Below are 57,671 nucleotides of genomic sequence, written 5' to 3' on the forward strand. Positions count from 1 at the left end.
TGGGTAATGAACTCTTGTCTTCAAACCAAAAACACCTCCATTGAATTTGCATACTTAGTATGCGAATTCAGGAGGTGTTTTTTTCATGTACCACTATTCGGGTTCACTTCAGAAATAGAGATGTTTTTTTATAGAAATTTTGTCGTTGTTTCATCATAGCGAATAGGATGGTGTGTTATGTCTTGTTTTAATAGTTGCGTGCGTAACGGTTCGTGCATGATGGAAAAATATACAGAGTTTGCTTTTCTCTCTATATCTAAAGCAGCATGGTCAAATGTTTTTGTATGAGTAAGGATTGGAAGTTCAATTTTTTTCTTGTTTTTTGAAAGGTAAGTTTGTCCTTTTTGTGACATGCCTAGCAGGCGGATATATGGTGCATGTTGTTCTATATTTGCGCTACGTATTTCCTCTTTTGTTGTGTTTGTTAAAATGTGTGTACAAGCTCTTTGTAATCTAGTCCATGTATAACGTTTTGTTTTTAATGCTTCCATGAATGAATAGAAGGAGGAACTGTTTTGTATTTTTGATAAAATACGATGCTCTAAACCTTCTTCTATTTCATATATATGTCGTAAGTCCCCTGGAGACATCGTCATGAGTTTATATTTAAAAAATGAAAAGTATTGTTCCCAATTATGTAATATCCCGTAGTTTTGTTTGTAATTTGCTAAAAGCGAAGCGGTTGCCTGTGGGAGAAAAGGTTCAATTGTTGTAAATGATCCTTCTTCGCTAAAGAGTTGTTTTCGAATGCTTGTCGCACTTGCAATATGTTGGTCATTAAATGTTTCATCATGATAATGAGAGGCGAATCTTTTTATAGTTTGAGCTTGTATAGAGCTATTTTGTGACAGAATTGCTTTAATGTATTGGAAGCCTAAAATATTATTTGGTTGTGACATATCTATGTTTTTTTCGGATGTTAAAATGTGTGCAAAAGCATCCGATGTTGCTTTTGCATAACTATTGCCAGCGTCCATGAATTGTTTTACAAGGCAGTTAAAAGTCTCTTCTTCATTTTTTTGTACGGAGATGGTATTATAAAAATTTTCGATTTGTCCATCCTCACTACCGAAACAAATTTCAGAAACATGTAGGGCATTTAAAATGGAAATGGCACCATTTGCGAAGGTTTCAGCCTTTTGTGTTGCAAAGACGTATGGAAGCTCTACAACAAGGTCTACGCCGTTTGCTAAGGCCATTTTAGTGCGATACCATTTGGAAATGAGTGCGGGCTCACCACGCTGTAAAAAAGGACCACTCATAACGGCAATTATTATATCGGATTGTGTTAACTTTTTTGTCTCTTGCACATGATAAAGATGACCGTTATGAAAAGGGTTATATTCAACAACAATACCACTAGCTTTTATGGTAATCTCTCCTTTCGATGTAGCATCTTTTTGAAAAACGTGATACTCTATATATTATTTACTATGATGACTTCATTATAGTGTAAAGAAAAAACATTGACAAATATAAAATGGCTAGCTATAATTTTGTTTGTTGCCTTGAGGTGATATGATATGAAATGGTCCATCCATCAATTGAATAAATTGAGAAATAAAGGATTGACATTGGATGAGATGGTAGATGTAAGTGAGCTAAAAGAGGTCGAGAAAGATATTCGTGAAATTAATCCTGTTCATGTAACGGGAAGAGTTGATTTTGGCTCCGGTAAGTTTACGTTTCATCTACATATAACTGGAAGCATGGTTTTACCATGTTCTCGCTCTTTAGTAGATGTGACATTACCATTTGACATTAAAACAACTGAGGTGTTCCAAACTTCACAAGAAGAATTTGAAACTGAAGCTGAAATTCATTGTTTAGAAGGAGAAGTACTTGACTTACTGCCCGTAATCAAGGAAAATATACTTTTGGAGATTCCAATGCAAATTTTCAGTGATGATGTTTCTGGTGGAGCACCGACGCAAGGTCAAGACTGGCAAGTGATTTCGGAAGAAGACAAAGAAAAGACTGTTGATCCAAGATTGGCAGGACTTGCAAAGTTTTTTGACAAATAATCGGAAGACTGGTTCAGGCCTTCATATGAAAATAACTATTTCTTTTAAGGAGGTGGGAAGAATGGCTGTACCTTTTAGAAGAACTTCTAAAACAGTAAAAAGAAAGCGTCGTACGCATTTCAAATTATCAGTACCTGGTATGGTAGAGTGCCCAAGCTGTGGTGAAGCGAAATTAGCTCACCGTGTATGTAAAGCATGCGGTACTTACAAAGGTAAAGAAGTAATCAGCAAGTAATTGCGGGAAAATAAACGCAGAAGATATCTTCTGCGTTTATTTTTTTTGTCTTAATCTTTAGTTGTTGTATTCTATCTTTTCTAGTAACTGCATATGCTTAATAAAAAATGCATAGGGAGGACTAGAGAAATGGCGACAACAAGACAAGATGCTTGGACTGATGATGAAGATTTGCTTCTGGCAGAAGTAGTACTCCGGCATATTCGAGAAGGTGGAACACAACTTTCTGCCTTTAAGGAAGTGGGGAAAAATTTATCTCGTACACCAGCAGCGTGTGGATTTAGATGGAATTCTTACGTAAGAAAGCAATATAAAGAACGTATTGAGGAAGCGAAGCAACTTCGTAAAGTAGAAAATTATGAAGTGAAAGAGACAAAGGTGTTAGAACCTACGTCAATTACGTTGAATGATGTTATTGATTTCTTGCAAAATTATAAAGATGAAAACTCTTTAACGGTGTTGCAACAACAAGTTGAATCATTACAAACAGAAAGAGAGCGTCTTCTGGAGCGATTATCAGTATATGAGGAAGAGTATAGAACATTGCTTGATTATATCGATCAAAAAAGAAGTGTAATGGTAGCGGAAAGAAACAATGCTCGCTCGACTGAGAAGTTAGAGAAGCTTAAGAAATAAAAAACAGCTGTTATACAGCTGTTTTTTTTTATTTCTTAAGCCGATTCTTCGTTTGTAACCGCATTCAAATTTGTTTCTGGATGCCAAATATAAAAATCTCCATCAGTTACTGATACGGGGCTGAAATTTAATTTATCCCAAAAACCAGCTGAATGAATACGCGCTATCGTTTTAATAGGAAATTGCAGTTGTTTCGCATGATTTACAAGCATTTGTCCGAATCCTTGTTTTTGAAAAGTTGGTAATACTTCAAGTTTATAAAGTTCTAGGTAAGGACCTGTAATTTCGAATGGTTCTCCGCCGTTTCTTTTCATATATAGACTCATACGTGCGATTAGTGATCCGCCATAATAAATACCGTAAAATGGAGATTCACTGTCGTTTTCAATAATGTTTGCTTGTAATTCTTCCAGCATAGATAGTTCCTGGGCTCCGCACCCTTTAAATTTTTTGAATTCATCTAACGTTTTATAATTGATGAGCAAGCGCTCAACTTTTGGGAATCCCATTACATCACATCCTTTTCTTATCTCGTTGAATGCAGAAAAGTAAAAATATTTATAATAATAGTATAACTCATTTTTTTATTTTTATGAAGAAGATAGTATATTTCTTTTATTATTTTTTTGAGGATTTGCTAAACTAAGAGTATAAGTGTATTAATAGGCAGTATATACATAGTGAAAAATGAGAGTGTATTTGTTTGGCAGAGGACAACGAAATTAGAGGGTGTGCTTATGTACTTTAAAAAGATATAAAAAAGGGGGGAGGCAAGGGCGCTTAATGTGAATCCCTTGTGTGAAAATGAAAATTGGAATTGTCGGACCAGGTGCTATTGGTCTATTGTATACATTTTATTTACAAAAAAGTAACCAAGATGTTACGTTGTTTACAAGAACAGCTAAGCAAGCTGAAGAGTTAAATGAAACAGGTATAACTTGTATTAGAGATGGAAGATGTGAAACGGTATATCCAGCTGTTTTACCGCTAGAAAGTATGGTAGCGCAAAATTTAGATTATATATTTATTGCTGTGAAGCAATATCATATAGATGACATACTACCGTTTTTGGAAGGTGCATCATCATTAATCTTTTTGCAAAACGGAATGTCGCACCTTCCAAAGATGCTGCAAATAGGGAGTGAAAATATAGCTGTTGGTATTGTAGAACATGGTGCGAAAAAAGAGGCAGGGCATATCGTTCATCATACTGGAGTAGGTGTAACAAAATTTGGCGTGGTTTGTGGCCAATCTATACATTTTAAAAAAATATTTCATTCTTTTCCTGTTGCTTATTTCCCAGTTCAAATAGAAACGGATTGGGAAGAGATTATGCGCGAAAAATTAGTAGTAAATGTATGTATCAATCCGTTGACAGCGCTATTGGGAGTTAAGAATGGTGAATTAATCACGAATCGCTTTTTTTATCAGATGATGGAGCAAGTGTTTCAGGAGGTCGCATTTCTTATTAGAGAAGAAAAAGCGATGGTATGGCAAATGGTACGAAATGTGTGTGAAGGAACGTCTCGTAATACATCCTCTATGTTAGCGGATGTAAGAGCGAATAGACAGACGGAAATTAATGCGATTGTTGGGTATGTATTAGAAGAGGCTAAGAAACAGCAACGACCAGTTCCGACACTTCAATTTTTGTTCGATGCAATAAAAGGGTTAGAAACAAGAGTATAAGTGTTATTCTTTGCTTTTACGTGAAACATTGACTACAATGTGGATTGGTGAGAGAACTGGATACGAAAGGAAGAATTATATGGAGATAAAAGAAATCTCTGTTCCGCAACAAGGTGTTGTAGCGGACTATATGAACGGTAAAAAAGAGATACAGTCATGTTTTGATTATATGTTAACAGAAGATGCTTTTAAACAACGTTTACATGATTTGCGTGAAAGGGAGTTTTTCCGCCAAGATTTAGTAGCGCATTTATTAGAATATAATACAAAATTACAAGCGGGAGAATCTACACTTCAAAATGCAAAAGCGCTTGGAGATGAAAATACATATGTTGTTATAGCTGGACAACAAGCGGGGTTATTAACTGGACCGCTTTATACAATTCATAAAGTTATTTCAATTTTACAGCTTGCAAAGGAAAAGGAAGAAAGTTTAGGAGTTAAAGTTGTCCCTGTCTTCTGGATTGCGGGTGAAGACCATGATATGGATGAGATTAACCATACTTTTGTAGCGAAAAATAAAAAGATGAAAAAAACTATTTTTTATGATCGTAATCCGAAAAAGGCGAGTGCTTCTGAGTCTGAACTTTCTGTTGAAGATTGTAGAAGTTGGATTGAAGAGATTTTTAAAACATACCCAGAAACAAATTTTACAAAGGATGTATTAAAATTTGTTGATGATGCTTTGAAAAAATCGAATACGTATGTAGATTTCTTTGCTCATCTTATTACGAAAATCTTTGCTAATTCTGGTTTAATCCTTGTTGATTCACATCATCCTGAATTAAGAAAGTTAGAAATTCCATTTTTTAAGCGAATTATAAGTAAGTATAAAGAGGTGCAAGAGGGGCTTCGTAATCAGCAGGAAGTAATTAAAGAACTAGGATACAAACCGATTATTGAAACGAAGTCTCATGCAGTGCATATATTCATGGAAATAGATAATGAACGAGTATTGCTTGAAGAGCATCAAGGTAAGTTTGTTGGAAAGGATGGGGCGCATTCCTTTTCATATGAAGAGTTGATTGAAGAAATGGAGAGAAATCCGGCACGTTTTAGTAATAATGTTGTAACGCGTCCTCTTATGCAAGAGTATGTATTTCCTACGCTCGCATTTATTGGAGGTCCAGGGGAATTAGCTTATTGGAGTGAATTACAACAAGTATTCCATACTGTCGGTTTTCAAATGCCACCTGTCGTTCCTCGTCTTACAATTACTTATGTGGAGAGAGATATAGCGACAGATTTATTCGATCTGCAATTGAGAGAAAGTGATCCGTTTTTAAATGATGTCGATAAACTGCGTGAAAACTGGTTGTCTAATCGAATAGAGGAACCGATTGATGATCATTTTGAAAAGGCGAAAAAAGAAATTGCTGATATTCATACATCTTTACAGCAATTTGTAAAGAAAATAGAGCCAGGGTTAGGTGCGTTTGCAGGGAAAAACGAATTGAAAATTAATGAACAAATTGAACTGCTGGAAAGAATGTTGAAAAGAAATGTTGAGAAAAAGTATGAGGTTCAACTAAATAAATTCCGCCGTATACAATTCGCACTTCGTCCATTAGGTGTGCCGCAAGAACGTGTGTGGAATGTATGTTATTATTTAAATCAGTTTGGTTTGGATTTCGTTGATCGTGTAATGGAAAACCCTTTTTCTTGGGACGGAAAACATCATGTTATAAAACTATAAAATCTTGCTCTTTGGAGCAGGATTTTATTTTTATTCCGTTGAATTTACTGTGAAGTGATTTTTTTCTGAATTATCAATCAAAAAAAGTGTTGGATATGGTAATTTTGTTGGATACTTAAATATATGACAAAATAGCACAAAATGTAAACGTATTATTCGCTTTTTCGACAGTTTTTTATTTAAATTCCCGCAAAAGATGATAAAATTTAGTATATAATAAAAGAAAATAGCGATTTGTATAGTATGTTGCCTTTGTTGGTAAGTTAAATGAGTCGTTCTTTCGTATTATTTCATTCTCTAAGCGTGAAATATGTGCTTAGAGGAAGGGATACATTCAACATAATTAATTGGAAAAAGAGTAGGTGCAACAATGTTTAAACACGTAACAGTGCTTTTAAAGGAAACAGTAGACGGCTTAGATATAAAGCCAGATGGTACATATGTAGATTGTACACTGGGGGGAGGAGGACATAGTTCTTATTTATTATCCCAATTAACTGAAGGTGGAAAATTAATAGCGTTTGATCAAGATGAGATAGCGATTCAAAACGCGAAAGAAAAGTTCTCTTCATACGGTGAACAGTTTATAACAGTAAAGAGTAACTTCCGTTATTTAGCTGAAAAACTGCAAGAAATAGGTATAACAGAAGTAGACGGTATTTTATTTGATTTAGGTGTTTCATCCCCACAATTAGATACACCAGAGCGAGGCTTTAGTTATCATCATGATGCACCGTTAGATATGCGGATGGATCAAGATGCCCCATTAACAGCATATGATGTTGTAAATAGCTGGTCATATGAACAACTTGTAAGGATTTTCTTCCAATACGGTGAAGAGAAATTTTCAAAACAAATTGCAAGAAAAATTGAAGCTTATCGTGAGAATAAAGTTATTGAAACGACAGGAGAATTAGTAGAGCTAATTAAAGAAGGTATTCCGGCTCCTGCTCGTAGAACTGGTGGGCATCCTGCTAAGCGAGTGTTTCAGGCAATTCGTATAGCTGTAAATGATGAATTAAAAGTATTTGAAGAAGCATTGGAATCTGCTATTGAGATGGTTAAACCAGGTGGAAGGGTTAGTGTTATAACATTCCATTCATTAGAAGATCGCATTTGTAAAACAACGTTTAAGCGAAATAGTACAACGCCACAATTGCCGCCAGGATTACCGATTATTCCTGATGAATTTAAACCGAAATTAAAGCTTATTACAAGAAAACCGATTTTACCTTCTGATATAGAGCTAGAAGAAAATAATCGTGCGCGTTCTGCGAAGTTGAGAATCGCTGAAAAACGATAAAAGGGAGAGAGAGGTATGACTAATTTAGCTGTAAAGTACAAACAACAAGCGCAAGAAGAGGTGCAAATTCAAACGCCCCCACAGCAGATGGCTAAGCCGAAGGTTAAAGCGAAAATTACAAGAATCGAAAAAATGTTGTATGTAGCGTTTATTGGCTTTTTATTGTATGCCTGTGTCGCGTTTATTGGAAATAAAGCAGGCCTTTATCAAGTTAATGTAGAAGCAGCGACGATAGAAGAAAAAATTGTACAGCAGCAAAAAGAAAATCAAGAATTACAAGCTGAAGTAGAGAAGTTAAGTCGCTATGAACGAATCGCTGAAGTTGCAAAAAAACACGGGCTAGAAATTAATGCGAATAATGTGAAAGGCCTCAAATAAGGCAATAGGTGTGAAGGAAAGATGAAGAAGAATATGACTAAATTTCATACCAATAAGGGAGCAGGTTATTTTATGATATTTTTCCTCCTGCTCTTTTTGCTGTTATTAGCCCGATTTTTTTACATACAATCAACAGGAACAGTGCATAATCAAGATTTAGATGCACTTGCTAAACAAAAGCATAGTAAAAAAGGAGTTCTTGAAGCGAACCGAGGCACCATTTATGATCAAAATGGTCATGTGTTAGCGCAAGACGCAAACTCTTATAAAATAGTAGCTGCGCTAAAAGGTGCTAACTCTGTTGAGAATAAAGAAGATACTGCAAAGAAAATTGCAGGAGTACTTGGAAAAGGCGAAGAGGATATTTTAGCTTCCTTGAATAAGGAAGGTAGAAGTCAAGTCGAATTTGGAACGTTAGGTAAGGATTTGACGAAAGAAAAGAAGGAACAAATAGAAGCGTTGAAGTTGCCGGGAATATCTTTTATTACAGAAAATGCAAGGGTGTATCCAAACGGTGATTTTGCATCTTACGTTATAGGTCATGCAAAACCAAATGAGAATGGGACCTCGGTAGGTCAATTTGGTATAGAGAAAAGCTTGGATAAATATTTAAGTGCTTCTAACGGAGAAGTAGCATATACAGGTGATCGTAAAGGTGTATCCCTTGATGGTGGAAAAGTTAACGTAAAGGCACCTAAAAATGGAGATAACGCGTATTTAACAATTGATCAACGTGTCCAAAGTTATTTAGAAGACGCGATGAAAGCAGCAAGTAAGCAATATGAGCCAGAAAGTTTAATAGGGATTGTTGCAGATCCGAAAACTGGAAAAATATTAGCGATGTCTACTAAACCTAGTTATGACCCTAATGATCGTCAAATTAAATATTTCTTCAATGATGCAATCGCAAATGCATTTGAACCTGGATCAACAATGAAAATTTTTACGTTAGCGGCAGCTATTAATGAAGGTGTGTACAAAGGACAAGATTATTATCAGTCTGGGACATATCAAGTCGGAAATAGGAAAATAAAAGACCATAACGGTGGTGCTGGTTGGGGTTCTATCACCTTTGATGAAGGGGTAGAGCGTTCTTCAAACGTAGCGTTTGCAATTTTAGGAGACCAAAAACTTGGTCCAGAACGTTTCCGAAAATATATTCATAGTTTTGGATTAGATGAAAAAACGAACATTGATTTATCAGGTGAAGGATCGAATACAATTTTATTCGATCAGCAAATACAACAAGTGACAACAGCTTTTGGACAAGGTTCCACTGTAACACCAATTCAGCTTGTACAAGCTGCAACGGCCATTGCAAATGATGGGAAAATGATGAAACCTTATGCAATTGATAAAATTGTAGATCCGATAACAGGGAAAGTGAAATTAGAACATAAGCCAGAAGAAGTAGGAAAACCTGTTACAAAGGAAACAGCAGCGCAAGTAAGACAGTTATTAGAACGCGTTGTTACATCTCCGAAAGGTACAGGGACAGCTTATAAAATTGATGGATATTCAGTTGGTGGTAAGACAGGAACAGCGCAAATTCCGGATGGAAAAGGCGGCTATATGACAGGAAGACAGAATTATATATTCTCATTCTTAGGTATGGCACCAATGGACGACCCACAACTTGTTGTGTATGTAGCTGTTAAACAGCCGAAATTAAAAGATGATGAGAACGGTGCACAGCCTTTAGCTGATATTTTTAAATATGTAACAAAAAATAGTTTAGAGTATTTAAAGATTAAGCCAAATGAAGTGAAAGACCCGAAAAAACATCTGAAAGAGCAACAAACTACTGTTCCAGATGTAACTGGTAAAACGATGGCTGAAGCGGGGAAAGCAATTGATAAAGCAAAACTTCGTCCAATCGTATTAGGTGAAGGGAAAGTACAGCAACAAGTACCAAAAGCGACTGAACAAACATTGAAAGGTGACCGAGTCTTCTTGGTAGGAGATAAGCCTACAATGCCAAATATACAAGGATGGGCATTACGTGATGTTATGAATTTAGCGAAGACATTACAGCTTAACTTGAAGCCTTCTGGTACTGGATACGTAACAGAACAAAGTGTGGCGGAAGGAACGTTATTACAACCTGGTATAGAATTAGGTGTCACACTCGTACCGCCACTCGAACCACAACAAGAAGCAGAAAAGCCGTAATGGTAAAAGAGAAGAAGTTCTAATTAAATAAGTACAAGCATATATTGGAACAAGCTAGGCGTAAGGGAGGCTTGTTCCGATATGCGTGTATCAAATGTAACAGTTAGAAAACGACTTATTTTTATACTTATATCAGGTATACTTATTTTCACTATTATCGATATTCGTCTTGGATATGTGCAATTTTTTCTTGGGAATATGTTAACGGATCGTGCGAAAGATTCATGGAGTCGTAATATTACTTTTGAACCCGAACGTGGGAAGATTTTAGACCGAAATGGTGTGGAACTTGCCACGAATAAAAGTGCTCCAACTGTCTTTGTTGTACCGAGGCAAATTGAAAAACCAGCAGAGACTGCAGAGAAGTTAGCTGCAGTATTAGGTGTGGAAAAAGATGAGATTTATAAAAGGATTACAAAAAAAGAATCGATTGTAAGGTTAGATAAAGGCGGAAGGAAAATATCACATGACAAAGCGAAAGAAGTACGAGGATTAAGTTTGAAGGGCGTGTATATCGCAGAAGATTCTATCCGGTACTATCCATTTGGAAACTTTTTATCACATGTATTAGGTTTTGCAGGTAGCGATAACCAAGGTCTTATGGGACTAGAAAAATATTATGATAAAGAGCTAAATGGGGACAAAGGTCATGTGCGTTTTTTTGCAGATGCGAAAGGACAAAGGATGCCTAATGTTGGGGATGATTTCAAAAAACCAGAAGCCGGTTTAAATTTAGGATTAACAATCGATGCGCGTATTACAAGGATTATGGAAAGAGAAATGAATATTGCGGAGTCAACTTATAATCCAGACGGTATGATTGCAATTGCAATGAATCCTAAAAATGGTGAAATTTTAGGTATGTCTAGTCGGCCGAGTTTTGATCCAGCGGATTTTCAAAGTGTCTCTCCAGAAGTGTATAACAGAAATCTACCTGTGTGGAGTACGTATGAGCCTGGTTCAACATTTAAGATCATTACACTAGCTGCAGCATTGAATGAAAATTTAGTAGACTTAGAGAAGGATACGTTTTATGATGATGGAGCAGCTGAAGTCGGTGGAGCTAGATTGAAATGCTGGAAAGCAGGAGGTCATGGCAGTCAAACGTTTTTAGAAGTCGTTCAAAACTCATGTAACCCGGGATTTATTGAACTTGGTGATCGCCTTGGTAAAGACCGATTATTTAAATACATTCGTAATTTCGGCTTTGGACAGAAAACAGGAATTGACTTGCAAGGTGAAGGCAGTGGGATTTTATTTAATTTAGATAAAGTTGGTCCAGTAGAGCAAGCAACAACTTCATTCGGCCAAGGGGTTTCTGTTACACCAATTCAACAAGTGGCAGCTGTAGCGGCGGCTGTAAATGGTGGAACATTGTACCAGCCGTATATAGCTAAGGAATTTATTGATCCGGAAAATAATCAAGTTGTTAGTAAAAAGACACCTGTTGAGAAAAGAAAAGTTATTTCCAAGGAAACTTCAGAAAAAGTTCGTTATGCATTAGAGAATGTTGTAGCGAAAGGTTCTGGTAAAGGAGCTTATATTGATGGATATCGTGTAGGTGGAAAAACGGGTACTGCTCAAAAGGTGAAAGATGGTAAATATTTAGAGAATAATTATATAGTATCTTTTATCGGATTTGCTCCAGCGGATGATCCAGAGATTGTTGTGTATGTTGCTGTTGATAATCCGAAAGGAGTTACACAGTTTGGTGGAGTGGTAGCAGCTCCAATTGTCGGGAATATCCTTCGAGATGCGCTTCCTGTTATGGGAGTGAAACCGAGAAAAGAACAAGTTGAGAAAGAATATAAATGGGGCGATACACCAACTGTGGAAGTTCCGAATTTAATTGGAATGAAAAAGAAAGACTTACAAACACAACTCGTCGATTTGAAGCTTGATATAAGTGGAGATGGAGAGAAAGTAATTAAGCAATCACCAGAAGCGGGAGCTAAAGTAAAAGAAGGCTCAAAAATTAGAATTTACTTCGGGAATTAAAGGTAACATAGTACGTTTTATGGTACAATTGGTGGAAGTGAGTTCTTTATAGAACAGTTACTTAATTTGAGACAATAAGTGTCTCATTCATAAATAGGCCAGTAGCACTTACCTCCTTATATAGGAGGTAATGTGTTGCTTACTGAAAAAAAGATAAATAAACAATGTAGAGAGGGTTTAGTGAAATGAAGTTGCATACACTTTTATCATGTTTGCATGATTTTCCAGTTGTTCCAAAAGAAAATCCAGAAATCACATCTATAGAAGCTGATTCACGTAAAGTGAAAGAAGGAAGCTTATTTGTATGTATGAAAGGATATACGGTTGATAGCCATGATTTTGCTAAGCAAGCAGCGGCACAAGGGGCGGCTGCTATTGTTGCGGAAAGACCAATTGATGTTGACGTTCCAGTTGTACTTGTGAAAAATACTTTTCGTTCGTTAGCGGTTTTAGCTGATTATTTTTATGGTCAACCGACACACAAGTTACATTTAATCGGAATTACAGGTACAAATGGAAAGACAACAACATCGCATATTATGGATGAGATTATGCGAGCACATGGTCATAAAACAGGGCTAATTGGAACGATTAATATGAAAATCGGTGATGAAACATTTGAGGTGAAAAATACAACACCAGATGCACTAACACTTCAACAGACGTTTTCAAAAATGGTTGAACAAGGTGTGGACAGCACGGTAATGGAAGTTTCGTCACATGCGTTAGATCTTGGGCGTGTACATGGATGTGATTACGATGTAGCGGTGTTTACGAATTTAACACAAGATCATTTAGACTATCATAAAACGATGGAAGAATATAAACATGCAAAAGGGTTACTATTTGCACAGCTTGGCAATAGTTATAATCATAATCGTGAAAAGTACGCTGTGCTGAATAGCGATGATAATGTAACAGAAGAGTATATGAGAAGTACTGCAGCAACAGTTGTAACATATGGTATTGACACAACAAGTGACATTATGGCCAAAAATATCGTTATGACGAGTGGCGGGACTACATTTACGCTTGTCACACCGTATGAAAGTGTAAATGTTACGATGAAATTAATAGGTAAATTTAATGTATATAACGTACTTGCAGCAACAGCAGCAGGACTTGTTTCGGGTGTGAAATTAGAAACAATCATTGCTGTTATAAAGGAACTAGCTGGGGTTCCAGGACGCTTTGAAGTTGTTGATGGCGGACAAAATTATACAGTTATTGTTGATTATGCACATACGCCGGATAGTTTAGAAAATGTATTAAAAACTGCAAAACAATTTGCAAAAGGTGATGTGTATTGTATCGTTGGTTGTGGCGGCGATAGGGATCGAACGAAGAGACCGATAATGGCAAGTGTTGCAACGAAATATGCAACTCATGCAATTTATACATCAGATAATCCAAGAAGTGAAGATCCAGCGGCTATTTTAGATGATATGGTACATGGTGCAAGTGGGAATAATTATGAAGTGATTATTGATAGAAAAGAAGCAATACACCATGCAATTGCTAAAGTGAAAGCAGATGATATCATTATTATTGCTGGTAAGGGTCATGAAACGTATCAAATTATTGGTAAAGAAGTTCATCATTTTGATGATCGTGAAGTTGCTAAAGAAGCAATTATAGGGCGTTTAAACAACGAAGAGTAACAACGTGAGAGGAGGACTACATGTGCTTGAGCAAGGTTTATTAGTAACGGCTGGGGTAGCATTCTTAATTTCTGTTGCCCTTTCGCCATTGTTTATTCCATTTTTAAGAAAATTAAAGTTCGGACAGAGTATTCGTGATGAGGGACCAAAGTCACATCAAAAAAAATCAGGGACACCGACAATGGGTGGTATCGTCATATACGTATCTATGATGGTAACTTCACTTATTATGGCGATTAAGTTTAATTATTTAGGTGCAGAGGTTTCGTTATTACTATTAGTGACATTTGGTTACGGGTTGATCGGATTTTTAGATGACTACATAAAGGTAGTTAAGAAGAGAAATCTTGGTTTAACATCAAAACAAAAATTAGTAGGTCAGCTTGTTATTGCTATTGCGTTCTTTTTAATTGGAAAAGGGCAAGCGTTCCACACATACATCATGATTCCGGGAACGGATGTTAAGTTTGAATTAGGTTGGGCGTATTTTGTACTTGTACTATTTATGCTTATTGGTGGATCAAATGCAGTTAACTTAACTGATGGTTTAGATGGTTTATTATCAGGAACAGCGGCTATTGCATTTGGAGCATTTAGTATTATTGCTGTGGCACAAGAGCAATTTGGAGTAGCGATATTCTGTATGGCAGTTGTAGGAGCTGTACTTGGATTTTTAGTATTCAATGCGAATCCAGCAAAAGTGTTTATGGGAGATACAGGTTCATTAGCTTTAGGTGGAGCCATTGCAGCTGTAGCGATTTTATTAAAACAAGAATTGCTACTTGTAATTATTGGCGGAGTATTCGTAATGGAAACTTTATCGGTTATTATTCAGGTCATTTCATTTAAAACAACAGGAAAACGTGTCTTTAAAATGAGTCCATTACATCATCATTATGAATTATGTGGTTGGTCAGAGTGGCGTGTTGTTGTGACGTTTTGGTCTGCAGGATTTTTATTAGCTGTGTTAGGAATTTATATCGGGGTGTGGATGTAATTGAAAACTGTAACTGAATTTCAAAATAAGAATATTCTTGTATTAGGCATTGCAAAAAGTGGTTATGCAGCAGCTACATTGTTACAAAAGTTAGGGGCAAATGTTATTGTAAATGACGGAAAACCTTTAGCAGACAATGTACTTGCTGCAGAATTACAAGCAAAAGGAATGGACGTTGTATGCGGTGGTCATCCTTTAGAATTATTAGAGAGAAATATTTCTCTTGTAGTAAAAAATCCAGGAATTCCGTATTCTAATCCAATATTAGTTGCTGCGAAAGAAAAGCAAATTCCAATTGTTACGGAAGTTGAATTAGCATATCGTATTTCAAAAGCACCATTTGTTGGGATTACGGGGTCTAACGGTAAAACGACGACGACAATGCTTACATTTGAAATGCTAAAAGAAGGACAAAAGCATCCTGTAATTGCAGGGAACATTGGAACAGTAGCGTGTGAAGTAGCACAGGATGCAAAAGAAAATGAAGTTATAGTTACAGAACTTTCATCATTCCAATTGATGGGAGTAGAATCGTTCCAACCTAAAATTGCAGCGTTCTTAAACTTATTTGAAGCCCACTTAGATTATCATGGGACGAAGAAGGAATATGGTTTAGCAAAAGCAAATATTTTTAAAAACCAAACAGAAAACGACTATAGTGTAATAAATGCGGATGATGCAGACGTGATGGCTTTATCTGCGGATACTAAAGGCCAAAAAATCCTGTTTTCGACAACGAAAGAAATTGAAGATGGCGCGTGTATAAAAGACAACGCTCTTTATTTCAAAGGTGAAAAAGTTGTTGAAGTAAGCGATATCGTTTTACCTGGTCAACATAATCTAGAAAATATTTTAGCTGCGATGAGTATTGCGAAATTATTAGGTACTTCTAATGAAGCAATTACGGTAGTGTTAAAACGTTTTACGGGTGTAAAACATCGATTAGAATATGTAACAACGATTAACAACCGTAAGTTTTATAATGATTCAAAAGCAACGAATATGTTAGCGACTGAGAAAGCATTATCTGCGTTTACACAACCGATTGTGTTACTAGCAGGTGGGCTTGATCGCGGAAATGAATTCGATGATTTAATTCCGTATTTCAAAAATGTAAAAGCGATTGTAACATTTGGACAAACAGCTCCCAAACTAGTAAGAGCGGCAGAAAAAGCGGGATTAGATATAATTGAAAGTGTCGATACTTTAGATGAAGCAGTGGTGAAAGCTTATGCTCATTCTAAAGATGGTGATGTTGTTCTTCTTTCTCCAGCGTGTGCAAGCTGGGATCAATTTAAAACATTTGAAGAAAGAGGAGACATTTTTATACAAGCTGTGCATAAACTTATATAAAGTAAATCAAAACATCAGTAGGCTAACACCTACTGATGTTTTGTTACATAGGGCAAAAGGTTCTGCCTAAAGAGGTGGTGTTTGTGGGTAATGAAGAAAACGCCTGATTTTATTCTCATCATCGTAACACTTTCTTTGTTGACAATCGGAATGATTATGGTTTATAGTGCGAGTGCTGTTTGGGCCTCTTATAAAATGGGGGACTCATTCTTTTTTGCCAAAAGACAATTATTGTTTGCGGGTCTTGGTGTAGTAGCTATGTTTTTTATTATGAAAATTGATTATTGGGTGTGGCGTACGTATTCAAAAGTAATTTTGCTAGTTTGCTTCATTCTTCTTATTCTCGTTCTTATTCCTGGAGTAGGTCTTGTCCGAGGAGGAGCACGAAGTTGGATTGGGATCGGAGCATTTTCGATTCAACCGTCAGAATTTATGAAGTTTGCGATGATTATTTTCTTGGCAAAGTTTTTAGCGGAACGGCAAAAATTGATTACATCTTTTAAACGTGGTTTATTACCGGCTCTTAGTTTTGTGTTTCTTGCTTTTGGGATGATTATGTTACAGCCAGACCTTGGGACAGGAACGGTAATGGTTGGAACATGTATAATTATGATATTTATTTCGGGAGCGAGGGTCTTTCACTTTGCAATGTTTGGTTTACTTGGTGTAGCAGGATTTGTAGCGTTAATCGCATCAGCACCGTATCGAATGAAACGCATTACATCATATTTAGATCCGTGGGCAGATCCGCTTGGAAGTGGATTTCAAATTATCCAATCACTACTCGCAATTGGACCTGGTGGATTATTTGGGCTTGGACTTGGACAAAGTAGACAAAAATTTCTTTACTTACCTGAACCACAAACTGACTTTATATTTGCGATCTTATCCGAGGAATTAGGTTTTATTGGTGGTTCATTTGTGTTATTATTATTTAGTCTATTATTATGGCGCGGGATTCGTATCGCATTAGGAGCGCCAGATTTATATGGTACGTTTTTAGCAGTAGGTATTGTGGCGATGATTGCGATTCAAGTAATGATTAATGTTGGTGTTGTAACAGGGCTGATGCCTGTTACGGGTATTACCTTGCCGTTTTTAAGTTATGGTGGATCAAGTTTGACATTAATGTTAATGGCAGTAGGTGTATTATTAAATATAAGTCGCCATTCTCGCTACTAAACCCTGTTTATAAGACAGGGTTTTTCGTATGTGTGTGTAAAAATGCAATATGTATATAGAAATAAATATAATGGAAATAAGAAAAGAGAAGCGGAGGAGTTAGTAGTGCGTGTATTAGTGAGTGGTGGGGGTACTGGTGGTCATATTTATCCAGCTCTTGCTTTAATTAGAGAAATAAAAAAGTTAAATCCAGAAGCAAGATTTTTATATATTGGTACGGAAAATGGACTAGAGAGTACGATCGTTCCAAAAGCAGGTATACCATTTCAATCTATTGTTATAAGTGGATTTAAACGAAAAATATCATTAGATAATGTGAAAACAGTAATGCGTTTTCTAAAAGGTGTACAAGATAGTAAACGATATATTCGTCGTTTTAATCCAGATATCGTAATTGGAACGGGTGGATATGTATGTGGACCAGTTGTATACGCTGCAGCCAAATTGGGTATTCCAACTATTGTACATGAACAAAATAGTGTACCAGGTGTAACGAACAAATTTTTAAGCCGTTATGTTGATAAAGTTGCTGTTTGTTTTGAAGCAGCTACAGAGCATTTTCCAGAGTCAAAAGTAGTAATGACAGGTAATCCACGAGCATCAGAGGTAATGGATCAAAGTGGAATGAAAGGGAAACGTTCAGTTGGACTTTCTCTTCCTAAAAAGTCTGTACTTATATTTGGTGGAAGTCGCGGGGCTAGACCGATTAACGATGCCTTTGTTGAAGCGATTGAACAGTTTGGGAACAAAAGCTACGAAATACTATATGTAACAGGTGAAGTGCATTATGACAAAGTGATGGAAGCCGTGAAGCAAAAAGGGAACCCGAACAATGTTATTATTAAGCCGTTCATTCATAATATGCCAGAGGTACTAACTGGTGTAGACCTTGTTGTTTCAAGGGCTGGGGCAACAACACTTGCAGAATTAACAGCGTTAGGAAAACCAAGTGTGTTAATACCGAGTCCGTACGTAACAAATAATCATCAGGAAAAGAATGCACGTTCAGTTGTTGATAAAGCAGCAGCAAAAATGTTACTTGAAAAAGATTTAACAGCTGAAACGCTTATTCGTGATATTGATGAGATTTTATTGGATGCACAAACATTACAAAATATGAAGCTAGCTGCTAAGCAACTAGGTATTCCAGATGCAGCAAATAAGCTGTATGAAGTAATGAATAAGCTTGTAAAAAAATAAAGTGAGGCTTTAATCAGTGGGGAGTGATTCTCTCTCGTTGATTATTACCTTTCACTAATCGGATGTTTACTGGCATCCCGATACCACTTAACTTCTTTGTTACCGCCGAATTTTGATTTAGGAGCTGTACTGCCCGTAAATAGAGGGATAACGTTAGGTGAACGCCCTGCATATTATTGTCATAAGGAGACTTAATATGGGGGAGATTGTCTATGGAACAATTAGTAAATGAGCTTATAGAAGCAGATGTTGGTCGTGTTTTAGTTAACGAGTCGTTAGCACGTTATACAACTATGAAGATAGGTGGACCAGCGGATATTTTAATTGTGCCAAAGCATGTAGCCGGTATTGAAAAAACATTACAGTTAGTAAAGCAATACAAAACGAAGTGGACTGTAATTGGGCGCGGTTCAAACCTTCTTGTATCTGATCAAGGCATAGAAGGTGTTGTTATTCGTTTAGGAGAAGGATTAGATCACTTAGAGGTCGAAAAACATAGGGTAAGAGTTGGTAGTGGATATCCTCTTATTAAATTGTCAACTTTACTTAGTCGTCAAGGGCTAGCTGGATTGGAGTTTGCAAGCGGTATTCCAGGAAGTGTCGGTGGTGCAGTATATATGAATGCAGGTGCACATAAATCGGATATATCGAGTGTATTATCGAAGGCTCTCATTCTGTTTGAAGACGGTACAATTGACTGGTTAACGAATAAAGAACTGGAGTTTTCTTATCGGGCATCTGTATTGCAAACGAAACGTCCTGGTATTGTTTTAGAGGCGGAGTTTCAATTAAAGGCGGGAAAACGTGAAGAAATTGTACGCAGCATGCAAAATAATAAAGATTACCGCCGTGAAACGCAACCATGGAATCACCCGTGTGCAGGAAGTGTATTTCGGAATCCAATCCCACATTTTGCAGGAGATTTAGTAGAAAAAGCAGGGCTTCGTGGTTATAGGATTGGTGGAGCTCAAATTTCTGAAATGCATGGCAATTTTATTGTTAATACCGGGGGAGCTTCAGCGCAAGATGTATTGTCTTTAATTGAATTAATAAAATATACAATTAAGGATAAATTTGATGTAGATATGCACACAGAAGTAGAAATCATTGGAAGATAACGGTTATTCGTTCCGCTCATTATCATTTATGTTATAATAAGAAGATAAGAACGGCATGAGGAACATGCCGTTCTTTATGTTACATAGGGGGATCGTACATGAATAATAGTAAAGTGATTAAACTACAAGATCGTGTACCAAAATTGAAAAATCAAAAGAAAAAAAACAAAAAAAATGTTAATCATCGATTGATTTTATACATATCAATTTTATTTTTATTAGTGCTCTTTTTAATTTATTTTCGGTCTCCGCTTAGTAATATAAAAAAGATTAGTGTGTTTGGAAATCACTATATGACGGATGAGCAAGTAATGAAGGATTCAGGCGTGACATATGATACAAGTTATTTCCGAGTGACAGCACATAAAGCTGAAGAAAACTTAACGAAGCGAAAAGAAATTAAAGCAGTAAATGTAAAAAAACGTTTTCCAAACAAGATTGATATTCATATCGAAGAATATTTAACGATTGGTTATATAAATAAAGAGGGAAAATTACAACCGTTATTAGAGAATGGAAAAACGCTTGATGTACTACCTAATGGAAAACTTCCTGTTGCAGCACCGATTTTCGAACCTTTTAAAGAAGAGAAAATGAAGGAGTTAATCGCTGAACTAGAAAAATTAACACCAGCTATTTTAAAATCTATTTCGGAGATTCGCTATTCACCAACGAATGCGAATGAAGATCATCTTACTTTATATATGAATGAAGGTTATGAAGTGAGCACTACGATTCAAAATTTCGCAAAACGTATGGAAGCCTATCCGCTTATTTTAAAAACAATTGAGCCAGGTAAGAAGGTATTAATTGACTTAGAAGTAGGTGCATATACGAAAGAATTAGGTGCGGAAGAAAAAAAAGAATAGAATGGTAGTTTTCGTTGCTTATAGCAGAAAAAACGAAACGAATGTTCTATTATATGTATACGAATTTAGAAGAATGGTTCATTTGATGAAAAATATGTAAAAATTCTTAGATTCATACTAGTATTGGTACAAGTTTCACTTTTCTATGAGTACATCTTAGTGTAGACTTATACTTGGCGGTAAACTTTACACTCGAAATAGAATTATTTCAAGATAAGCAGTTATTTATAGTTTACTGCGATATTCTTAATTGAATGCTAAATAAAAATAAGAAAAATATAGGGTTAAAAAAGGGAAACGTATAAAGACGTTGAATATTTTTCTTATAAATAGTAAAGTTGCGATTGTTGTTCCATATATTGAGTTGTATGGTATAAATAAAGAAGGAGGTGCCAAAGAATGAACAGCAATGAAATATATGTTAGTCTTGACATCGGTACATCCAATGTTAAAGTCATCATTGGTGAAATGGTTAATGACAGCTTAAACATTATTGGTGTTGGAAATGTAAAATCAAATGGTTTAAAGAAGGGATCGATAGTTGATATAGACGAGACTGTTCGATCAATTAAAAAAGCAATTGAACAAGCTGAGCGCATGGTGGGAATCCACATTGAGCAAGTTGTAGTAGGTGTCAATGCAAACCAGGTACAGCTACTTCCTTGTCACGGAGTAGTCGCTGTTTCAAATGAAGATCGTGAAATCGGGAATGAAGATGTCTTACGCGTTCTAGATGCAGCACAAGTTGTGTCAATTGCTCCAGAACGTGAGTTTATTGATGTGGTACCTCGACAGTTCATCGTAGACGGTCTTGACGAGATTAACGATCCACGCGGGATGATCGGTGTAAGATTAGAAATGGAAGGTACACTTATTACAGGCTCGAGAACTTTACTACATAACCTACTTCGTTGTGTAGAAAAAGCAGGTCTTGAAATTGTTGATATTTGTCTTCAACCTTTAGCGGCTGCAACAGTTGCTATATCTTCAGATGAAAAAAATAGAGGAGTAGCCCTTGTTGATATGGGGGGAGGATCTACAACTCTATCTATTTTTAAAGATGGAGAGTTACAAGCGACGAGCGTATTACCATTAGGTGGAGACCATATAACGAAGGATATTGCGATTGGGTTGAAAACTTCAACAGAAAATGCAGATCAAATTAAGTTGAAATATGGACATGCTTTTTATGATACAGCATCTGAAGAAGAGATGTTTACGGTTCCTATTATGGGAAGTGATCAAACAGAACAATATTCTCAGTTGGAATTATCGGATATAATAGAGGCTCGTGTAGAGGAAATTTTAATGTTTGTTCAAGATGAAGTGCGTAAGTTAGGAGTAAAGCAAGTGGCTTCTGGTTATGTACTAACTGGCGGAATTGCTTCTATGCCGGGTGTTCTTGATCTTGCATATGATATTTTACATGAAAATGTTCGTGTAGCAACTCCTGATTATATTGGTGTGCGTGAGCCCCAATATACAAGTGGAGTTGGATTAATTAAACATTCTTATCAAAAAGCTAAATTACGTGGGAAAAATGTGCAGGAAAAGCAAGAGCATTTTGAACCAGTACCAGCACCAGCACCAACGCCGGTACAACAGCAACCTGCAAAACAAAAAACTCGTAATCAAAACAATAATAATCAAAATGATGACCGCATGATGTCAAAAGTAAAACGTGTATTCCGTTATTTATGGGATTAAAATTGGACACGAAAAATGAGGTTCTAGGGGGATTTCGACATGTTAGAGTTTGATACTACTCAAGATCAATTAGCGAATATAAAAGTTATCGGTGTCGGCGGTGGCGGAAACAATGCTGTAAACCGTATGATTGAACACGGTGTACAAGGTGTAGACTTTATCGCTGTGAACACTGATGCACAAGCATTAAATCTATCAAAAGCTGAAACGAAAATGCAAATTGGTGGAAAATTAACGCGTGGACTTGGTGCAGGCGCAAACCCTGAAGTAGGGAAAAAAGCTGCAGAAGAAAGTAAAGAACAGATCCAAGAAGCACTTCGTGGTGCAGATATGGTCTTCGTAACTGCTGGTATGGGCGGTGGAACTGGAACTGGTGCAGCTCCAGTTGTTGCTCAAGTTGCAAAAGAATTAGGTGCTTTAACAGTTGGTGTTGTAACACGTCCATTTACTTTTGAAGGACGTAAGCGTGCGACGCAAGCAGCATCTGGTATTGCAGCATTTAAAGAAAATGTAGATACTCTTATTGTAATTCCAAACGATCGCTTATTAGAGATTGTTGATAAAAATACGCCAATGTTAGAAGCATTCCGTGAAGCTGATAACGTATTACGTCAAGGTGTTCAAGGTATTTCGGATTTAATTGCAACGCCAGGTTTAATTAACTTAGACTTTGCAGACGTAAAGACAATTATGTCTAATAGAGGTTCTGCTTTAATGGGTATTGGTTCTGGTAACGGGGAAAATCGTGCTGCAGAAGCAGCGAAAAAAGCGATTTCTAGTCCATTACTAGAAACATCTATTGATGGAGCTCAAGGTGTTATCATGAACATTACGGGTGGCGCTAACTTAAGCTTATATGAAGTACAAGAAGCGGCAGATATCGTAGCTTCAGCTTCAGATCCAGAAGTAAATATGATCTTCGGTTCTGTTATTAACGAAGGATTAAAAGATGATATCGTTGTAACTGTAATTGCAACTGGTTTTGATGATAGCATTGCAACTCAACCACCAAAACCAATTATTCGTCCGAATGCGAACCACACTCAACAACAGCAACAACCAGTAGCTCAACCTTCAAAACAACGTGAAGTAAAACGTGAAATGAAGCGTGAAGAGCCAGTTGTACATGAGCGTCATTCAGATTCAGATGATATCGATATTCCAGCATTTTTACGTAACCGTCGTAGACGATAAAAAAAGGAGCTTTTATGCTCCTTTTTTGTTTTTTAAATGGAAAAGACCTGCTTAGCAGGTCTTTTTTTATTTCGTATATTTCAATATATTTTGTTGGTGAAAATAAGAGTATATCATTCTATGAATTTGTACTTTTATTTTTTACCGACAGATTTTGTCTAGAAATCACAAAATAACAAAAAAACACCTCCGCAAATTGACACACTTTCCTATTGGATATGCATTATACTAGTCTCAACTTGAAAAAAGAGGTGAATTGTTTGGTTGTTTACGCCGACGTTGTTTGGTTGTTAAACGCCTGCATTGATTTTCTTTTGCTTTTATTAACAGCTACCGTGTTAAAAAAGAAGATCAAAAGATGGAGGCTTGTGTTAGGGGCATTTATAGGTTCAACTATTGTTATTTTTGCCTTTACTCCTTTTGCTTCTATGATGACACATCCAATTATGAAACTACTGTACTCGTTGCTTATTGTGTATACAGCATTTGGGTTTACAACATTTAGAAATTATGCACAAACTGTTTTTACTTTTTACTTTGTAACCTTTATGGTTGGCGGAGGATTAATTGGAACTCATTTCTTTTTGCAAACGAATGAAATGGTAAATGGATTGGTTCAATCTCAGTCAATTTCTTACGGCGATCCAATTAGTTGGTTATTTGTTATTTTTGGTTTTCCGGTAATTTATTATTTTTCTAAAAAGCGTATTGAAAGCGTAGAGGTCACGAAAATACACTATGACCAAATTGTGAAAGTAAAAATTCAATTGGCCGAAGAAGAACTAGAACTGGCAGGTCTTATTGACAGTGGGAACCAACTTTACGACCCATTAACAAAAACACCCGTTATGATTATGCATGTTTCATCATTAGAACATTGCTTACCATCTTGGTTAACAGAACAAATTTATTCCAAAACAGAAATTCCTCAAATACCAGAAAATGATTCTGGTTGGGCGACAAAATTACGTTTAATTCCTTTCCGTGCAGTAGGAGTAGAAAGTCAATTTTTGTGGGCAATTAAGCCTGACAGTGTGCAAGTTGATCATGAAGGTAGTTCTATTGTTGTAAACAAAGTATTAATTGGATTAAATACACAACAACTGTCTACTAATGGGGAGTATCAATGTATTGTGCATCCCAAAATGTTGATTTCACAAAAAATGGTGATCGCTTAATAATGAGAGGCGGGATAATATGATGAAATTAAAATTTTATTTAGTATACCTTTGGTATAAAGTATTGCTGAAATTAGGAATTAAGACCGATGAAATTTATTATATTGGTGGAAGTGAAGCGTTGCCACCACCGTTAACGAAAGAAGAAGAGGAAGTTCTTTTGAATAAATTGCCCAAAGGAGATCAGGCAGCAAGGTCATTACTTATTGAACGTAACTTAAGGCTCGTTGTATATATAGCAAGAAAGTTTGAAAATACAGGGATAAATATTGAAGATTTAATTAGTATAGGAACAATCGGCCTTATTAAAGCGGTAAATACATTTAATCCAGAAAAGAAAATAAAATTAGCAACATATGCATCGCGTTGTATAGAAAATGAAATTTTAATGCATTTACGTCGGAATAACAAAAATCGTTCGGAAGTTTCTTTTGATGAACCGCTAAACATTGATTGGGATGGGAATGAACTGTTGTTGTCTGACGTGTTAGGTACAGATGATGATATTATTACAAAAGATTTAGAAGCTACTGTAGATCGTCACCTTTTAATGAAAGCATTACACCAATTAAATGATCGTGAAAAACAAATTATGGAACTTCGGTTTGGGCTTGCTGGAGAAGAGGAAAAAACGCAAAAAGATGTGGCGGATATGCTTGGGATTTCACAGTCATACATTTCACGTTTAGAAAAAAGAATCATAAAAAGATTACGAAAAGAATTTAATAAAATGGTGTAAAGAATAAGACCAGCCGTTATCTAGGCTGGTCTTATTCTCTTTCGTTGTATGGGAAGAGATAACGAAAATGAAAAATGAAGAGAAAACCGCATGCATAAAATCCCCTTCAAAGGAAATACTTTACACTGTACAGCAACTCCCGATAGGAGGGAACACTTTGACGAGAAACAAAGTAGAAATTTGCGGTGTTGATACAGCTAAACTTCCCGTACTAAAAAATGATGAAATGCGTAAATTATTTCGTGAAATGCAAAGTGGAGAGATAAGCGCAAGAGAGAAATTAGTGAATGGAAACTTACGTCTTGTACTGAGCGTCATCCAAAGATTTAATAACAGAGGAGAATATGTTGACGATTTATTTCAAGTTGGTTGCATCGGACTTATGAAATCCATTGATAATTTTGATTTAGGCCAAAATGTAAAATTTTCAACGTATGCTGTGCCGATGATTATTGGGGAAATACGCAGATATTTGCGTGATAACAACCCGATTCGCGTATCTCGATCATTACGAGATATTGCGTATAAAGCGTTACAAGTTAGAGAGAAATTGATTGCAGAAAATTCAAAAGAACCAACAGCAATGGATATTGCAAAAGTGCTTGAAGTGACTCATGAAGAAATTGTTTTTGCATTAGACGCGATTCAAGATCCAGTTTCATTATTTGAACCGATTTATAATGATGGGGGAGATCCTATCTTTGTTATGGATCAGTTAAGTGATGAAAAACAAAAGGACGAGCAGTGGGTTGAAGAACTAGCGTTGAAAGAAGGAATGAAGCGTTTAAATGATCGAGAGAAAATGATTATTAGAAAACGTTTCTTCCAAGGAAAGACACAGATGGAAGTTGCAGAAGAAATTGGGATTTCCCAAGCGCAAGTATCACGTTTAGAGAAGTCAGCTATTAAACAAATGAATAAAACGATTCAAGGATAAGGTCTCACCAATTATGGTGAGACCTTTTTATATGTAATATGGTTTGTGCTCATAGTAGGGGATTAGTGTTCATATAATGAAACTAGCATGGTGTTTCGTATAGGTGGCTTCCTGTAAATATGAGAAACAGCTTCCAATTCGTCATATAAGGGAGAGGATAAAAATGGTGATACGAATTTCAGAGTTACAGATGAAGGATGTTATAAATATTTCAGATGGAAAAAGGATTGGGAATATTGGAGATATTGAAATTGATATGAACACAGGGAAAGTTTGTTCTGTTATTATTTCCAAACAGACACGTATGCTAGGTATTTTTGGAAAAGATGTTGAAATTGTAATTCCTTGGAAGGGAATTGTGAAAATTGGGGAGGATGTCATACTTGTAAGAGTAGATCCTGTTAATACTGTAACAGAATCAATACAAACACCGACAATTTCATAAAGAATATTACAAATTCCTCTTTTTTTTCTGTTAGGATTATGAAAAAATAAAAGTATGGTAAAATAGACAGGAAGTACCATGCTTTTTCTGTTATTTTAATTAAAAGGAGCCGCTTTATTATGAGAGAACCATTTAAATATGTGGACGGTATACTGTATTTACAAGCGTGGAAAGAACTTGGAAACATTACTGCTGGATTTACGACAAAAGATGGTGGGATAAGTACGGGCTCCTTTCATGCGATGAATTTAGGATTACATGTGAATGATATCGTGGAGAACGTTCATGAAAACAGACGCATTTTAGCAAATAAGTTACAAAAGCCATTAGAAAACTGGGTTTGCTCTGAACAAGTTCATGATCATCATGTTGAAAAAGTAGGGCAACAGGAAAAGGGAAGTGGCGTCTATTCATATGAGGACGGCATTTCAAAAACAGATGGCATTTATACGAGTAATGAAGATGTTCTGTTAACGTCTTGTTACGCGGATTGTGTTCCGCTCTATTTTTATGCACCATCACATGGTATGATAGGACTTGCGCATGCTGGATGGAAAGGCACTGTACAAGAGATTGCAAAGGAAATGATTCAAAAGTGGAATGCAGAAGGTATTTCAAGTGATGAAATTCATGTTGCAATTGGGCCGTCGATCGGATCTTGTTGTTATGTTGTGGATGATCGTGTATTAACAGCAGCACAGAAAGTAATTAACGGTGCTGTTCCTCATCAAAAAATTTCTGACGGGCAGTACGCAATTAATTTAAAAGAAATTAATCGTATATTATGCGTACAAGCAGGCATAAAAGAAGAGCATATTGTAATGTCATCTCTTTGTACAAGCTGTGAAGAGCAACTATTTTTCTCTCATCGTCGTGATCAAGGTAAGACAGGAAGAATGTTGAGTTTCATAGGTTTTAAGGAGGAAGGAAGCAAGTGACAGTACAAGAAAATTTAGTAATTGTAAACGAAGCTATTAAAGAATCTTGCGCTCGAGCTGGACGTTCGTTGCAAGATGTTAAACTTATTGCAGTTACAAAAACTGTAGGGATTGAAAAAACAAACGAAGTAATTGAAACTGGAATTATCGATTTAGGTGAAAATAGAAATGAAGGTTTCTTACAGAAATATGAGCATTTCGGTTCAAAAGTTAATTGGCACTTTATTGGCTCATTACAAACGAGAAAAGTAAAAGAAATTATTAATGAAATTGATTATTTACATTCGTTAGATCGTCTTTCCCTGGCGAAAGAAATTCAGAAACGTGCTGATAAGAAAGTGAAATGCTTTATTCAAGTGAAAACCTCATCTGAAGAATCGAAGCAAGGATTGGCAATAGAAGAGGTTGTTTCTTTTATTCAAAGTTTGCAAGAATTCGATAAAATTGAAGTGGTTGGACTAATGACGATGGCTCCATTTACAGAAGAAGAGGAAGAAATCAGACGCTGTTTTAAGGAATTACGTATGCTACAAACAGAGGTGCAGGAGCTAGAGTTATTACATGCGCCATGTAAAGAATTATCAATGGGAATGTCCAACGATTACACGATTGCAATTGAAGAAGGGGCTACATATATTCGTTTGGGAACGATTTTAGTAGGAAAAGCGTAAAAGGAAGGAGAATCTTATTATGAGTTGGTCAAAAGTAAAATACTTCTTTTTTGATACACCGGAAGAAAAAGAGGCAGCTCAATATGGTTATGAAAAGGAGCAAACAGACATGAAAAAGCAGCAAGATCCACCAGAACAACAAGATGTTACGTTTCCGAAAGCGCAACCGAAGCAAAATGTTGTGAGTATTGAAACAGCAAAACAATCTTCAAAAGTTGTTTTATTAGAACCACGCACATATTCGGAAGCACAAGGGATTGCGGACCACTTAAAAGGTAGACGAGCTGTTGTAATTAATTTGCAGAGAATGTCTACTGATCAAGCGGTACGTATCGTTGACTTTTTAAGTGGTACTGTATACGCTATAGGCGGGGACATTCAAAAAATAGGACCGAAAACATTTATGTGTACACCTGAAAATGTAGATATTGTTGGTGCAATTTCAGAGTTATTCGGTGAAGAAGAAGAAACAAATATAAAGAGGTGGTAATACGCCATGACAACAGTTTTAATGGTGTTAAGTTCTGCTATCGAGATTTACTCGTGGGCACTGATTATTTACATTCTCCTATCATGGTTTCCTGGTGCAAAGGAATCATCTTTTGGAGAGTTCTTGGCGCGAATTTGTGAACCGTATTTAGAACCATTCCGCAGATTTATTCCGCCGCTTGGTATGATTGATATTTCTCCACTCGTTGCGATTTTTGCGTTAAAACTTGCTAAAAGTGGTTTGTTCAGTTTGTTCAGCTATTTCTTATAGTAAGAGGTTAAATACATGAGCATTTACGAACATTTTAGGCCTGATGAAGAGGTCTTTGTAGATAAAGTGCTAGAGTGGAAGCGAACGGCGGAGTACCATCAAGTGAAATTAACAGACTTCCTTGATCCAAGACAGCAACAAATTGTTTCTATGGTAATTGGACAAGGAGATGTTGCTGTGCAATTTGGTGGTGCAACGCCTAATGCAGAGCGTAAAAGAGCACTCATTTATCCAGACTATCTAGAATTAAATGAAGAAGAATTTCAAGTAGAAGTATTAGAAATTGACTATCCTTCCAAGTTTTATACGCTAGAACATAGGCAAATATTAGGTACATTTATGTCACTTGGTTTAACGAGAGAAAAATGTGGTGATATTTTGCTGCAAGAAAATCGTGCCCAAATTGTAGTTGCGAAAGAAATCGTATCGTATATTGAGATGAACTTACAATCAATAGGGAAAGTAAAAGTCTCTTTAGTGTCAGTGCAAGGAGAACAAATTCTACAGATACATGAAACGTGGGGGGAGAAATCTGGAACGGTTTCTTCACTTCGTTTAGATGTTATGTTAGCTGAAATGTTACATTTATCTAGACAGAAAGTACAACCTTTCATAAAAAATGGTTTAGTAAAAGTCAATTGGAAAACAGTGGAGCAAACTTCTTATGAATGTTATCCAGGAGATGTTTTTTCTGTTAGAGGATATGGACGAAGCAAATTATTTTCTGTAGAAGGTAGAACAAAACGCGACAAATGGAGAATTTTGTATGGTATACTAAAATGATTGGTTTTTTAGAAGGAAATCCTCCTATTTTGTCGAAGAAAAGATATAATTGAAAGAGGAAATTTAGATAACTACTTGGAGGTGGCGTTGTGCCGTTAACACCATTAGATATTCATAACAAAGAATTTGGTCGCGGATTCCGTGGCTATGATGAAGATCAAGTAAATGAGTTTCTTGATCAAATTATCAAAGATTATGAATTGGTCATTCGTGAGAAAAAAGCTTTAGAAGAAAAAGTTGCGCAGTTAGAAGGGAAGTTAGATCATTTCTCTAATATTGAAGATACGTTAAACAAATCTATCGTTGTTGCACAAGAAGCAGCGGAAGAAGTAAAACGTAATGCGCAAAAAGAAGCGAAATTAATTGTGCGTGAAGCTGAAAAGAATGCAGATCGTATTATTAACGAAGCATTAGTAAAATCAAGAAAAGTTGCTTTTGATATTGAAGAGCTAAAGAAACAAGCGAAAGTATTCCGAACTCGTTTCCGTATGTTATTAGAAACACAGCTTGAAATGTTAAACAACGATGATTGGGATAAACTAATTGAGTTAGAAGACGAAGTAGATGAACTGTTGAAGAAAGAAGAAACAGTGTAAGCTTGACGTTTTTCTCATTATTACATATAATTTTAAACAACATATTTATTAAGAAAAACGAAGATAGGGATAAGTACCTTTTCAAACCTTATATAGCGAACTGAGGATGGTGTAAGCTCAGGATAAGGAGATAGTGGGAATATCACCCTGGAGTTCCGCGCTGAACAAATAGAGTAAGCGTAGGCGTGTATTCGCGTTAAGAATATAAGAGGATTCTATACATATGTATAAAATCTACTAGGGTGGTACCGCGGGAGACTTTCTCGTCCCTTTTTGGGATGAGAAAGTCTCTTTTTTATTCCGTTTTTTAAGTATTTCTTTTATACATGTAAGGAGGAAATGAGCATGGAGTACAAAAATACATTACTGATGCCGAAAACAGAGTTCCCAATGCGTGGGAATTTACCAAAACGTGAGCCTGCAATGCAAGAAAAATGGGCTGAAATGAATATTTACGAAAAAGTACAAGAACATACAAAAGGTCGTCCTTTATTTGTATTGCATGATGGACCTCCATATGCGAATGGTGACATTCATATGGGACATGCATTAAATAAAGTATTAAAAGACTTTATTGTTCGTTATAAATCAATGACTGGTTTTAGTGCGCCATATGTTCCAGGATGGGATACGCACGGTTTACCAATTGAACAAGCTTTAACAAATAAAGGTGTAAAACGTAAAGAAATGACAGTTGCTGAGTTCCGTAAGTTATGTGCAGAGTATGCATATGAACAAGTAGAACGTCAACGTGAACAATTTAAGCGTCTAGGTGTACGTGCAGATTGGGATAATCCATATATTACTTTAGAGCCAGCTTATGAAGCACAACAAATTAAAGTGTTTGGTGACATGGCGAAAAAAGGTTATATCTATAAAGGTCAAAAACCAGTTTACTGGTCTCCAACGAGTGAATCTGCTTTAGCAGAAGCTGAAATTGAATACCAAGATAAAAAATCAGCATCTATTTACGTAGCATTCCCTGTAAAAGACGGAAAGAACGTATTAGAAGGTGATGAAAAGTACATCATTTGGACAACGACACCTTGGACATTACCTGCAAACTTAGGTATTTCTGTTCACCCAGAGCTTGAATATAGCATTGTAAAAGTAAATGATGAGAAATATATTATTGCTTCTGAGCTGTTTGAGACAGTTGCAAAAACGTTAGAGTGGGAAAATGCTGAAGTTGTGAAGACAGTAAAAGGTAGCGAACTTGAGTACACAGTTGCAAAACATCCATTCTACGATCGTGATTCATTAGTTATGCTAGGAGATCATGTAACAACAGATGCAGGTACAGGTTGTGTTCATACAGCACCAGGACATGGGGAAGATGACTTCATTGTTGGTAAAAAGTATGGATTAGAAGTACTTTGCCCAGTTGATGATAAAGGTGTATTAACAAATGAAGCACCTGGATTTGAAGGCTTATTCTATGATAAAGCTAACAAGCCAATTACAGAAAAATTAGAAGAAGTAGGCGCTTTACTGAAACTAACATTCATTACGCATTCATACCCACATGATTGGAGAACGAAAAAACCAATTATTTTCCGTGCGACAGCACAGTGGTTTGCATCTATTGAAGCATTCCGTAAAGAATTAATAGAAGCTGTAGCGGAAACAAAATGGGTACCAGCATGGGGAGAAACTCGTCTTCATAATATGGTTCGTGACCGTGGTGACTGGTGTATTTCTCGTCAGCGTGCATGGGGTGTGCCAATTCCGGTATTCTATGCTGAGAATGGTGATCCAATTATTACGGATGAAACAATTAACCATGTAGCAGATTTATTCCGTGAACACGGTTCAAACGTATGGTTCGAGCGTGAAGCGAAAGATCTATTACCAGAAGGATTTACACATCTAGGTAGCCCAAATGGCGAATTCCGTAAAGAAACAGACATCATGGATGTATGGTTCGATTCAGGTTCTTCTCACCAAGCGGTATTAGAAGAGCGCGAAGATTTACAGCGTCCAGCTGATTTATATTTAGAAGGATCTGACCAGTATCGTGGTTGGTTTAACTCTTCATTATCAACAGCAGTTGCTGTAACAGGTAAAGCTCCATATAAAGGCGTATTAAGTCACGGTTTCGTACTAGATGGTGAAGGACGTAAAATGAGTAAGTCGATTGGAAACATCGTCGTACCGAAGAAAATTATGGATCAATTAGGCGGAGATATTTTACGCTTATGGGTATCTTCTGTTGACTATCAATCTGACGTACGTATTTCAGATGATATTTTAAAACAAGTAGCAGAAGTGTATCGTAAAATCCGTAACACATTCCGTTTCTTATTAGGAAACTTAGACGACTTTAAGCCAAGTGAAAATGCAGTAGCTGTAGCTGAACTTCGTGAAGTAGATCGTTACATGTTAGTGAAATTAAATGACTTAATTACAAAAGTTAAAGAAGCATATGAGACATACGACTTCGCTGCTGTGTATCATGCAATTCATAACTTCTGTACAATTGATTTAAGCTCATTCTACTTAGACTTTGCAAAAGACATTTTATACATTGAAGGTGCAAACCACGAAGATCGTCGTGCGATTCAAACTGTATTATATGATGTTCTTGTTGCGTTAACGAAACTTGTAACACCAATCTTACCGCATACAGCTGATGAAGTATGGCCATACATTCCAGGCGTAACAGAAGAAAGTGTACAATTAACTGATATGCCAGAAGCTGTACAATTAGATGACGCGGAAGCATTAAAAACAAAATGGGATGCATTTATGACATTACGTGATGACGTGTTAAAAGCACTAGAAGTAGCTCGTAATGAAAAAGTAATCGGTAAGTCATTAAATGCAAGCATTACGCTATATCCAACTGCAGAAATGAAAGCTATGTTAGAGTCTATTAGCGAAGACTTAAAGCAATTATTCATCGTTTCTGAGTATAAACTTGGTGGTATGATGGAAGAAGCGCCAGCAGATGCACCGAAGTATGATCATACAGCGGTTGTTGTTGCTCAAGCAACTGGTGAAACATGTGAACGTTGTTGGGTAGTTTCAGAAACAATTGGTAAAGATGCTGAACATGAAACATTATGTGAGCGTTGTGCAACAGTTGTTAAAGAAAACTATGTAAAATAATAAAAAAACTGACTGCTATTCATGCAGTCAGTTTTTTTATTTTGATGATATATCAAAATAACTTTCAGGCTCTTTCCTGTGAAGGAAAAATGTGTGTGAGGTAAGCAAATAAATTTCGGACACACTAACTGTACATTACAGCTAGGAGGAATGTACACGTGAATGAAATTTACATGGAAATAAAAGAAGAATTGCAATTGATGAGAAAAGAGTTGCAAGAGAGACTAGCTAAAGAAGTAATGCACAAATATGATGTCGAGTTCAGCCAAGAGCTTGGATATGAAATTAAGGAAGAGATAAAGAAAAAATTGCTATTACATGATATAAAAGAGGATTTAAAGGATGTAGAACGCGCATTATTTAAAATGGAAATAGACATGTATGGTATTTGTGAAGAGACGGGGAGATTAATTTCGACAAAGCAAATGAAGGCAATGCCGACTGCCCGTACGATTCATGAATTCTTCTATGAAAAGGTAAATGTATGAATACGCACAACGATATTATATTACCTTTTTTTAATTTATTTTATTCTTCTATAAAGGTTCATTGTGAAAAGGTAGCAGCTATGCTAAAATTTTGAGGTACACTGTCTTTGTGGGGGAAATGAAAATGATATATTATGTAATAGCGTTATTTGTCATTGCTATCGATCAAATATCGAAGTGGTTAATTGTAAAGAACATGGAATTGGGTACGAGTATTCCGATTATCGACAATGTATTATACATAACATCACATCGAAATAGAGGCGCTGCTTGGGGTATTTTAGAAAATAAAATGTGGTTCTTCTACATTATTACAGTTGTTTTTGTAGTGTTTATCGTATTTTATATGAAAAAGTATGCGAAAACAGACAAGCTTCTAGGTATTTCGTTAGGCCTAATTTTGGGCGGGGCAATTGGTAACTTTATTGATCGTGTATTTAGACAAGAAGTAGTGGATTTCATTCACGTGTATATTTTCTCGTACAACTATCCAGTATTCAATATAGCTGATTCAGCATTATGTATTGGTGTTGTATTAATTATTATTCAAACATTATTAGAAGGCAAGAAAGCGAAGGAGTAATTGAATGAGTGAAGTAGTACAAGTAACAGTTGCAGAAGAGCAAAAAAATGAGCGAATTGATAAATTCGTTGCAGGAATAAATAACGAATGGTCACGTTCACAAGTACAGCAATGGATTAAAGATGATGTTGTGACGGTAAACGGGAAAGCAGTAAAAGTGAATTATAAAGTAAAAGAAGAAGATGAAATTACAGTAACGATTCCTGAGCCGGAAGAGTTAGATATTCAACCAGAGGATTTAAATTTAGAAATTTATTATGAAGATGCAGATGTGCTTGTTGTAAATAAACCACGCGGTATGGTTGTACATCCAGCACCAGGGCATACAAGTGGTACACTTGTAAACGGCCTTATGCACCATTGTACAGATCTATCAGGTATTAACGGTGTAATGCGTCCGGGTATCGTGCATCGTATTGATAAAGATACATCTGGATTATTAATGGTTGCTAAGAATGATATGGCACATGAATCGCTTGTAAATCAGCTTGTAGCCAAAACAGTAACGAGACGTTACAAAGCGATTGTACACGGTGTGATTCCGCATGATAAGGGAACGATAGATGCTCCGATTGCTCGTGATAAGAAAGAGCGTCAAAGTATGACAGTTGATGAAAATGGTAAAAACGCTGTTACGCACTTCCAAGTGTTAGATCGTTTTAAAGACTTTACACTTGTAGAATGTCGCTTAGAAACGGGACGTACGCACCAAATTCGTGTTCATATGAAATATATTGGCTATCCACTTGCGGGAGATCCGAAGTATGGTCCGAAGAAAACGTTAGATATGAATGGGCAAGCACTTCATGCGGGTATTTTAGGCTTTGATCATCCTCGTACTGGTGAATATATTCAGTTTGAGGCACCGATTCCAGAAGTATTTGAAGAAGCATTAAATATTTTACGGAAATAGTATTGACAAATCATAAGAAAACTGAGATACTGACAACAGTTAAATAATGATCCTTTAACACAGCCCCGTGAGGTTGAGAAGGTAACGGTTTGAAATACTTAGGGTATGCTGTACCCTTTTTTCAAAAGTCCTCTCGCACACGCTGAGAGGACTTTTTTTATACCATTACTCTCACGCAAGAAAAAAAAGCTTGGAGGTGTAGAGCATGCAAGAGAAAGCTGTCGTTTTAGATGACCAAATGATTCGCCGTGCTTTAACACGAATTAGTCATGAAATCGTGGAACGAAATAAAGGTGTCGATAATTGTGTTCTTGTCGGAATTAAAACTCGTGGAATTTTTATTGCACAACGTTTGGCAGAACGAATTGGTCAAATTGAAGGAAAAGAAATGGAAGTTGGAGAGTTAGACATTACGTTATATCGTGATGATTTAACACTACAATCGAAAAATAAAGAACCACTTGTAAAAGGTTCTGATATCCCTGTAGATATTACGAAGAAAAAAGTTATCCTTGTGGATGACGTATTATATACAGGAAGAACAGTTCGAGCAGCAATGGATGCTCTTATGGATTTAGGTAGACCATCTCAAATCCAACTAGCGGTTCTTGTTGATAGAGGTCATCGTGAACTACCAATTCGCGCTGATTATGTAGGAAAAAACATTCCAACATCAAGTGAAGAGCGTATCGAAGTTGATTTGCAAGAGACAGATCAACAAGATCGAGTAAGCATATACGATAAGTAAAGCCCTTTTAAATGTAGTCCTGTGAGGCTGCCAAAGGGTCTTGGCTTTCATATGTCAAATTTGGCATACGAAAGTGTAGGACTCTTTGTGCACAGGCACAAAGAGTTTTTTTATTGCAAAGATTTAAACTGAAGGAGGATGTAACAATGGAACAAAAGCCAGTGTTAGACGTTAATGAAGTACCGAAACCGGGAAAATGGTTATTTTTAAGTATACAACATTTGTTCGCGATGTTTGGATCAACAGTGCTTGTTCCGTTTTTAACAGGATTGAATCCATCAGTAGCATTAATATCAAGTGGATTAGGAACGCTAGCGTTTCTTCTTATAACGAAAGGTCAAGTACCTGCCTATCTAGGATCATCATTCGCCTTTATCGCACCGATTATAACAGCGAAAACGGCAGGTGGACCGGGAGCAGCAATGCTTGGCGGTTTGCTAGCAGGGCTTGTGTACATCTTAATCTCACTCGGAATTAAGAAATCAGGATCAGAGTGGATTATGAAATTACTACCACCAATCGTAGTTGGTCCAGTAGTAATGGTAATCGGTCTAGCTTTAGCACATACAGCAGTTAACATGGCGATGAACGGTGCGGATGGCAAATATAGCTTTACACACTTTTCAGTAGCGTTAGTAACATTAGCAATTACAATTATCTGCTCGATATTCGGAAGAGGATTTTTCAGTATCATACCAGTATTACTTGGCATTATCGGCGGATATATCTTCGCTTACTTCCAAGGGCTAGTCGACTTAAAGCAGGTAGCTGAGGCGAAATGGTTTGTTGTACCAGATTTCACAGTACCATTTGTAACATACACACCAGAGTTTTCATGGAAGATTGTACTCTTGATGGTACCAGTTGCACTAGTAACAATATCAGAACATATCGGACATCAAATTGTACTAGGAAATGTTATTAAAAGAGATTTAATTGAAAAACCAGGTTTACACCGTTCAATCTTCGGTGATGGAGTAGCAACATTAATCGCATCACTTATCGGTGGACCACCGAATACAACGTATGGTGAAAACATCGGTGTGCTAGCAATTACGAGAGCATACAGTGTATACTTATTCATCGGTTCAGCAGTGTTCGCAATCATGTTCGGATTTATCGGTAAGATTTCTGCACTGATACATTCGATCCCAACACCAGTTATGGGTGGTGTATCAATCTTACTATTCGGTGTAATTGCATCAAGCGGATTACGCATGATGGTAGATGATAAAACAGATTTAAGTGACAAACGAAACTTAATGATTGCATCAGTAATACTAGTAATCGGTATTGGTGGAGCGGTACTTCACGTAGGAGAATCGTTCCAAGTAGAAGGAATGGCACTAGCAGCAATTGTAGGTGTACTGTTAAATCTACTACTACCGGAAACGAAACAAATAAAACAACCTAAGCAGATTGCTTCATAATAATAACCTTTTAATTCAGTCCTGTGAGACAGAAAAGGGTGGCTTCTTCCTTGCACCCTAGTCTTACATGACTTGGGTATTTTTATACAAAGGTTGTTATAAATATACAAAAGTGGTAACATAAAAATCAGAAAGATGAGGGATGACGATGAGCCATTTGTTAACGATGAGTGAATTATCGGAAGTAGAAATTTCAGAAATCCTAAAAGACGCAGAAGATTTTGCGAATGGAAAAGAGAGCAAAACGACAGAGCAAACTTTTGTTGCAAACTTGTTCTTTGAGAATAGTACGAGAACGAGATTTAGCTTTGAAGTTGCTGAGAAGAGATTAGGACTAGATGTTTTAAACTTTTCAGCTGATGCATCTAGCGTACAAAAAGGAGAAACTTTATACGACACGATAAGAACACTGGAATCAATCGGAACAAAAGCAGTGGTCATCCGCCATGAGCAAGATCGCTACTTCGATGAACTAAAAGATCAGGTGAATATCCCGATCTTAAATGCTGGAGATGGATGTGGAAACCACCCAACGCAGTGCCTACTCGACCTTCTTACAATTAAACAAGAGTTTGGAAGATTTGAAGGTTTGAAGATTGCAATAGTAGGAGATGTTCGTCATAGCCGAGTAGCACGTTCTAATGCAGAAGCATTAACGAAGCTTGGTGCAACAATTTACTTTGCAAGTCCAGAAGAGTGGAAAGATGAAGACAACACATTTGGAACATACAAACCATTAGATGAACTTGTTCCAGAAGTGGATGTAATGATGTTACTGCGTGTACAACATGAACGTCATGATCATTATGAAACAGACATTATGAAAGAGTATCATGAGAAACATGGATTAACAGTGGAAAGAGAAAAACGTATGAAAGAAGGAAGCATTATTATGCATCCAGCTCCAGTAAACCGTGATGTTGAAATTGCAAGTGAACTTGTTGAGTGTGAGCGTTCACGCATATTTAAACAAATGGAAAATGGAGTTTACGTAAGAATGGCTGTACTAAAACGCGCCTTACCAAATGTATTAGGAGGAATGAAACATGAATTATTTGTTTAAAAATGGTCGTTATATGAATGAAGAAGGAAAAATCGTAGCAACAGATCTTCTCGTACAAGACGGTAAAATCGCTAAGGTAGCAGAAAATATTACGGCAGATAATGCTGAAGTAATCGATGTGAACGGAAAGTTAATCGCACCTGGATTAGTAGATGTACACGTACATCTTCGTGAGCCAGGTGGTGAACATAAAGAAACAATTGAAACAGGTACACTAGCAGCGGCAAAAGGTGGATTCACTACAATTTGCGCAATGCCAAATACACGCCCAGTACCAGATTGCAGGGAACATATGGAAGACTTGCAAAAACGTATTAAAGAAAAAGCTCATGTTAACGTACTACCATACGGAGCAATTACAGTACGTCAAGCTGGTTCTGAAATGACAGATTTCGAAACATTAAAAGAACTTGGAGCATTTGCTTTCACAGATGACGGCGTAGGCGTACAAGATGCGAGCATGATGTTAGCGGCTATGAAACGTGCAGCAAAATTAAATATGGCAGTAGTTGCGCACTGTGAAGAGAATACGCTTATTAATAAAGGTTGTGTACATGAAGGGAAGTTTTCTGAGAAACACGGATTAAACGGTATCCCATCAGTATGTGAATCTGTACATATTGCAAGGGATATATTGCTTGCTGAAGCAGCAGATTGTCACTATCACGTATGTCACGTAAGTACGAAAGGTTCTGTACGTGTAATCCGTGATGCGAAACGCGCTGGAATTAAAGTAACAGCAGAAGTAACACCGCATCACTTAGTATTATGTGAAGATGATATCCCATCAGCTGATCCTAATTTTAAAATGAACCCACCGCTTCGTGGAAAAGAAGACCATGCAGCATTAATTGAAGGTTTATTAGATGGAACGATCGATATGATTGCAACTGACCATGCACCGCATACAGCGGAAGAGAAAGCACAAGGAATTGAAAGAGCACCATTCGGAATTACTGGTTTTGAAACAGCATTCCCGCTTCTATACACAAACCTTGTGAAAAAGGGAGTTATTACGCTAGAACAGTTAATTCAATTCTTAACAGAAAAGCCAGCTGATACATTCGGCTTAGAAGCAGGTCGCCTAAAAGAAGGTAGAGCAGCTGATATTACAATCATTGATTTAGAACAAGAAGAAGAGATTGATCCAACAACATTCTTATCAAAAGGAAAAAATACACCATTCGCAGGTTGGAAATGCCAAGGATGGCCGGTAATGACAATCGTTGGTGGTAAGATCGCATGGCAAAAGGAGAGTGCATTAGTATGAAAAGACAACTTATCTTAGAAGATGGAACAGTATTAATTGGAACAGGTTTCGGAGGCGAAATCGAAAAGTCAGGTGAGGTTGTATTTACAACAGGAATGACTGGATATCAAGAAACATTATCTGATCCATCATATTGCGGTCAAATCGTAACATTCACGTACCCATTAATCGGAAACTATGGCATTAACCGTGACGATTTTGAATCGATTCACCCATCTGTAAATGGTTTAATCGTAAACGAAATTTGTGATCACCCATCAAATTTCCGTAATGAAATTTCGTTAAATGATTACTTAAAAGAAAGAAACATCCCAGGATTAGCAGGAATTGATACGAGAAAATTAACGAGAAAAATTCGTCAATACGGTACATTACGCGGACGCCTTTGTAACATGGATGCAGATGTAGAGTACATTGTGAGCCAATTAAAAGCGACAGTATTTACAGATCATGTAAAACGCGTATCAACGAAAGATCCATACCCAAGCCCAGGTCGTGGCCACCGAGTTGTACTAGTAGACTTCGGTATGAAACATGGTATTTTACGAGAATTAAATAAGCGTGACTGTGATGTAATTGTAGTTCCTTACAACACAACAGCAGAAGAGATTTTACGCCTTAGTCCAGATGGAATTATGTTAAGTAATGGACCTGGAGACCCGAAAGATGTACCAGAAGCAATTGAAATGTTAAAAGACATTATCGGTAAAGTTCCTTTATTCGGAATTTGCCTAGGACATCAGTTATTCGCTCTAGCATCAGGTGCAAATACAAGTAAGTTGAAATTTGGTCACCGTGGTTTAAATCATCCAGTAAAAAATCTTGCAACTGGAAAAGTAGCAATTACATCTCAAAACCATGGTTACGCAGTAGAAGAAGAATCAGTTGAAAATACAGACCTTGAAATTACACATGTTGCTTTAAACGATGGAACAGTAGAAGGTCTTTGTCATACGAAGTTCCCAGCATTTACAGTACAATACCATCCAGAAGCTTCTGCAGGACCAGAAGATGCAAATGATTTATTCGAAGATTTCTTAGCAATGATCGAAAACTTCAAGAAAGAAGGGGAAGAGTTATGCCAAAACGCCTAGACATTAACACAATTTTAGTAATCGGATCAGGACCAATTGTAATTGGGCAAGCAGCAGAGTTTGATTACTCTGGTACACAAGCTTGTCAATCTCTTAGAGAAGAAGGTTACAAAGTAATCCTTGTTAACTCTAACCCAGCAACAATTATGACAGATACTGCAACAGCAGATAAAGTATATATCGAGCCATTAACATTAGAATTCGTAAGCCGCATTATTCGTAAAGAACGTCCAGATGCAATCTTACCAACATTAGGTGGTCAAACAGGCTTAAATATGGCTGTTGAACTTGCGAAATCAGGCATACTTGAAGAGTGTGGAGTTGAAATTTTAGGAACAAAATTATCAGCAATCGAGCAAGCGGAGGATCGTGATTTATTCCGTACATTAATGCAGGATTTAAATGAACCAATTCCATCTAGCACGATTATTCATACGCTGGAAGAAGCACATGAATTTGTAAAAGAAATTGGTTATCCAGTTATTGTTCGCCCAGCATTTACAATGGGAGGAACAGGTGGTGGAATCTGTAGTAATGAAGAAGAACTAATTGAAATCGTATCAGGCGGATTGAAACATAGTCCAGTAACACAATGTTTATTAGAAAAGAGCATTGCCGGTTGTAAGGAAATTGAATATGAAGTAATGCGTGATTCGAATGATAACGCGATTGTAGTATGTAATATGGAAAATATCGATCCAGTTGGGGTTCACACAGGTGATTCAATCGTTGTAGCACCGAGCCAAACATTAAGTGACCGTGAATACCAAATGTTACGTAACACTTCATTACGAATTATTCGTGCACTAGGAATTGAAGGTGGATGTAACGTTCAGCTTGCACTAGATCCACATAGCTTCCAATACTATGTAATCGAAGTGAACCCACGTGTAAGTCGTTCATCTGCACTAGCATCTAAAGCAACTGGCTATCCAATTGCAAAATTAGCAGCGAAAATTGCAGTTGGCTTAACATTAGATGAAATTATCAACCCAGTAACGCAAAAAACATACGCTTGCTTCGAGCCAGCATTAGACTATGTCGTTTCAAAAATTCCACGTTGGCCATTTGATAAGTTTGAATCAGCGAACAGAACGCTTGGAACACAGATGAAGGCAACTGGTGAGGTTATGTCAATCGGACGTAACTTAGAACAATCGTTATTAAAGGCAGTTCGTTCTTTAGAACTTGGTGTTTATCACTTAGAATTAGACCATTTAAAAGAACTTGATAAAGAAACAATGAAAAAACGCATCATTAAAGCAGATGACGAGCGACTGTTTATTGTAGCAGAAGCAATTCGTCAAGGTGTAACGAAAGAAGAAATTAACGAATGGTGTGAAATGGACTTCTTCTTCTTACAAAAAGTTGAAAACATCGTAAACATGGAACGCGAAGTAAAAGCGAATGTAGGAAATATGGAAGTACTACAAGCTGCGAAAGAAATGGGCTTCAGTGATCACTACATTGCAGCTGCTTGGAACAAAACAGAGCGTGAAATTTACGATATGCGTAAAGAAAACAATATGACTCCTGTTTATAAAATGGTAGATACTTGTGCGGCAGAGTTTGAATCTGCAACACCTTACTACTACAGCACATATGGTGACGAGAATGAATCGGTTATAACAGATCGTAAGAGTGTGGTTGTACTAGGGTCTGGACCAATCCGTATCGGTCAAGGTGTTGAGTTTGACTATGCAACAGTTCACTCTGTATGGGCGATTAAAGAAGCTGGATATGAGGCAATCATTGTTAATAACAATCCAGAAACAGTTTCAACAGACTTCAGTATTTCTGACAAATTATACTTTGAACCATTAACAATCGAAGATGTAATGCACATCATTGATTTAGAAAAGCCAGAAGGTGTTATCGTTCAGTTCGGTGGACAAACGGCAATTAACTTAGCGGCGAAATTAGAAGAACACGGTGTGAAAATTCTAGGAACATCACTTGAAGATTTAGACCGTGCAGAAGATCGAGATAAATTCGAAGCTGCATTAACACAATTAGGTATCCCGCAACCAGTTGGTAAAACAGCAACAACTGTAGAACAAGCGGTAGCAATTGCTGAAGAAATTGGTTACCCAGTATTAGTAAGACCATCTTACGTACTAGGTGGACGTGCGATGGAAATCGTATATCGTCAAGAAGAACTACTGCACTACATGAAAAATGCAGTTAAAGTTCATGCAGAGCATCCTGTATTAATCGACCGTTACATGGTAGGTAAAGAAATTGAAGTAGATGCAATTTCAGACGGTGAGAATGTATTCATTCCAGGTATTATGGAACATATTGAACGCGCTGGAGTTCACTCTGGTGACTCAATTGGAGTATACCCACCACAAAGCTTATCTGAAAAACTAAAAGAACAAATCATTGAACATACAATTGCACTTGGAAAAGGTTTAAACATTGTTGGATTACTAAATATCCAGTTTGTAGTATTCAAAGATCAAGTGTACGTAATTGAAGTAAACCCACGTGCGAGTCGTACAGTACCGTTCTTAAGTAAAATTACGGGCGTACCGATGGCGAATGTTGCAACGAAAGTTATTTTAGGTCAAGACCTAGTAGAGCAAGGATACGGAACTGGCTATCACCCAGAAGAGAAAGAAGTATATGTAAAAGCACCGGTATTCTCGTTCGCGAAACTACGCTCAGTTGATACAACATTAGGACCTGAAATGAAGTCAACAGGGGAAGTAATGGGTAAAGACTTAACGCTTGAAAAAGCATTATATAAAGGATTAGTTGCTTCTGGAATTAACATCCCAACGCACGGATCAGTAATCATTACTGTAGCGGATAAAGATAAAGAAGAGGCAATGGAAATTGCAAAACGTTTCCACGAAATTGGTTATAACTTATTAGCAACAGCTGGAACAGCACAATCGTTAGCAGAGCAAAATATTCCAGTGCAAGTGGTAAACAAAATTGATTCTGAAGACTATAACTTACTTGATATTATCCGTCAAGGAAAAGCACAGTTTGTAATCAATACATTAACAAAAGGCAAACAACCAGCGCGTGATGGTTTCCGCATTCGCCGTGAATCAGTAGAAAATGGTGTGGCTTGCTTAACATCACTTGATACAACGAGAGCAATCTTACGAGTATTAGAATCTATGACATTCTCAGCTCATTCAATGAAAGAAATTACGCAAACAAAGCGTCACGAGGTGGTACATGCATGATGCAAAAGCAAAATATGATCGTCGTTAACCAAAAAGAAATCGCAAAAAACATTTACGAATTAGTGCTTCAAGGAACGTTAGTACAGCAAATGAACGAACCAGGGCAGTTTGTACACATTAAGGTAGCAGAGGGCATTGCGCCCCTTCTGCGCCGCCCAATTAGTATTTGTAATGTAGATCAAGAGAAGAACGAATTTACAATGCTATATCGTGCCGAAGGACAAGGGACAAAAATATTAGCAACTAGAAAACAAGGTGAAATGGTAGATGTACTAGGACCATTAGGACACGGTTTTCCTGTAGAAGAAGCAGAAGCTGGTCAAACAGCTTTATTAGTAGGCGGGGGAATAGGTGTACCACCACTTTATGAACTATCACAGCGCCTCGTTGCAAAAGGTGTACGTGTAATTCACATCTTAGGTTTTCAAACGAAAGATGTAGTTTTCTATGAAGAAAAATTTGCAGAACTTGGTGATACGTACGTTGCGACAGTAGACGGTACACACGGTACAAAAGGATTTGTCACAGATGTAATTGATAATTACGGAATTGACTTTGACATTCTTTATTCATGTGGTCCGTTAGCGATGCTTCGTGCATTAGAAGGACGTTACAAAGAGAAAAAAGCCTATATTTCATTAGAAGAGCGTATGGGCTGCGGTATTGGAGCTTGTTTCGCATGTGTATGCCATTTACAAGAAGATCCAAGTGGACATTCTTACAAGAAGGTGTGTAGCGACGGACCAGTATTTCCAATCGGGGAGGTTGTACTATGAACAGATTGCAAGTTGAATTACCAGGATTATCATTAAAAAATCCAATTATACCGGCATCTGGATGCTTTGGATTTGGTCGTGAATATGCACAGTTTTACGATTTAAGTGTACTAGGATCAATCATGATTAAAGCGACGACAGAACAACCACGTTATGGAAATCCAACGCCTCGTGTTGCTGAAACACCAGGCGGCATGTTAAATGCAATCGGACTTCAAAACCCAGGGTTAGAAAAAGTAATGAATTCTGAATTACCATGGTTAGAACAATTTGACCTTCCAATCATTGCGAACGTTGCAGGCTCACAAGCTGAGGATTACGTAGCGGTTGCGAAGGAAATTTCTAAAGCGCCTAATGTCCATGCACTAGAATTAAATATTTCTTGTCCGAACGTAAAAACAGGTGGTATCGCCTTTGGTACAAATCCTGAAATTGCTGCTGATTTAACGAAGCGAGTAAAAGAGGTTTCTGAAGTACCTGTATACGTGAAGTTGTCACCGAACGTGGCAAACATAGTGGAAATTGCAAAAGCGATTGAAAATGCAGGTGCAGATGGTTTAACGATGATTAATACATTGCTTGGTATGCGTCTAGATTTAAAAACAGCTAAACCAATTTTAGCAAACCGTACAGGTGGATTATCAGGTCCTGCGATTAAGCCAGTAGCAATTCGTATGGTACATGAAGTAAGCCAAGCGGTTAACATTCCAATTATCGGAATGGGTGGTATTGAAACAGCGGAAGATGTAATTGAATTCTTCTACGCTGGCGCAAGCGCAGTTGCAGTAGGTACAGCGAACTTTATCGATCCGTTCGTATGTCCGACAATTATTGAAGAGTTACCAGCATTACTAGATGAATTAGGATTTGATCACATTTCGGAATGTCAAGGAAGGAGCTGGAAGCAAACATGTCACAGTCGTTAATCGTTGCACTAGATTTTCCAGGGAAACAAGATGTAGAACAATTCTTGCGCCACTTTGAAGGGGAAGAGTTATTTGTCAAAGTTGGTATGGAGTTATTTTACAAAGAAGGCCCTGCAATTATTACGTACTTAAAAGAAAAAGGACATAAGATTTTTCTAGATTTAAAACTTCATGATATTCCGAATACAGTAAAAAGCGCTATGCGTAGCCTAGCTAGTCTAGATGTTGATATGGTAAATGTTCATGCTGCTGGGGGAAGCAGCATGATGAAAGCTGCGATTGAGGGATTAGAGGAAGGTAAGCAAGAAGGAAAAGAGAGACCGATTTGTATTGCAGTTACACAACTAACAAGCACTTCGGAAGCTATGATGAAAAAAGAGATCGGCATTGAGAAGACGTTAGAAGAAGCGGTTGCTCATTATGCAAAACTAACGAAAGAAAGTGGACTTGATGGCGTTGTTTGCTCAACGCTTGAAGTTCCAAAATTACGTGAAGTATGCGGAAATGAATTTGTAACAGTAACACCGGGGATTCGTCTTGCAAGCGATGATGTAAATGACCAGGTGCGCGTAGCAACACCGAAACGTGCGAGGGAACTTGGCTCAAGCTACATCGTAGTTGGACGTAGTATTACAAAAGCAGAAAATCCGCTTGAAGCGTATAAAACAGTAAAACAACAGTGGGAAGGTGTAACAGTATGAAAAAAGAAATCGCATCGCATTTATTAGAAATTGGAGCAGTATTTTTACAACCGAATGATCCATTCACATGGTCTTCAGGTATGAAATCACCAATTTATTGTGATAACCGTTTAACTTTATCTTATCCAAAAGTACGTCAAGCGATTGCAGCTGGATTAGAAGAGTTAATTAAAGAGCACTTCCCAACTGTAGAAGTTATTGCAGGAACAGCAACTGCTGGTATTGCGCACGCTGCATGGGTAAGCGATCGTATGGATTTACCAATGTGCTACGTACGTAGTAAGGCAAAAGGCCACGGTAAAGGGAATCAAATTGAAGGAAAAGCTGAAAAAGGTCAAAAAGTTGTAGTAGTAGAAGACTTAATTTCAACTGGCGGAAGTGCAATTACATGTGTAGAAGCACTTCGCGAAGCTGGCTGTGAAGTATTAGGAATCGTATCAATCTTCACATACGAGCTAGAAGCAGGAAAAGAAAAGCTAGAAGCAGCTAACGTAGCATCATATTCTTTAAGTGATTACAGTGCATTAACTGAAGTTGCAGCAGAAAAAGGTATGATCGGACAAGCTGAAACGAAAAAATTACAAGAGTGGCGTAAAAATCCAGCTAACGAAGCTTGGATCACAGCGTAACATGAAAAAAACGACCGCGGGGGAACGCGGTCGTTTTTTTATATTATTTTTAAAATTTTATGTGAAGTCCCATCAATATCAAAGAAAATCATATTAAAATCTCCTTATTAATAACTACTTATTGCTTTCTACAACTTCATATCCTCTTACAAACAATAAAGTCATATAAGAAACAATAAATGAGAAGATGCTATACATGCCAACCCAAAAGAAAAATTTTGGAGTAAAGGCGATAACACCTATTATTAAAAAACTAGCAAACGTTACAATCGGCATTACGTAATACGTTTTCGTTTTGCGTGTTCCAATAACAGATACGATAAAGATAAATAATGGACAAATTAATAAGACGAAAATCAATTCATTCATAGGTATGTCCCCTTTTCTAATTGCGGTAATCTGTGTCTCGTAAACGTTTTGAAATAATTACTCTCCTAATATAATTTCGCTAAGTAATAACGAATCCCTCTTGAAAACTGATAATTCATGATGAATTTTACAAGCAAAAAACGTAAGCAAGAGAACACTTGCTTACGTTATAGGATAAACATCGCAACGATCGTGGTGACAATTAAACCGATAACAACCGGTAAAAAGTTTCGGCGTGCAAGTTCAAATGGATCGACTTTACAAATCGCAGCAGCAGGAATAAGTGCCCAAGGAATTAACGTCCCGCCCCCGGTCCATATAGCTGCAATTTGCCCGAGTGCTGTTAATGTAGCTGTTCCGTGACCAAGTGCTGTTCCAAAAAGATTGGCAATGGAACCAGCAAGTGATATACCTGAAAAACCTGATCCATCTAAGCCGGTAATGACACCAACGATGGTTAATGTCCCTGCCGATACATATTGATTTAAAGGAACAGTTTGAGATAAGGCGATTCCTAAGTCGTTAATGATTCCGTGTGAACCTTTCGGTAAATAGTCCCCGATAATTTTCGCAAAGCCGCTATCTCCTAAATAAAAAAGTGCAGCAATTGGAATAACTGGTCCGAAAATTTTAAAGCCAAATTGGAGCCCTTCTATGAAATAATCGGTCGTTTTATTCAGTCCATTACCTTTGTAGGCGATGAGAGAAATGATGATAATCATAATAACAGTTGTTCCGCCGATAAGTGCAGTTGCGTCGCTTCCTTGTAGTTGAAATTGAATCATGCAAAGGATATCAATGATATATACGATAGGGATACAAATAGCGAGCCATTTCTTTGTGCGAGGAGATAATGAAGTGAGCGTTTTAGAAGACTCAGTTGATAGAATAGATTCTTGTATAGCTAAGCCTGTATGAAACTCTTTTCGTAAGAAGAAAAAAGCGACAGAAGTTGTCACAACGCCCATAACGATAACGAGTGGAACACTTGCAGATACGACGCTGGAAACAGGGAGACCAGCAGCGTCTGCGGTTAATTTTGGTGCGCCTTGTATAACGAAGTCGCCGGATAAAGCAATCCCATGACCGAATAAGTTCATAGCAATTGCTACTCCAATTGGGGGGAGACCGACGCGTACAGCAACCGGTAATAAAATAGCTCCCATTAAGGCGACAGCGGGAGAAGGCCAAAAGAAGAAAGAAATTGTCATCATCAAAAGGCCGATAATCCAGTAGGCGAGGGTAGGTGTACGAATCATCTTTGTAAATGGTGAAATCATCGTATCATTTATACCGGTATGAACGAGTAGATTGCTCATTGATACGATAATGGAGATGATTAATATAGTTGGTAATAGCTCAGTGATGGCGTAAATGAAACTTTGAAAAATACTGCTAATAGCAAGAGGGATAGAGCTTGTAGCGGTTAATGCTAATAAAAAGATGAAAACGATACAAATAATCGTCGTATCTTTCCGGAGAATAAAAAAGGTAATAATAGTGAGTAAACAAAGAATATAGAGAGCGTGCAACAGAGTTAATTCAACTCCCATAACATTCACATCCTTAGGCAATCGTGTAGTTTATTGTATGAAAGTAGGGAAAGTATGTGAGTATAAGAAACAGAAAAAAGTGAAATTTCATGTACTGTAATGGTAAGAATAAAAAATGGATGATACAATACAATTAATCCTAAAAATGGAATTAGAGGAGGGCGTATGTGCAAAAAATTGGTTTTTGGGGATTTATTATTTCTTGTAGTCTATTAATCATTTTAAATCTATTTACAAACAATGAATGGATAAGTATCATCCCTCCTTTTGGGTTTGTTTTTATACTGTTATACCGATGGGATGACATGAAACAACATAATAAGAAAAGCATTGGAATTATGATAGGTATCATCGTTGTTTGCTCATTGTTCGCAGGGGTTATTTTAATAGAGGGTCAGAAACAAATGGAGAAAATGTCTATTTTTCAAGAATGGATGTCTTCTGCAAACGGTCTTTATCTTGTAATTATAGTTGTTATTTTTCTAAGAATTGTTATAAGTATAGCAAGTTACATATTAAAGGAGAAGTAGAATGGGGGAGTACGAATGAGAGAAAAAATAGGATATTATGGTGTGCTAGTTTGTTTACTATTATCAGTTATTTCAGGACAATTTCTTAACAGTGAATGGGTACCAGTTATATTATGTATAGGAGTATTGATTTTTGCTCCTATGTATCGCTGGAATGAATGGAAAGCATATAGCCCCAAAAAGAAAATTGTTTTCAGCATCGAATTTGTCATTATAATCAGCACAATTCCGTTTTTGTTATGGAAAGGAAATGAGATAATAGATGGAATTGTAATGTTTCAAGGGTGGTTGTTTATTGCGAAAATGCTATATTTAATATGCATTTTAATGTTGGTAGTGGTAGTCACTAAAATAGTAAACGAAAAGCTATTCGTTAATGAATAAAAGGAAATGCCACCTTATTCGGTGGCATTTCCTCATTTTACTGCATGAGCTTTTTGCATCTTTTTAATTAAACGAATTTGTCCACGATGATTGATTTCATCTTCAAAAACGTGAAACCACTTAAAATAGTTATTTGCTGGTTTGTCATACCAAAAGTCTGTCGTTTTAAATAACCATTCATCAGATAACGATTGAAAAGTCTCGATTGTTTTGGAACGTACTTCTTGTAATGTATTTATATAAAATTCTATAGCGTTTCCTTTTATTTTCTCACGCCCAAGATCGCCTAATTCAATGCCAGGTAACCAGCGTTCTAATTCAGCCTCCGTTGGTTCACGGTCTTCAAAAGTATGAATCTGGTAGTAAAATTCAATAGCAGCCATATGATACAATAACATGCCAATTGAATTTGCTTCCTTATCGTATAAATAATCAAGTTCTTCAATTGTTAAACTTTCCACTGCTTGCATTGTTGTATAGCGAGCGTAATTCATCATGGAAACAAGCTTTGAAAATTCTACATGTAAACCCTCCAATTTATCAATTACAAAATTCAATTAAAATTCCCCCTCTTTAAATGAATACTCCAGAGAAGGAATTCTATGTGCAAAGAAAAAGTTTTGTTAAACCTTCATAATATTAACAAGGGATTATAATTAGTTCTCTATTTGATTTTGTAATAACGTCATAACCATCTTTGGTGATGACAATATCATCTTCGATTCTACAACCGCCCCAGTTCGGTATGTAAATGCCCGGCTCAACTGTAACAACCATACCTTCTTGTAAAGTTGCCTTGCTTTCTTGGGATAGGCGAAGTGGTTCATGTATTTCTAACCCAAGACCGTGCCCGGTAGAGTGGCCAAAGTATTGACCGTATCCATGTTCTGTAATGTAATCTCTCGTTATATCATCGATACTTTTCGCAGTTTCTCCAGGCTTAATTGCTTCCGTTCCACGTTTTAATGCTTCGCGTACAACAGTGTATATTTTTTTGAATTCTTCTGATGGTTCCCCGATTGCTACAGTACGTGTTATATCGGAACAATATCCGTCGTAAAGTGCACCGAAGTCTAATGTAACGATATCGCCTCGTTCGATTATTTTATTTGATGCAACTCCATGGGGAAGTGAAGAACGAACGCCTGAGGCTACAATGATTTGGAATGAAGAAGATGTAGCCCCTTTTTTTCGCATGAAAAATTCTAACTCATCTCGAACGTCAGTCTCGCTTATTCCAGGCTTTAGAAATGTAACAATATGGTGAAATGCTTCGTCAGCGATCGTAGCTGCGATTTTCATTGTTTCTATTTCAGATGTGTCTTTAATAAGTCGAATATCTTCAATGATCTCACACACTGGAACCATTTCTGTATGTATATATTTTTGTAGTTTCTTAAATTGTTGCAAAGTCATATTATTGTCTTCTATACCAAGTTTTTGAATGTTTAATTTTGATACTTGATTTGCAACTTCTTCTTCTAAATTTCCTTTATGCATAATAATTTCTGCTGCTTTTATTTCCGTTTTTGCTTGATCTACGTAACGGAAATCAGTAATGAAAATAGCTTTATGCGCAGCAATTAAGACAACACCTGCGCTACCTGTAAAGTTTGTTGCGTATTGACGGTTTTCTTTTTTTGTAATAAGTAACCCGTCAATTCCGTAATTATGTAGTTGTTTTTGGATGTTAGTTATTCTTACATTCATTTAAATTCCTCCTTTTTACATTAATAAAGCAAGAATTGTGCCAGTATATTTATTTAGAATAAAAGAGAAGAGGATAGCTGTGTGTCAAAAAAACTAGACGAATGTAAAATAAATATATATAAAATTTTTACAGTAAGTTTTTATGTGACTGAACAATAATGTAAACTTGTAAACTGAAATACTCTTAATTTAAATATTATATTTTTTGTATAAATAAATTAAAATAATTGGTATAATAAGGGATTGTTGCGGTTTGTTTGTAGGTAAAGAGATGTAACGAAAAAATTGGGTTAAGGAATGTAAGTGTATGAAGAAATTAAGTAAAGTAATGTCATTTTGTTTGGCTGCTAGTATGCTTGTTATAACGGGGTGTGAAACAAGTGAACACAAAGTTCAAGTAAATGAAACGATTGAACAGCTTGATGAAGCGCCAGAAGTGACAGAAAAAGAAGCGAAAAAGATTGTAAGAAAGAGTGTAGATGGAATAGCAAATGCGTTTAGTGAGATGGAAAAAGCAAATGGATGGAGCCGAAATAATCCTGGGGATTTAGAGACAGCTAAAAAAGGAGTTAAGGGATTAGTTTCAGAAAAGTTTGTAGAGAATCAGCTTCCTAAGTCGCTTGCAACATTTAATCGATCTAGAGAGACGGATATGTTACCATTCCCTATTAATATTGAACCAAAAATGAGATTAACGTATTCACAGAAAAAAGATATTTTAACGATTGAAACTATCACACCTTCAAATGATATGGGAAATGAAGCAGAGATATGGGAATTTATTTTCGTTTATAAAGATGGAAAATGGTTAATAGATAAATGTTCATCGCATACACCGAGCGATTTAAAACTTACGAAGGAAGAAGCTAGTGAATTTTTGAAAATTCGAGGCTTTAAGAATGTTGATTTTGTTAAAGAAGAACACAGTGGTGACAAAAAATATATTTTCAAAGAAAATACTAGATCAATTGCTGTAGATGCAAAAACATCGGCTATTACATATGATATAAATGAACAAAAACAGGAAAAGGTAGCGAAAGAAAATAGTAGTCAAGGTCAAGAAACGGTTAAGGAAGATAATGTGAGTTCACAAGTTACTTCTAAAGAAGAGAAAAAAATTACAAAAGAATCTTCAACAGCTGCAGGTAAAACTAAGGCTCTAAATGAATTATCTGCTCTAGAAAATCAAGAAACACATGCAAACGTTGCGTCAGATAATGACATAGTAAATGAAATAGAAGGAAATTATGAACTGTGGGATAATAAACTAAATGAAATTTACAGTACATTAAAAAGTACGATGTCACCTGATGCGTTCCAGTCGTTAAAAACGAAACAAATTGCGTGGGTTAAAGAAAAAGAAAGTAAAGTTAAAGCAATTGGTACTGATACAAATAACGGAACGATGAGGCGTATAGAAGCTTCAGAAGAGAAATACAAGATGATAAAAGCAAGATGTTATGAATTAGTAAATGGGTATATGAACTAGTGTGAACGAATATAAAAAATGCGTTGCTTATAAGCAACGCATTTTTGTATTTACGCTTTTAATTTCATTATAATATCAGCATCTGGTGTTACATATACGGTTTGCTGATTGTCGTACGTAACAAAACCAAGTTTTGCACCACTCGGTTTTTTGACATGGCGTATTTTCGTGAAATCAACAGGTACAGAGCTAGACTCTTTCGCTTTACTGTAATAGGCAGCAATTTTGGCAGCTTCTAGTAAAGTTTCTTCAGCAGGCTCTAAAGAACGAATGACAACGTGAGAGCCAGGTATGTCTTTCGTATGTAACCAAATTTCATCACGGCGGGCAAACTTCGTTGTTAAATAATCATTTTGTTTATTGTTTTTACCAACGAAAATCTCTGTGCCATCACTTGCTAAATATTTATCTAATACTGGTTTAGTAGGCTTTTTCTTTGCGTTTTTCGTTTTACGATTGCGCACATAACCTTCTTCAGCTAATTCCTCACGAATTTCTTCAATATCTTTTGAAGAAGCAGCTTCCATTTGTTGAAGTAAGCTATCAAAATAAAGAATTTCTTCATTTGTTTTTTCGATTTGTTCTTCTACAACAACAACTGAATTTTTTGCTTTTTGATACTTTTGGAAATAGCGTTGTGCATTGTCAGATGGTGTTTTTAATGGATCTAATGTAATCTTTACAGTTCCGCCATTTTCGTCGTAATAGTTAACGACTTCAATATCTTTATCCCCTTTTTTCACAGCGTACATATTAGCTGTAAGTAGCTCTCCAAATAGTTGATATTTATCTGCTTTTCCAGCATCTTGCAGTGTTTTTTCGAGTTTAATGAGTTTTTTCTCGTTTTTATTTTTTTCATTTTGCATAAAGCGTTCTAAATCATGAGCTTGTTGTTTTACACGATCGCGCTCTGCTTTTCCGAAAAAGAAACGATCTAGCAATTCACTAACAGATGAGAACGTCTTATCTTCTCCTTGCAAGTGTGCAAGAGGGAAAAGATAAAAGAATTCTTTCCCATTTGAAGTAGTCATCACTGGTGAATATGTATGAGTTAATAATGGTTTTTGTATGGAGAAAAATGCATCCGCTAATGCTTTTTCATTTACCATACCAGCTTTTTTCACTACTTCTTTTGCGAATAACGGGGATATTCCCGTAAAGGTGCCGACAAGCTGTTTATCCATGTTTCCAGATAGAAAGTCTAGTGGTCTAATAAATTCATCATTTGTTTCAATCTGAAGTGGGTTAATTTTATGTTGTGCTGGTGGTGCAATATATTCAGCTCCAGCGTATACAGTACGATGGCGGTTTACCGCTAAAGATATGTGTTTTAAGCTATCTAAAATAACGTTTGTTTTCGTATCTACTAAGATAATGTTACTATGTCGGCCCATTATTTCGATTACTAATGTTTTTAATGATTCGTCTCCAATTTCATTCCGACTGCGAACTGTAATTTGAATAATACGTTCTAAGTCAATTTGTTCAATTTTTTCAATAAACCCACCTTCTAAATGTTTACGAAGAAGCATACAAAACATTGGCGGTATTGCTGGTGAATCGTAGTTTTGATTCGTTAAGTGCAGACGCGCATATGTAGGGTGAGACGAAAGAATTAGTTTTTGGTTCTTTCCGTTTGCTCGAATATGTAATAAAATCTCATACTTTGAAGGTTGATATATTTTGGAAATTCTTCCTGTGTAAAGAGAATTTGCAATTTCATGTGTAATGGCTCTTGTAAATAATCCATCGAATGCCATAAATGAACACTCCTTTCTAACTAAAAGTTAATTATAGCATTTTTTTGGACGAGGCTGAATAAGCTTTCAATAGAGTATGTCTGGAATCAGGAGGTCGATGGCAGGATGAACTGGTATGGAATGCGGGCACATGAAGTGGAAGAAAGAACGAATACGAATGTAAAGATTGGACTTACAGAGAAAGAAGCAGAAGGGCGAGTAAAGAAATTTGGTACTAATGAATTAGAAGAAGCAAAAAGGCCTTCTGCACTAATGGTATTTTTAGCACAGTTTAAAGATTTCATGGTACTCGTTTTGTTTGGAGCAACAATTGTTTCTGCGTTTTTAGGTGAATACATTGATTCTATTGCTATTGTTGCCATTGTTATTATCAATGGTATTCTCGGCTTTTTTCAAGAAAGAAAAGCTGAAAAATCATTGGAAGCTTTAAAGGAACTAGCCGCTCCGCAAGTTACTGTAATGCGGAATGGAAAGTGGGTAAAAGCACCATCTAAAGCACTTGTTTTAGGTGATATTATTAAGTTTTCCAGTGGTGATCGTATTGGGGCTGATGTGCGTCTTGTTGAAGCATCAAGTTTATATATTGAAGAGTCTGCTTTGACAGGGGAGTCCGTACCTGTACAAAAAAAGGTCGAAGCATTGCAAGGGCAAGATGTTGCAATTGGTGATCAAAAAAATATGGCTTTTATGGGGACAATGATTACGCGAGGATCTGGTACAGGAGTCGTTGTAGCAACTGGTATGAATACAGCGATGGGGCAAATTGCAAATATGCTGCAAAATGCAGAGCAAATGGAAACACCACTGCAAAGAAGGTTAGAACAGCTCGGAAAAATATTAATTATTGTGGCTCTTATTTTGACAGCACTCGTTGTATTGGCTGGTGTGTATCAAGGGAATGAAGTATATCATATGTTTTTAGCTGGCGTATCGCTAGCTGTTGCGGCTATTCCAGAAGGATTGCCAGCAATTGTTACAGTAGCTTTATCACTTGGTGTACAGCGTATGATAAAGAAGAGAGCAATTGTACGAAAGTTACCAGCCGTAGAAACGTTAGGTTGTGCTTCCGTTATATGTTCTGATAAAACGGGAACAATGACGCAAAACAAAATGATGGTAACACATATGTGGTCAGGCGGAGAATTGTGGAAAGTGACAGGGCAAGGATATGAACCTAATGGCTCTTTTATGAAAGGTGAAAAAGAAGTGAATCCAGCTAAGACAAAAGCACTTTATCAGCTACTTACATTTGGTTCACTATGTAACAATGCAAATATTATTCAAAAGAAAAAGGCGTATGTATTAGATGGAGATCCAACAGAGGGAGCGCTTGTAGCTGCAGCAATGAAAGCTGGGATAACGCGTGAGGCATTGAAAGGGAAATTTGAAGTTATTCGTGAATTTCCATTTGATTCAACTCGAAAAATGATGAGTGTTATTGTACGAGATCGGGAGGGGAAAAAGTTTATTGTTACGAAGGGAGCACCGGATGTTCTTTTACAAATGAGTCAAACGATTTTATGGGGGGATAAGCAACAGCCGTTAAGTGAGCTATATAGACAAGAAGTACAGGCGGCTATTCATAGCTTAGGTAGTCAAGCGCTTCGAACAATTGCAGTTGCGTTTAAACCTTTAAAAATAACGGATTCTATTGAACATGAAAGAGACGTTGAAAAAGGTTTTATGTTGGTTGGGATACAAGGTATGATTGACCCACCAAGACCAGAAGTGGCGCAGGCGGTAAAAGAGTGTAAAGAAGCTGGTATTCGAACAGTAATGATTACAGGTGATCATAAAGTGACAGCAATGGCGATTGCTGAACAATTAGGAGTTTTGCCACCAGATGGACGCGTTGTTGAAGGAGTAGAACTCGCGAATATGGATGTGGAGGAATTAGAAAATGTTGTAGAAGATACGTATGTATTCGCTCGTGTATCACCTGAACATAAATTAAAAATTGTTAAGGCACTGCAAAATCAAGGGCATATAGTAGCGATGACAGGTGATGGAGTGAACGATGCTCCAGCTATAAAAACAGCGGATATTGGGATAGCGATGGGGATTACAGGGACAGATGTTGCAAAAGAAGCCTCTTCACTTGTTTTACTAGACGATAATTTTGCTACAATTAAGTCAGCGATTAAAGAAGGAAGAAATATATACGAGAACATACGTAAGTTCATCCGATATTTATTAGCATCAAATGTTGGAGAAATTTTAGTTATGTTATTTGCGATGTTACTTGCATTACCACTGCCGATGGTTCCTATTCAAATTTTATGGGTGAACTTAGTTACTGATGGTTTACCAGCGATGGCATTAGGTTTGGATAAGGCTGAAGGAGATGTGATGAAGAGAACGCCGCGCCACCCGAAAGAAGGGGTGTTCGCTAGAGGGCTTGCGTGGAAAATAATAAGTCGAGGTTTTTTAATTGGGGCAGTGACGTTAGTAGCGTTTATTATTGCGTATAACCAACATCCAA

General features: G+C 36.8%; 53 protein-coding genes and 1 other annotated feature (1 of these 54 running past the window's edge). Of the genes, 46 read left to right on the forward strand and 7 right to left on the reverse strand.

Annotated features, from left to right (window positions below):
* Nucleotides 1-128: 128 nt before the first annotated feature.
* On the reverse strand, nt 129-1,310 hold the full coding sequence (locus tag MR170_RS10100) for a nucleotidyltransferase (RefSeq protein WP_242308193.1): 1,182 nt from the start codon (nt 1,308-1,310) through the stop codon (nt 129-131).
* A 213-nt stretch (nt 1,311-1,523) separates the two neighbouring features.
* Here MR170_RS10100 and MR170_RS10105 point away from each other — a divergent pair, with 213 nt between their 5' ends.
* The 3 genes from MR170_RS10105 to MR170_RS10115 all read left to right on the forward strand — a co-directional run bounded on the left by MR170_RS10105 (nt 1,524) and on the right by MR170_RS10115 (nt 2,895).
* Complete coding sequence (locus MR170_RS10105) at nt 1,524-2,024, forward strand: YceD family protein (RefSeq protein WP_000872146.1); 501 nt, start codon at nt 1,524-1,526, stop codon at nt 2,022-2,024.
* A gap of 61 nt (nt 2,025-2,085) precedes the next feature.
* Nucleotides 2,086-2,259, forward strand: a complete 174-nt coding sequence (gene rpmF, locus MR170_RS10110) for a 50S ribosomal protein L32 (protein ID WP_001984764.1) — start codon at nt 2,086-2,088, stop codon at nt 2,257-2,259.
* A gap of 129 nt (nt 2,260-2,388) precedes the next feature.
* Entirely contained in the window at nt 2,389-2,895 is a 507-nt protein-coding gene (locus MR170_RS10115) for an RsfA family transcriptional regulator (protein ID WP_000246469.1), read from the forward strand.
* A 35-nt stretch (nt 2,896-2,930) separates the two neighbouring features.
* Here MR170_RS10115 and MR170_RS10120 read toward each other — a convergent pair whose 3' ends face one another.
* The gene (locus tag MR170_RS10120) at nt 2,931-3,404 is read right to left on the reverse strand and encodes an N-acetyltransferase (RefSeq protein WP_000506690.1); all 474 of its coding nucleotides are present in this window, start codon (nt 3,402-3,404) and stop codon (nt 2,931-2,933) included.
* A gap of 295 nt (nt 3,405-3,699) precedes the next feature.
* On the opposite strand from MR170_RS10120, the gene panE reads away from it, so the two are divergent.
* From panE to pyrE, 39 genes are all read left to right on the forward strand, one after another.
* Nucleotides 3,700-4,584: a 2-dehydropantoate 2-reductase gene (panE, locus tag MR170_RS10125; protein ID WP_042969062.1), complete on the forward strand. Its 885-nt coding sequence runs from the start codon at nt 3,700-3,702 to the stop codon at nt 4,582-4,584.
* A gap of 79 nt (nt 4,585-4,663) precedes the next feature.
* Nucleotides 4,664-6,280 carry a bacillithiol biosynthesis cysteine-adding enzyme BshC gene (bshC, locus tag MR170_RS10130; protein ID WP_242308195.1) on the forward strand — a complete coding sequence of 539 codons (1,617 nt, stop codon included), beginning with the start codon at nt 4,664-4,666 and terminating at the stop codon, nt 6,278-6,280.
* Between the two features lie 370 nt (nt 6,281-6,650).
* Complete coding sequence (gene rsmH, locus MR170_RS10135; RefSeq protein WP_242308197.1) at nt 6,651-7,583, forward strand: 16S rRNA (cytosine(1402)-N(4))-methyltransferase RsmH; 933 nt, start codon at nt 6,651-6,653, stop codon at nt 7,581-7,583.
* Between the two features lie 15 nt (nt 7,584-7,598).
* Nucleotides 7,599-7,961, forward strand: coding sequence for a cell division protein FtsL (gene ftsL / locus MR170_RS10140; protein ID WP_016080471.1), 363 nt, complete (start codon nt 7,599-7,601; stop codon nt 7,959-7,961).
* A 21-nt stretch (nt 7,962-7,982) separates the two neighbouring features.
* Nucleotides 7,983-10,133, forward strand: coding sequence for a penicillin-binding protein (locus MR170_RS10145; RefSeq protein ID WP_481746781.1), 2,151 nt, complete (start codon nt 7,983-7,985; stop codon nt 10,131-10,133).
* Between the two features lie 81 nt (nt 10,134-10,214).
* Entirely contained in the window at nt 10,215-12,131 is a 1,917-nt protein-coding gene (locus MR170_RS10150) for a stage V sporulation protein D (protein WP_016080473.1), read from the forward strand.
* 185 nt (nt 12,132-12,316) lie between these two features.
* Nucleotides 12,317-13,792: a UDP-N-acetylmuramoyl-L-alanyl-D-glutamate--2,6-diaminopimelate ligase gene (gene murE, locus MR170_RS10155; protein ID WP_016080474.1), complete on the forward strand. Its 1,476-nt coding sequence runs from the start codon at nt 12,317-12,319 to the stop codon at nt 13,790-13,792.
* A gap of 22 nt (nt 13,793-13,814) precedes the next feature.
* Entirely contained in the window at nt 13,815-14,789 is a 975-nt protein-coding gene (gene mraY / locus MR170_RS10160; RefSeq protein WP_000893060.1) for a phospho-N-acetylmuramoyl-pentapeptide-transferase, read from the forward strand.
* Nucleotides 14,790-16,142, forward strand: coding sequence for a UDP-N-acetylmuramoyl-L-alanine--D-glutamate ligase (murD, locus tag MR170_RS10165; RefSeq protein WP_016080475.1), 1,353 nt, complete (start codon nt 14,790-14,792; stop codon nt 16,140-16,142). It abuts the gene before it with no gap.
* Nucleotides 16,143-16,232: 90 nt separating this feature from the next.
* Nucleotides 16,233-17,324 carry a stage V sporulation protein E gene (gene spoVE, locus MR170_RS10170; protein ID WP_016080476.1) on the forward strand — a complete coding sequence of 364 codons (1,092 nt, stop codon included), beginning with the start codon at nt 16,233-16,235 and terminating at the stop codon, nt 17,322-17,324.
* 105 nt (nt 17,325-17,429) lie between these two features.
* Nucleotides 17,430-18,524, forward strand: coding sequence for an undecaprenyldiphospho-muramoylpentapeptide beta-N-acetylglucosaminyltransferase (murG, locus tag MR170_RS10175; protein WP_242308199.1), 1,095 nt, complete (start codon nt 17,430-17,432; stop codon nt 18,522-18,524).
* Between the two features lie 212 nt (nt 18,525-18,736).
* Entirely contained in the window at nt 18,737-19,642 is a 906-nt protein-coding gene (gene murB, locus MR170_RS10180) for a UDP-N-acetylmuramate dehydrogenase (protein WP_242308201.1), read from the forward strand.
* A 98-nt stretch (nt 19,643-19,740) separates the two neighbouring features.
* Entirely contained in the window at nt 19,741-20,511 is a 771-nt protein-coding gene (divIB, locus tag MR170_RS10185) for a cell division protein DivIB (RefSeq protein WP_001065789.1), read from the forward strand.
* A gap of 399 nt (nt 20,512-20,910) precedes the next feature.
* Nucleotides 20,911-22,218: a cell division protein FtsA gene (gene ftsA / locus MR170_RS10190; RefSeq protein ID WP_001087557.1), complete on the forward strand. Its 1,308-nt coding sequence runs from the start codon at nt 20,911-20,913 to the stop codon at nt 22,216-22,218.
* A gap of 39 nt (nt 22,219-22,257) precedes the next feature.
* Nucleotides 22,258-23,412, forward strand: coding sequence for a cell division protein FtsZ (ftsZ, locus tag MR170_RS10195; protein WP_000888984.1), 1,155 nt, complete (start codon nt 22,258-22,260; stop codon nt 23,410-23,412).
* Between the two features lie 260 nt (nt 23,413-23,672).
* On the forward strand, nt 23,673-24,590 hold the full coding sequence (spoIIGA, locus tag MR170_RS10200; protein WP_000261975.1) for a sigma-E processing peptidase SpoIIGA: 918 nt from the start codon (nt 23,673-23,675) through the stop codon (nt 24,588-24,590).
* A gap of 19 nt (nt 24,591-24,609) precedes the next feature.
* Nucleotides 24,610-25,329, forward strand: coding sequence for an RNA polymerase sporulation sigma factor SigE (gene sigE, locus MR170_RS10205; RefSeq protein ID WP_000976947.1), 720 nt, complete (start codon nt 24,610-24,612; stop codon nt 25,327-25,329).
* Between the two features lie 157 nt (nt 25,330-25,486).
* On the forward strand, nt 25,487-26,266 hold the full coding sequence (gene sigG / locus MR170_RS10210) for an RNA polymerase sporulation sigma factor SigG (RefSeq protein WP_000197753.1): 780 nt from the start codon (nt 25,487-25,489) through the stop codon (nt 26,264-26,266).
* A gap of 163 nt (nt 26,267-26,429) precedes the next feature.
* Nucleotides 26,430-26,711: a YlmC/YmxH family sporulation protein gene (locus tag MR170_RS10215; protein WP_242308202.1), complete on the forward strand. Its 282-nt coding sequence runs from the start codon at nt 26,430-26,432 to the stop codon at nt 26,709-26,711.
* Nucleotides 26,712-26,830: 119 nt separating this feature from the next.
* Nucleotides 26,831-27,649 (forward strand): peptidoglycan editing factor PgeF, encoded by an 819-nt coding sequence (gene pgeF / locus MR170_RS10220; RefSeq protein WP_029443134.1) that lies wholly within the window; start codon nt 26,831-26,833, stop codon nt 27,647-27,649.
* The gene (locus MR170_RS10225) at nt 27,646-28,320 is read left to right on the forward strand and encodes a YggS family pyridoxal phosphate-dependent enzyme (RefSeq protein WP_016080481.1); all 675 of its coding nucleotides are present in this window, start codon (nt 27,646-27,648) and stop codon (nt 28,318-28,320) included. Before pgeF ends, MR170_RS10225 begins: the two co-directional genes overlap by 4 nt.
* A 19-nt stretch (nt 28,321-28,339) precedes the next feature.
* The gene (locus MR170_RS10230) at nt 28,340-28,810 is read left to right on the forward strand and encodes a cell division protein SepF (protein ID WP_000119129.1); all 471 of its coding nucleotides are present in this window, start codon (nt 28,340-28,342) and stop codon (nt 28,808-28,810) included.
* Between the two features lie 6 nt (nt 28,811-28,816).
* Nucleotides 28,817-29,080 carry a YggT family protein gene (locus MR170_RS10235; RefSeq protein WP_000214324.1) on the forward strand — a complete coding sequence of 88 codons (264 nt, stop codon included), beginning with the start codon at nt 28,817-28,819 and terminating at the stop codon, nt 29,078-29,080.
* 15 nt (nt 29,081-29,095) lie between these two features.
* Complete coding sequence (locus tag MR170_RS10240; protein WP_016080482.1) at nt 29,096-29,863, forward strand: YlmH family RNA-binding protein; 768 nt, start codon at nt 29,096-29,098, stop codon at nt 29,861-29,863.
* An 89-nt stretch (nt 29,864-29,952) separates the two neighbouring features.
* Nucleotides 29,953-30,459 carry a septum site-determining protein DivIVA gene (gene divIVA / locus MR170_RS10245; protein WP_001131611.1) on the forward strand — a complete coding sequence of 169 codons (507 nt, stop codon included), beginning with the start codon at nt 29,953-29,955 and terminating at the stop codon, nt 30,457-30,459.
* Between the two features lie 51 nt (nt 30,460-30,510).
* Nucleotides 30,511-30,733, forward strand: a binding site (T-box leader).
* Between the two features lie 71 nt (nt 30,734-30,804).
* On the forward strand, nt 30,805-33,570 hold the full coding sequence (gene ileS2 / locus MR170_RS10250) for an isoleucine--tRNA ligase (protein WP_242308203.1): 2,766 nt from the start codon (nt 30,805-30,807) through the stop codon (nt 33,568-33,570).
* Nucleotides 33,571-33,728: 158 nt separating this feature from the next.
* Nucleotides 33,729-34,058 carry a TraR/DksA C4-type zinc finger protein gene (locus tag MR170_RS10255; protein ID WP_043937052.1) on the forward strand — a complete coding sequence of 110 codons (330 nt, stop codon included), beginning with the start codon at nt 33,729-33,731 and terminating at the stop codon, nt 34,056-34,058.
* 124 nt (nt 34,059-34,182) lie between these two features.
* Nucleotides 34,183-34,641 (forward strand): lipoprotein signal peptidase LspA, encoded by a 459-nt coding sequence (lspA, locus tag MR170_RS10260; protein ID WP_000642180.1) that lies wholly within the window; start codon nt 34,183-34,185, stop codon nt 34,639-34,641.
* A gap of 4 nt (nt 34,642-34,645) precedes the next feature.
* Nucleotides 34,646-35,554 carry an RluA family pseudouridine synthase gene (locus MR170_RS10265; protein WP_016080485.1) on the forward strand — a complete coding sequence of 303 codons (909 nt, stop codon included), beginning with the start codon at nt 34,646-34,648 and terminating at the stop codon, nt 35,552-35,554.
* Between the two features lie 205 nt (nt 35,555-35,759).
* A complete protein-coding gene (gene pyrR / locus MR170_RS10270; RefSeq protein WP_001156491.1) occupies nt 35,760-36,302 on the forward strand; it encodes a bifunctional pyrimidine operon transcriptional regulator/uracil phosphoribosyltransferase in 543 nt (180 codons plus the stop codon).
* A 146-nt stretch (nt 36,303-36,448) separates the two neighbouring features.
* Nucleotides 36,449-37,732, forward strand: a complete 1,284-nt coding sequence (gene uraA, locus MR170_RS10275) for a uracil permease (protein ID WP_242308204.1) — start codon at nt 36,449-36,451, stop codon at nt 37,730-37,732.
* Nucleotides 37,733-37,880: 148 nt separating this feature from the next.
* Nucleotides 37,881-38,795: an aspartate carbamoyltransferase gene (gene pyrB / locus MR170_RS10280; RefSeq protein WP_000018849.1), complete on the forward strand. Its 915-nt coding sequence runs from the start codon at nt 37,881-37,883 to the stop codon at nt 38,793-38,795.
* Nucleotides 38,779-40,065 (forward strand): dihydroorotase, encoded by a 1,287-nt coding sequence (gene pyrC, locus MR170_RS10285; RefSeq protein WP_016080487.1) that lies wholly within the window; start codon nt 38,779-38,781, stop codon nt 40,063-40,065. Before pyrB ends, pyrC begins: the two co-directional genes overlap by 17 nt.
* Entirely contained in the window at nt 40,062-41,159 is a 1,098-nt protein-coding gene (locus MR170_RS10290) for a carbamoyl phosphate synthase small subunit (RefSeq protein WP_016080488.1), read from the forward strand. The genes pyrC and MR170_RS10290 overlap by 4 nt, the downstream gene beginning before the upstream one ends.
* Nucleotides 41,144-44,362: a carbamoyl-phosphate synthase large subunit gene (carB, locus tag MR170_RS10295; protein ID WP_029443130.1), complete on the forward strand. Its 3,219-nt coding sequence runs from the start codon at nt 41,144-41,146 to the stop codon at nt 44,360-44,362. Before MR170_RS10290 ends, carB begins: the two co-directional genes overlap by 16 nt.
* Complete coding sequence (gene pyrK / locus MR170_RS10300) at nt 44,359-45,138, forward strand: dihydroorotate oxidase B electron transfer subunit (protein WP_098758248.1); 780 nt, start codon at nt 44,359-44,361, stop codon at nt 45,136-45,138. The genes carB and pyrK overlap by 4 nt, the downstream gene beginning before the upstream one ends.
* The gene (pyrD, locus tag MR170_RS10305; RefSeq protein WP_001081057.1) at nt 45,135-46,064 is read left to right on the forward strand and encodes a dihydroorotate oxidase B catalytic subunit; all 930 of its coding nucleotides are present in this window, start codon (nt 45,135-45,137) and stop codon (nt 46,062-46,064) included. The genes pyrK and pyrD overlap by 4 nt, the downstream gene beginning before the upstream one ends.
* On the forward strand, nt 46,049-46,765 hold the full coding sequence (gene pyrF / locus MR170_RS10310; RefSeq protein WP_000083496.1) for an orotidine-5'-phosphate decarboxylase: 717 nt from the start codon (nt 46,049-46,051) through the stop codon (nt 46,763-46,765). Before pyrD ends, pyrF begins: the two co-directional genes overlap by 16 nt.
* Nucleotides 46,762-47,394: an orotate phosphoribosyltransferase gene (gene pyrE, locus MR170_RS10315; protein ID WP_000711449.1), complete on the forward strand. Its 633-nt coding sequence runs from the start codon at nt 46,762-46,764 to the stop codon at nt 47,392-47,394. Before pyrF ends, pyrE begins: the two co-directional genes overlap by 4 nt.
* Nucleotides 47,395-47,508: 114 nt before the next feature.
* Here pyrE and MR170_RS10320 read toward each other — a convergent pair whose 3' ends face one another.
* Nucleotides 47,509-47,763, reverse strand: a complete 255-nt coding sequence (locus tag MR170_RS10320; protein WP_242308205.1) for a YbeF family protein — start codon at nt 47,761-47,763, stop codon at nt 47,509-47,511.
* 167 nt (nt 47,764-47,930) lie between these two features.
* Complete coding sequence (locus tag MR170_RS10325; protein ID WP_226604464.1) at nt 47,931-49,316, reverse strand: hypothetical protein; 1,386 nt, start codon at nt 49,314-49,316, stop codon at nt 47,931-47,933.
* 167 nt (nt 49,317-49,483) lie between these two features.
* Between MR170_RS10325 and MR170_RS10330 the strand changes: the two genes are divergently transcribed.
* A complete protein-coding gene (locus MR170_RS10330; protein WP_029443125.1) occupies nt 49,484-49,846 on the forward strand; it encodes a YoqO family protein in 363 nt (120 codons plus the stop codon).
* A 15-nt stretch (nt 49,847-49,861) separates the two neighbouring features.
* Nucleotides 49,862-50,230 (forward strand): YoqO family protein, encoded by a 369-nt coding sequence (locus tag MR170_RS10335; RefSeq protein WP_016080504.1) that lies wholly within the window; start codon nt 49,862-49,864, stop codon nt 50,228-50,230.
* A gap of 32 nt (nt 50,231-50,262) precedes the next feature.
* Here the strand turns inward: MR170_RS10335 and MR170_RS10340 are convergent, their stop codons facing one another.
* Together MR170_RS10340 and MR170_RS10345 are read right to left on the reverse strand one after the other, a co-directional pair.
* Nucleotides 50,263-50,787 carry a DinB family protein gene (locus MR170_RS10340; RefSeq protein ID WP_016080505.1) on the reverse strand — a complete coding sequence of 175 codons (525 nt, stop codon included), beginning with the start codon at nt 50,785-50,787 and terminating at the stop codon, nt 50,263-50,265.
* An 82-nt stretch (nt 50,788-50,869) separates the two neighbouring features.
* Entirely contained in the window at nt 50,870-51,940 is a 1,071-nt protein-coding gene (locus MR170_RS10345; protein ID WP_088115003.1) for a M24 family metallopeptidase, read from the reverse strand.
* A gap of 307 nt (nt 51,941-52,247) precedes the next feature.
* On the opposite strand from MR170_RS10345, the gene MR170_RS10350 reads away from it, so the two are divergent.
* On the forward strand, nt 52,248-53,429 hold the full coding sequence (locus MR170_RS10350; RefSeq protein WP_242308206.1) for a lysozyme inhibitor LprI family protein: 1,182 nt from the start codon (nt 52,248-52,250) through the stop codon (nt 53,427-53,429).
* A 50-nt stretch (nt 53,430-53,479) separates the two neighbouring features.
* Here MR170_RS10350 and MR170_RS10355 read toward each other — a convergent pair whose 3' ends face one another.
* The gene (locus tag MR170_RS10355) at nt 53,480-55,189 is read right to left on the reverse strand and encodes an Rqc2 family fibronectin-binding protein (RefSeq protein WP_242308207.1); all 1,710 of its coding nucleotides are present in this window, start codon (nt 55,187-55,189) and stop codon (nt 53,480-53,482) included.
* Nucleotides 55,190-55,294: 105 nt separating this feature from the next.
* On the opposite strand from MR170_RS10355, the gene MR170_RS10360 reads away from it, so the two are divergent.
* A protein-coding gene (locus tag MR170_RS10360; protein ID WP_242308208.1) for a calcium-translocating P-type ATPase, SERCA-type crosses the window boundary here: on the forward strand, nt 55,295-57,671 show its 5' portion. 347 nt of this gene lie beyond the right edge of the window; 2,377 of the gene's 2,724 nt are visible here — the first part of the coding sequence; its start codon is at nt 55,295-55,297; its stop codon lies off the right edge, out of view.

It is taken from the genome of Bacillus cereus group sp. BfR-BA-01524 (genome assembly GCF_022662595.1).
Classification (GTDB): Bacteria; Bacillota; Bacilli; order Bacillales; family Bacillaceae_G; genus Bacillus_A; species Bacillus_A thuringiensis_S.

What these genes read in the sequence shown, in the direction of transcription:
- MR170_RS10105 (WP_000872146.1), top strand. Translation starts at nt 1,524, where the DNA reads ATGAAATGGTCCATCCATCAATTGAATAAATTGAGAAATAAAGGATTG.
- rpmF (WP_001984764.1), top strand. Translation starts at nt 2,086, where the DNA reads ATGGCTGTACCTTTTAGAAGAACTTCTAAAACAGTAAAAAGAAAGCGT.
- MR170_RS10115 (WP_000246469.1), top strand. Translation starts at nt 2,389, where the DNA reads ATGGCGACAACAAGACAAGATGCTTGGACTGATGATGAAGATTTGCTT.
- MR170_RS10120 (WP_000506690.1), bottom strand. Translation starts at nt 3,404, where the DNA reads ATGGGATTCCCAAAAGTTGAGCGCTTGCTCATCAATTATAAAACGTTA.
- panE (WP_042969062.1), top strand. Translation starts at nt 3,700, where the DNA reads ATGAAAATTGGAATTGTCGGACCAGGTGCTATTGGTCTATTGTATACA.
- bshC (WP_242308195.1), top strand. Translation starts at nt 4,664, where the DNA reads ATGGAGATAAAAGAAATCTCTGTTCCGCAACAAGGTGTTGTAGCGGAC.
- rsmH (WP_242308197.1), top strand. Translation starts at nt 6,651, where the DNA reads ATGTTTAAACACGTAACAGTGCTTTTAAAGGAAACAGTAGACGGCTTA.
- ftsL (WP_016080471.1), top strand. Translation starts at nt 7,599, where the DNA reads ATGACTAATTTAGCTGTAAAGTACAAACAACAAGCGCAAGAAGAGGTG.
- MR170_RS10145 (WP_481746781.1), top strand. Translation starts at nt 7,983, where the DNA reads ATGAAGAAGAATATGACTAAATTTCATACCAATAAGGGAGCAGGTTAT.
- MR170_RS10150 (WP_016080473.1), top strand. Translation starts at nt 10,215, where the DNA reads ATGCGTGTATCAAATGTAACAGTTAGAAAACGACTTATTTTTATACTT.
- murE (WP_016080474.1), top strand. Translation starts at nt 12,317, where the DNA reads ATGAAGTTGCATACACTTTTATCATGTTTGCATGATTTTCCAGTTGTT.
- spoVE (WP_016080476.1), top strand. Translation starts at nt 16,233, where the DNA reads ATGAAGAAAACGCCTGATTTTATTCTCATCATCGTAACACTTTCTTTG.
- murB (WP_242308201.1), top strand. Translation starts at nt 18,737, where the DNA reads ATGGAACAATTAGTAAATGAGCTTATAGAAGCAGATGTTGGTCGTGTT.
- divIB (WP_001065789.1), top strand. Translation starts at nt 19,741, where the DNA reads ATGAATAATAGTAAAGTGATTAAACTACAAGATCGTGTACCAAAATTG.
- ftsA (WP_001087557.1), top strand. Translation starts at nt 20,911, where the DNA reads ATGAACAGCAATGAAATATATGTTAGTCTTGACATCGGTACATCCAAT.
- ftsZ (WP_000888984.1), top strand. Translation starts at nt 22,258, where the DNA reads ATGTTAGAGTTTGATACTACTCAAGATCAATTAGCGAATATAAAAGTT.
- sigE (WP_000976947.1), top strand. Translation starts at nt 24,610, where the DNA reads ATGATGAAATTAAAATTTTATTTAGTATACCTTTGGTATAAAGTATTG.
- MR170_RS10215 (WP_242308202.1), top strand. Translation starts at nt 26,430, where the DNA reads ATGGTGATACGAATTTCAGAGTTACAGATGAAGGATGTTATAAATATT.
- pgeF (WP_029443134.1), top strand. Translation starts at nt 26,831, where the DNA reads ATGAGAGAACCATTTAAATATGTGGACGGTATACTGTATTTACAAGCG.
- MR170_RS10230 (WP_000119129.1), top strand. Translation starts at nt 28,340, where the DNA reads ATGAGTTGGTCAAAAGTAAAATACTTCTTTTTTGATACACCGGAAGAA.
- MR170_RS10235 (WP_000214324.1), top strand. Translation starts at nt 28,817, where the DNA reads ATGACAACAGTTTTAATGGTGTTAAGTTCTGCTATCGAGATTTACTCG.
- MR170_RS10240 (WP_016080482.1), top strand. Translation starts at nt 29,096, where the DNA reads ATGAGCATTTACGAACATTTTAGGCCTGATGAAGAGGTCTTTGTAGAT.
- ileS2 (WP_242308203.1), top strand. Translation starts at nt 30,805, where the DNA reads ATGGAGTACAAAAATACATTACTGATGCCGAAAACAGAGTTCCCAATG.
- lspA (WP_000642180.1), top strand. Translation starts at nt 34,183, where the DNA reads ATGATATATTATGTAATAGCGTTATTTGTCATTGCTATCGATCAAATA.
- MR170_RS10265 (WP_016080485.1), top strand. Translation starts at nt 34,646, where the DNA reads ATGAGTGAAGTAGTACAAGTAACAGTTGCAGAAGAGCAAAAAAATGAG.
- pyrR (WP_001156491.1), top strand. Translation starts at nt 35,760, where the DNA reads ATGCAAGAGAAAGCTGTCGTTTTAGATGACCAAATGATTCGCCGTGCT.
- uraA (WP_242308204.1), top strand. Translation starts at nt 36,449, where the DNA reads ATGGAACAAAAGCCAGTGTTAGACGTTAATGAAGTACCGAAACCGGGA.
- pyrB (WP_000018849.1), top strand. Translation starts at nt 37,881, where the DNA reads ATGAGCCATTTGTTAACGATGAGTGAATTATCGGAAGTAGAAATTTCA.
- pyrC (WP_016080487.1), top strand. Translation starts at nt 38,779, where the DNA reads ATGAATTATTTGTTTAAAAATGGTCGTTATATGAATGAAGAAGGAAAA.
- MR170_RS10290 (WP_016080488.1), top strand. Translation starts at nt 40,062, where the DNA reads ATGAAAAGACAACTTATCTTAGAAGATGGAACAGTATTAATTGGAACA.
- carB (WP_029443130.1), top strand. Translation starts at nt 41,144, where the DNA reads ATGCCAAAACGCCTAGACATTAACACAATTTTAGTAATCGGATCAGGA.
- pyrK (WP_098758248.1), top strand. Translation starts at nt 44,359, where the DNA reads ATGATGCAAAAGCAAAATATGATCGTCGTTAACCAAAAAGAAATCGCA.
- pyrD (WP_001081057.1), top strand. Translation starts at nt 45,135, where the DNA reads ATGAACAGATTGCAAGTTGAATTACCAGGATTATCATTAAAAAATCCA.
- pyrF (WP_000083496.1), top strand. Translation starts at nt 46,049, where the DNA reads ATGTCACAGTCGTTAATCGTTGCACTAGATTTTCCAGGGAAACAAGAT.
- pyrE (WP_000711449.1), top strand. Translation starts at nt 46,762, where the DNA reads ATGAAAAAAGAAATCGCATCGCATTTATTAGAAATTGGAGCAGTATTT.
- MR170_RS10320 (WP_242308205.1), bottom strand. Translation starts at nt 47,763, where the DNA reads ATGAATGAATTGATTTTCGTCTTATTAATTTGTCCATTATTTATCTTT.
- MR170_RS10325 (WP_226604464.1), bottom strand. Translation starts at nt 49,316, where the DNA reads ATGGGAGTTGAATTAACTCTGTTGCACGCTCTCTATATTCTTTGTTTA.
- MR170_RS10335 (WP_016080504.1), top strand. Translation starts at nt 49,862, where the DNA reads ATGAGAGAAAAAATAGGATATTATGGTGTGCTAGTTTGTTTACTATTA.
- MR170_RS10345 (WP_088115003.1), bottom strand. Translation starts at nt 51,940, where the DNA reads ATGAATGTAAGAATAACTAACATCCAAAAACAACTACATAATTACGGA.
- MR170_RS10350 (WP_242308206.1), top strand. Translation starts at nt 52,248, where the DNA reads ATGAAGAAATTAAGTAAAGTAATGTCATTTTGTTTGGCTGCTAGTATG.
- MR170_RS10355 (WP_242308207.1), bottom strand. Translation starts at nt 55,189, where the DNA reads ATGGCATTCGATGGATTATTTACAAGAGCCATTACACATGAAATTGCA.